This is a genomic window from Brevundimonas albigilva (assembly GCF_023573565.1).
In the GTDB taxonomy this organism is placed as follows: domain Bacteria; phylum Pseudomonadota; class Alphaproteobacteria; order Caulobacterales; family Caulobacteraceae; genus Brevundimonas; species Brevundimonas albigilva.
The window spans coordinates 3,295,587-3,336,758 of sequence record NZ_CP097649.1 but is presented as its reverse complement, the minus strand read 5'-3'; the positions used below and the strand labels follow the sequence as shown (position 1 = coordinate 3,336,758).

The following is a 41,172-nucleotide window of genomic DNA, read 5'->3' as shown; positions in this document are numbered from 1 at the left end:
GAGATCCTGCGCGTCTCTTGGCGCGAAGTCGCCAGGGAGCGCCCGAAACAGGTCGAGCTGTCCGCGCTCCGATGGGTGACGACGCCGCACCGCCATGAACGGACCGGGCGAGATCAGCGTGCGAGGCGACCGACGGGCTGGCCCGTCGATGGCGTCTGGCGTTTGGCAGGAAGGACCGAACCGCGCGGGTCGGAGGTCGAGGTGACGGCGCCACGGTCGGCCCAGGTTTCGAGATCGTCGACGGAATAGACGACGCGGCCGCCGAGCTTTCGATAGGCCGGCCCCGTGCCGTAGGTGCGGTGCTTCTCCAGCGTGCGGGCTGAAAGGCTGAGGAATTCTGCGGCTTCCTTGGTCCGCAGGAAGCGCGGCGGTAGAACGGCGGTATCGGGTCGCATGGATCGGGCCTCCGTGGTGTTGCGGGAAGCCGCTGGGGTTCAGCGGCGAACAACGACCACGGTGGCGAAGGAAAGCCGGCGTGTTGCAGGGCGAAATTAGGGGGTATTGATTTCGCCCAACGGCGGATCGACGACGGCTATTATCGCCGTCGATGACGCAGCAGCTTTTTGTATCCGCCGGCGATCATGGCGCGGGCATCGCGAAGCAAGGCCTTCACGCCATGACGAGCGGAAGAAGCCTGCCATTCGTCCCGGTCGAGATGACCAATGTTGAAGAGGACTTGCGCGATCTCCTGCTGGGTCGCTCCATCGCGATCCCCGTCGATCGCCTGCAGCATCTTGCGCAACCGCGCACGCTGCTGCCGCGTCAGGCGCGTGTCGGGCGGGATGGCGCGGCCATGCAAAGCCGAAAGGAGTCGATGAACGGCCTCGATCCTGTCGAAGCCGTTCAGGCCAAGCGGAATGACCGCGACCTCCGCCGACCCCTTCTCGGCATAGTCGACGATCTGGAGGCGTTGACCGTTTCCGAGCACGTAGCGGAATGTCGCCCCGCCCTCGTCGTGCGAGGGCTGATAGCTGCCGGCCCCGAGAGGGGTGTCCGTTAGAATGCGTCGGAGGTCTACCGGCGCTTCCGTGAGGAAGACGACGCTCGTGTCATCCTGGGGAAGCCACAGGACCGCAGCCTCAGGCGGTGGCGTCCGTGGATCTACGGGGAAATCGCAAACCCCAGCGTTGCCGAATCTTGTCGCTCAGTCCTTCTGGTGCATCGGACGCCGCTAGCGTCTCGAAATCAGCGTCGTACGCTTCATTGCGGCGGAGCCACTCCCAGGCCAGATCGGACGCGGTCAATGCATCCAGATGGTCGTATTCCGCCGAGGAGCGCCATGTCGATGCATCGGGTGTCATCACAATCCCCTCCAAGTTACGCATTTTAGGGGCTTTACGATTCACTTGTGGGTTGCGTCAGGGAAGCCGGAGAGATGTCTCCAGGCGATGCCGGAGCGGCATCACGCGAACGGCCGATGCTGGCTTTCGCGGACGAGTTCACGATACCCGTGCTCTGTCATCCAATGCGCGCGCGCGAGGTGCGCCTCGTGGATATCGCGGCATCGTTTGGGCTCGCGGCCGGGGTCCAGGCCGAAAAGAACATGGACCGCTTCGCGCCAATCGGCTCCGTCACGTTCGGCGTCCAGGAGCCGCAGATAGAGTTTCATATGCTCGCGGTCGTAAGACGTGAGCGTGTTGCTGAACGGCGGTTCGTCCAGAAGCGTCGGTGTCGGTTGTCCCATCAAGCTACCATAGTCGCGCGTATCAACCTCGTTAACCGTCTTCTGAGGTTGGACGCCCTCTATGCACGACAAGGATGGCGGCTATGAGATCGGCGCCACTAGCGCGGACGATCGCTCCTCTCGTGCAGGAGCAGCACGCCCTCGCCCTTGTCGGTGGAGAGGAAGACGATCCCGCCGGCTTCGAGAGACCTTCGCACCTGATCCCGCGTGGATTCGTACACCTCAAGACGGTTTCCCGACTCAAGGCGCTTGAGGGCGGTCAGCGATACTCGGGCCTTGTCAGCGAGCGTCTCCTGTGTCCAACCCAGCAACGCGCGTGCGGCCCGTGATTGTCGGGCGGTGATCATGCATGATCACCTCCCACCGTGGCCTGTACGCACTCCAGTACTACGACTAAAATAGTCGTTCTGGAGCGAAACGTCACCAGAAATAAGCATTGGGAGGGGCCGCTACACGAGGCGCACTGCCGTTTGATGACGGGGATGATTCGGTAGCAATGAGGTGGCGGCCCCGGCCTTTCGGCCGGGGCCCTCTGTCCGCCTCAGTCGCTGCGGCGACCGTTCGGGCGGGACCAGATCAGGGAGAAGATGTCGCTATCTTCGTCGTCGAAGAGGTTGGCGTAGATCGGGGCGTTGAAGCTCGGATCGTCGAGCTTGAGGCCCAGATAGTCGCGGCCCTCGTTGGAGCGCTTGGACCAGGCGGCGCCGATCTCGGCCCGGCCGACCAGGACCCGGTGGCTGGGGGCGTTCTCGCCGCTGGCGCGCAGGTCGGGGACGATGCGGACGTTCTTGGCTTGGACGCTGAGGGTGACGATGTCGCCGGTGTACTCGTTCGAGGCGGTCTTCTTGAAGGTGCCGATGGTGGCCATTGTGGGTCTCCGTATCCATTTCCGAGCCCGCACCATTGCGGCCTCGATGGCGATCGGCAGGCCGGAGGCGAGCGACGACACATCGCTTGCGACCGGAACGCAGCGGAGGATGGCGCAGGCGCGACTTTGTTGTTTCGCGAGGAATGACGGCGCAGCCGGCAGGGGAAGAAAGTCGGGACGCGCCGTTGTGGCATAGGCGCTCGAGGCGCAGCCGTCCTTCGGCCAGATCAGGCCATTGAAGAGGCCATATGGAGCGGTCGCTGAATGGACAGAACTCGGAGACCCTGGCCACCCGCAACCGCCAAAGATCCGCTGCACGTCACCGACTTCATCGCCCCATTCCGGGCCTTCGCCCGCGACCTCTGTCCCTGACGCCAACAGCAAAGATCGCGCTGCCTGCCGGAGATCGTCGGCTCGTCACTACAGGCGCTGCCTCTCCACCCGCTCAATACGCGACCGCCTCACAGGGACTCGCCTCGGCGCTACGTGCGCTCGCCTGCTCCGGGCTTTTCCCCACGACGAAAGTGATATCCCTCTCAGTCGGAGCCGTTTAGGTCTTTCCGCATCAGACGCGAGACAGTTGGCCCGCCGAAGGGTCGGAGGCCGCCATGCCGGTGATCCGCACGAAGGCGGTCACACCGACCGCGACAGCTCCGATGATCGAGAACACGATCTGCCAGGTCTCGGACGGCATGGTGTGTTTGACGACGCCATGGGTGGCGTGGAAACCCGCGATCACCGCAGGCGCGACAAAGGCGATGGCGATCAGGAGGCGCGCCCAGATCGGGCGCACGGTGGCGAGTAGGAACTGGCCGATGCCGAAGGTCAGACCGGCCCCCGCGAAGCCGATGATGATCGCGCCGAGCCAGCCGGCGCCTGTGCCATACGCCCACATGCCGAGACTCACGCCCGCGAAGAACGGGAGCGCATAGACGGCAAGCGTGAAGAGCAGCCAGCAGAGGAAACCGATGGCGGCGAAGCTGAGAAGGATGCCAAGGAAGATCATGGTGGTATCTCCGTAAGAATGGTCTGACGGTTGCGCCTCCACCACCACCACGGCGCTGCTCAATTCTAGCAGGGAATGGCGCCGTCGGGGAGCGGACACCGATCGGTGTCCGCTTCGACCGAAGGGCCCGTCGCCCCGTCATGGGGCGAACGGATCGATCTCGCTGACGATCTCGATTTCATCGCCGTCGAATTCATTGGCGGTCGTGACCGAGAGGGTGCCGTCGCCGGCGCGGAAGATGACGATGACGGCCATCAGGGTGGTGGCGAGGCTGAAGGCGTAGGCGTGCGCGTCGGGGAAGGACATTGCTCCGGCTCCTGTTTGAGCGGAGGACCATCCCCCGCTGGCAGGCGCCCGAAGTGTCCGGCCGGGGGCCGCGATCACCGCGTAGGCGTAAGCGGGAGCGGCGGCACGCTTGCGTAGTCCGACCCTTTACGGGTTGATGGCGTCAGGCCCGCGGCCGGACCAAGGATCAGCGCAATGGATCGCGGGGTGTGGTCGTTTTCGCTTCAGGAGCCGTGGGCGTCCTGGCGCGCATGATTGTAGACCGCTTGAGCGAGTTCACGCACAATGTCGCAGGCATCATCCGCAAATCCCGCCGGCCATGCTCGCGGATCGCGCTGAAATCCGCCGCGCTGAAAATAGGGATGAATCTGGTCGACAACGAGCGCGAGTCGGGACGGGAGGTTCAGACCGGCGCGTTCGGCGTATCGAGCCGCCTTATCCAGATCGTGACCGATCTGCACTCGATTCCAGGCGTCGGTGCTCGCGGTGCGGAGCAGATGAGACTTGAGCAGCAGCTCCGTCGCGACAGCGATCGAGTGAAGAGCGAGCTTATCGGCGGATTGCGTGGTCGCCCATGATGCGCAGTCGAGCTGAGTCATCGCGTTCCGTCGGAACATCTCGGAGATATGAAGGTCCGGCGCGAAGTCATCTGGGAATGGTAGAAGGTCCGGCATCGCGCCAAGATGCCAAAGTAACAGAAATATCCAACCCGATTGCTTCGCCCGATTTGCACTGATTTACACGCGGCATGCCGGAGTTCCGACTTTCAGACATGTCGACTTCGGTTGAAGGCGAACAGCCAAGGGCGGCGCTTACGCGCCGCCCGATCCGAACCGATAGACCGGAATGCCCAGCTTGCGGGCCTTATCGGCGAGATTGTCCTGAATGCCGGTGCCGGGGAAGACCACGACGCCAATCGGCATGACGGTCAGCATCTGATCGTTGCGCTTGAAGGGCGCGGCCTTGCCGTGCTTCGTCCAGTCGGGTTTGAAGGCGACCTGCGGCACCTTGCGGGTATCAGCCCAGCGGGCGGCGATCTTCTCGGCGCCTTTGGGCGTGCCGCCGTGCATCAGCACCATGTCGGGGTGCTTGCCGTGGATCTGGTCGAGCTTGGCCCAGATGGCCTGGTGGTCCGTGGTGTCGCCGCCGGAGAAGGCGATCTTCGGCCCGGTCGGAACCAGCACCTCGGTTTCCGCGCGACGCTTGGCGGCGAGGAAGTCGCGGCTGTCGATCATCGCGGCGGTGAGATGGCGATGGTTGACCCGTGATCCGGTCCGGGGCGACCACGGCGAGCCCGTGACGCGAAGGTAATGCTCGGCTGCGCTTTCGCGGAAAACTTCCAGGCTGTCGCGGCGTTCGACCAGGCTCTTGCCCATGTCGATCAGGTTCTCGAGCTGTAGTGACTTGACCTCGGAGCCGTCCTGTTCGCGCTGGAGGCGCTTCTGGCCCTGTTCGTTGTCGTCCAGCGTATTGTCGACGCGGCTGACGGCGCGGTGGAACATATTGACGGTCGACCAGAGCAGTTCGTTGAGGTCGTGATCGAGGCTGGTGTCGGCCAGGGTGGCGATGAGGGCGTCGAAGATGTCTGCGACGGCTCCCTCAATGACGCGGTCTTCCGGGACCGGGCGGGGATCGGGTTCGTCCTCGGAGGGGCGATAGCCGTAGAGCTGGAGTTCCTGCAGCATGTCGTCGGTGGGAGACGAGTCATGGTGCGGTTCGAAGTCGTCGTGCTCGTTCATGGGATGCTCCGTCGGTTGGACCGCGACCGTCGCGGCCTTCATGGCGACGAAGCCGTCGGGCGGGTCGGACCTGCACCCGGAGCAAGGCGCAGGGCCGAAGCGTCAGCGGAGGATGGCGAAGGCCGGCGATTTTGTTTCGCGATGGAAAGGCGCGGTACGCGCCGCCGGAAAATCGTCGGCCGCAGCCATTGCCGATCCGGCCCGGCTGACGGCCGATCGCCCTCTCGAAGGCCGAGGCGCGGTCCCTCTGACGGGTCCAGCAGCCAGCGAGCAAGGCGGCGCCGGGCCGCCTCGCTTTCCGATACCGGCTATGCTGCGATCGCCATGAAGCGAGCGACGTCCTGGGGGGCGAGCTGCACGCGGATTCCTGACCGAAGCGCATCCAGTCCAAGCAGGCGCAGATCTTCATTGCAGTCCCCGAGCACCGGCGAAAGCACGATCGCTTCGATCCCGGCCGCATTGGCGCGTTCGATCAGATTGTCCCGCGCGCCGTCTCCTGCCGGATCGTTGTCGCGGACGATGTAGAGCCTGCGAAGCGTCGACGGGAACAGGATGGCGGCAAGGTGCGCCGCTGAGAGCGCGGGCGCGATCGCCATGTCGGGTACGATCTGACGCAGCGATAGCATGGTTTCGATGCCTTCGCCTGCCGCCATCACATCTCCCGGCATGCCGATGCGGACCGCATGACCGAGCAGATCGCCCATCGCCTTGCGCTGCGTGTCGATCGGCGCCTTGTCGGAGCCGTCTAGCGAGAGCCACGTGCGGTGGGCTCCCGTGATCGTGCCGCCCAGATCGGTGACGGCGGCGATCATCGCCGGCCAGGTTTCGGTCGGGCTATCGTCCTCGGGGCGGTAGTAGCACCTCGGATGGAATCGCAGGCTGCCGGTCCCGTGCAAAGCCGTAATCCCGCGTTTGCGGAGATACGTTTCCACGATGGTGCCCGCGATCGGCTGCGACATGGCGAAGAGGCGGCGCGCCGCCTCGGACGATCCCGATGGGGCTGGCGCTCTGCCCTGTCGTGATGGCGCCGGTGGCGGTTCGGGTTGCGGCATGCTGAGAAAGCTGCGTGCCTCTTCGGCGACATCGGTGAAGTCGATGAGGCCGAGCGATTCCCGGATCACGTCGAGCAGGTCGCCATGCTCGCCAGTCGCCGCATCGTTCCATTTGCCCGCTGGCCCCTTGGGGGTATCGCGGAGCCGCACAAACATCGAGCGGCCCCTGGCGTTGCGGACGTCGCCGACCTGCCAATAGCCGCCCTGACGGCGGCCGTTGGAAAGGTAATGGCGGCAGACCGCCTCGGCCTGTCGGCCGAGACGCTGCGCCAGATCGGAGGCGTTGATCCGTGTCATCATGCCGCCTCCCGCTCGGAGATGCGAGCCAGCGGATAGATGTCGAGCAGCTTTCCGAGGATGGCCGGCCCGGTTGCGTCGACGGGCACGAAGAAGCGCAGCTTCCACGAGATGATCTCGCTATACAGCCCGTAGCTCCGCAGCCGATCGCGCATCGTGTCGGTGAACCCGGAGAGTTCGATGCGGTTCGCGCCCATGACACGGACCCGGCGAAGCTGAAGGCCTTCGGCGAGGTCGAGGATGGTGCGGCCGTCGATCAGGGCCGCATAGGCGTCCTCCGCGCCGAGGTTGGTCGCGCCGGTCGAGGCGGCGTTGGCGGCCCAGGCGGGCGAGACGCGTCGGCCGATGATGCGCTCGCCGTCATCGGTTTGAAGGCGATAAACGCGCGTCGACTCGTTGGGCAGGCGCTTCCAGACGGGCAGCAACAGGCCGCTGACCATATGGATCGTGCTTTCGGTGAAGGTCGGGACCTCCGACACCTCGCGCTGCCAGATGGCGGCGAAGGTCTCGCGATCGGCCTCTTGCCAGTGGCTGTCGACCATCATTTTCAGCGACGCGTGATGCTGCTCCATCGGCCGGATCAGCCGGACGCGCCGTTCAATCTCGCCATCGTCGAGCATGAGCGACGGCGCCGGAATCTGCACAGCGGCGCGCCCGGATCGCTCGTTGATGAGCAGCCGGGCATGCGGATCGTCAAGCCAGGCCAGCGCGGTCTTCGTCGACGTCGGCCTATTGCGACGGCGTTCGGCGATACTGAGAAGGCGCGCTTCCGCGCCCGTCGCGGGATGGGTGTAGATGGTGGTCCGCTCCGTGACGATGAAGCTCTCTGCCGTCAGCGTCTCCAGGCCGGTGTCATAGACTCCGCTGGCGATCGCGCCCGCCACCTTCGACTCGAGCAGCAGTTCGAAGGCGGTAAACAGGATGCCCTGCAGCTCGATGGTCAGGGCGAGCAGCCGGTTGAGGAACGTCGTGATCGGCGGCAATTCGTCCTTGATGCCGCCCTCGTCCATCAGCTTCAGGCCGGTGGCCTCCTCGAAACGCTGGAGCGAACAGCCTTCAACCTTGCCCCGCACAATCTGGAGATAGAGCTGGCGAAGGGCATCGCGAGCGTAGGTCGATTCCAGATTGTCCTCGGGCCGGAACAGGCCCTGTCCGCCGGTCTGGCGCTGGCCGCGCGTGATCGCGCCCAACGTGTCGAGGCGGCGGGCAATGGTGGAGAGGAAGCGCTTCTCCGCCTTCACGTCCGTGGCGATCGGCCGGAACAGCGGCGGCTGCGCCTGGTTGGTGCGGTTGGTGCGACCAAGGCCCTGGATGGCGGCGTCGGCCTTCCAGCCCGGTTCCAACAGATAGTGAACGCGCAGGCGCTGATTCCGCGCGGAGAGTTCGGCGTGATAGCTACGCCCGATGCCGCCCGCGTCCGAGAAGACGAGGATGCGTTTCTGATCGTCCATGAAGGCGCTGGTCTCGGCGAGGTTCGCCGATGGCGCGCGGTTCTCGACCACGAGGCGATGGCCCTTGCGCACGATGCGCCGCGATCGGCCCGTCACCTCCGCGACCATCTCCGTGCCGAAACGCTGCACGATCTGGTCGAGCGCGCCGGGCACCGGCGGGAGCGAAGCGAGCCGTTCGATCAGATCGTTGCGGCGGGCGACGGCTTCCCTGCTCTCGACAGGCTGGCCATCCCGATAGACCGGGCGTGACGACAGATTGCCCTCGGAGTCGGTGAAGGGCTCGTAGAGCTGCACCGGGAAGGAATGGGCGAGATAGTCCAGGACATACTCCCGCGGCGTGATGTCCACGCGCACGTCGTTCCATTCCTCTGTCGGAATCTCCGCCAGCCGACGTTCCATCAAGGCTTCGCCCGTCGAGACGATCTGGATCACGGCGGCATGGCCCGCATCGAGATCGCCTTCGATGGAGCGGATCAGCGTCGGCGTCTTCATCGACGTGAGCAGATGGCCGAAGAAGCGCTGCTTGGCGGACTCGAACGCCGAGCGGGCGGCGGACTTGGCCTGCTTATTCAGCGTGCCGTCGCTGCCGGTGATGTTGGCGGCCTGCATCGCCGCATCGAGATTGTTATGGATGACTGCGAAGGCGCCAGCATAGGCATCATAAATGCCCCGCTGTTCATCGGTGAGCTGGTGTTCAACCAACTCGTATTCGACGCCGTCATACGAGAGCGACCGGGCGGTGTAGAGGCCGAGCGATCTGAGATCGCGCGCGAGCACCTCCATGGCCGCCACGCCGCCGTCCTCGATGGCTTCGACGAATTCGGCGCGGGTGGCGAAGGGAAAGTCCTCCCCGCCCCAGAGGCCGAGCCGCTGCGCATAAGCGAGATTGTGGACCGTGGTGGCTCCGGTGGCGGACACATAGGTCACGCGCGCATTCGGCAGGGCGTGCTGGAGGCGCAAACCTGCGCGGCCCTGCTGCGAGGCGGCGACGTCGCCGCGTTCACCCTTTCCGCCAGCGGCGTTCTGCATGGCGTGCGCCTCGTCGAAGATGATGGCTCCATCGAAATCGGAGCCCAACCAATCGACGATCTGCCGGACGCGCGAAACCTTCTCGCCGCGGTCATCGGAGCGTAGCGTGGCGTAGGTCGTAAATAGGACGCCTTCCGACAGGGTAATGGGCTTGCCTTGCGGGAAGCGCGACAGCGGCGTGACCAGCAGCCGTTCCATTCCGAGCGCCGACCAATCGCGCTGCGCGTCCTCGATCAGCTTATCGGACTTCGAGACCCAGACCGCCTTGCGGCGACCGCGCAGCCAGTTGTCGAGGATGATGCCCGCTGACTGACGGCCCTTGCCGGCGCCAGTCCCGTCGCCGAGCATGTAGCCGCGCCGGAAGCGCACGGCGTTCTCGGCGTCGGGCGGAGCGGCCTTCACGAGATCGAAGGTCTCATCGACCGTCCATGAGCCGGCGAGGAAATCGGAATGGGCCGCGCCGGCGAAGATGACGGTTTCGATCTGGGCGTCGGACAGGAGATCGCAGATGTTCGCCGGCAGCATCGGCCGGTAGCTCGGCTTGGGCGGCGCGATGCTGGCCATGGCCGCCGACTGCACGAGCTTGGTCGGATGCGCCTGCGCGCCGGGGATGCGGATCGACTGCAACCCGTATTCTTCGTAGATCACCTCGGTGAGACGCGTGCCCTCGGGCGGCGTCCAGTCGACGATTTCATAGGCGAGTTCGACACCGTCCGGCTCGATGGCGAGCGATGCGGCCGGGCGAGCGACCGAGGCGCGCGCGAGATAGCCGCGTACAGTGCGCGGCGTGGTGGCCGGGGTGGCGGGCGAAGCCGGCGTCGTCGCCGTGGCAAGGCGCGAGGGGACCTGGGCCCCGATCCAGCCGAGCAAGGTCGCGACATCTGGCGCAACGCCCGCAGAGGTCGGGAAGACGGCCGGATCGTCAGCCGGGAGCTTGTCGATGACGGTCAGCCGGGTCTCGATCGTCGTGCCGTGCCGAGCGTAGACCGAGCCGTCGATCGCTGCGGTGAAGACGACGCGGCCACGCTCCTGGAGCCGCCTGAAAGCGTCGGTCCAGGCCGGGATTTCGGGCCCGAAGTTCGCGCCGGTGATGGCGACCAGTCGGCCGCCGTCGGCGAGACGCGCCAGGGCCGAGGTGACATGCCGATAGGCGGCATCAGCCATGCGGCCGGAGACATGGGCCATGGCCGAGAACGGCGGGTTCATGATGACGACGGCGGGCGCGTGGGTCGGCGGGAGATGATCGTCGATCTGGGCCGCGTCGAAACGCGAGACGGCGATGGCCGGGAAGAGAGCGGCGAGCAGATCGGCGCGGGCGTCGGACAGCTCGTTGAGGAGAAGTTCGCCGCCGCTGATCTGGGCGAGGATTGCGAGCAGCCCGGTGCCGGCCGACGGCTCAAGCACGAGGTCGCCCGGCGCAATGGCGGCCGCGGTCACGGCGGCGAGCCCAAGCGGCGTCGGCGTCGAGAATTGCTGCAATGCCTGACTTTCCTCGGAGCGGCGCGTGTGCGTCGGCAGGAGGCCGGTGATTTTCGTGATGGCGGAAAGCCGTGCAGCCGGAGAAGCGGCTTTGCGGAAAAGCGCCTTGCCGTATTTCTGAAGGAACAGCACGGTCGCCGCTTCGCAGGCGTCGTAGGCCGTCTTCCAGGTCCATGCGCCGGTCGTGTCCGATGCGCCGAACGCCGCTTCCATCGCGCCGCGCAGCGCTGTGGCGTCGATGCGTTCGCCGCGCTCGAGGTGGGTCAGAAGACGCAGGGCCGCGCCGAACGCGGCGACCTCTGCTGCAGGAACGGGAACGACAGGAGGGGATGCGGCGGCGTCGGCCGCCGCTGATGTCAAAGCCAGGGTCATGGGAAATGCCTCGGGGAGAGCGGAGACGGGGAAGCCCGCGCGGCGCTCTCTCTCAACCGCCCGGACTCGTCCCGTTCCGGCGACCCTCTCCCTCTCGAGGGACTCGCAATGGCTGACATGAAAAAAGCGCCCAACCGCGAAGGCTAGGCGCTTTGGGTATCAACCGAACCGGCAACCGGCCTCGGTGAAGGTGTAGTCGTTGGCGGCGATGGATTCGTCGATCGCCTCGTCCGAGGTCAGATGCTCATACTCGCGTTCGAGCTGGCGATAGAGCCATCGGGCGAGATCGCGCAACGCCTCGGTGACGGCTTCTTCCGCGCCGTCGGTCATGGGCTGCCAGGTCGGACTGTCGCGGTCGACGGAAATCGACATGCAGTATTCGTGATAGTATCGCCCGCCATGCGTGGCTTCGGCGCGGAGCTGGAAGAAATTGCGCCGCTGCACGACCTGAAGCGCATCGGCGATCCTATGAAGGGCTTCGTCGTGCGGGGCATAATCGCGCAGCGCCTTCGGCGCGCCCTTGCGATAGCGATAATGGGCCTCGAAACAGGCGCCGTCGCCCTGACTCCAGAAGCCGCGAAACCAGATGCAAAGCTCTTGGCGGCTACCGCCGCCATGGAGCCGGATCAGGGCAATCGCATATGGCTCACGCGAGTAAGCCATTGAGATCTCCCTTTCCCAGGTGGCAGAGGTTTTCGCGCATCTTATCGTCCGCAGGACAGGACAGTACATCACCTGACAGGATGAGCTTGCCCGGATCGGAATGCCTTGGGATGTCGAAACCCCAAGGCATCTTTATTCAGTCGACAAGAACGGCCAGTCGCACCACAAGGGGCGATTTTACTTGGCGGCGAAGGCAAGCAGGTCCGGGTTCACCACATCAGGATGCGTGGCAAAGAGCCCGTGCGACAGCCCGGGATAGGTCCGCAGCGTGCCGTCCCGGACAAGCTTGATCGCCTTATGCGCCGAATTGCTGATCGGGACGATCTGATCGTCCTCACCATGGATGAAAAGGACCGGCACGCTGAGCGCGGTCAGATCCTCGGTGAAATCCGTTTCCGAGAAAGCGGCGATGCAGTCGTAATGCGCCTTGGCGCCCCCGGCCATGCCCTGACGCCACCAGTTCTGGATCAGTCCCTGACTGACGGTGGCGCCTTCGCGGTTGAAGCCGTAAAATGGTCCGCTCGCGACATCCAGAAAGAACTGCGCCCTGTTCGCCACCAGCGCGGTACGGAAGCCGTCGAAGACCTCCATGGGAATGCCGTCCGGATTCTTGTCGGACTGCACCATCACCGGCGGAACCGCGCCAATCAGCACGACCTTGGCGACCCGGCCAGCCTGCGCTCGCGCCGCATAGCGCGCCGCTTCGCCGCCGCCGGTGGAATGTCCGATATGGACGACATCGCGCAGGTCAAGCGACTCGGCCAGTTCCGCCACGTCAGCGGCGTATGTGTCCATCTCGTTGCCGGTGTCGGTCTGGTCGGACCGGCCATGCCCGCGGCGGTCATGCGCGATGACGCGGTAACCTTCGGCCAGAAAGAACAGCATCTGGCTGTCCCAGTCATCAGAGCTGAGGGGCCAGCCATGGTGGAACATGACAGGCTGCGCATCCTTCGGTCCCCAGTCCTTGTAGAAGAGGCGGGTGCCGTCCGAGGTGGTGAAAAAGGCCATTGCAAGATCTCCTGTGGGCAACGAGGGTTGGGCAAATCCGGGAAAGGGCGTCACGAGTGCGATCGCAAGGGCTCGGGCAGTGCAGGGCAGAGCACGTGGCGTCGGGTCAAAGCTGGCTGATGCAGGCTGGCGATGGAATTCATATGCGAACCTCACATTTGCAGGCTTCCGCAGGATCGGGACACGTCCTCCTGCATTCCCCAAGTGGCGTGTCGTTTGAGGTGAAGATCGCCTGTATCCGAGCGCTAGACAAGGATTTTCTGCCGCAAGCGGCACCTGCGGTCGCGCAGACTGCTGGATCTGGACGGATCAGACCGCGAAGCCGCTGTTTCCTTGCCCAGGGGCGGCGTTTTTCAGCGCAGCGGACAGATCTGTCCAGCCGCTTTCGTTCAGTTTGAGCGTGGATCGCGATCATGCGCATAGCGGTGGCGCTCGCAATCGGCGGATAGCGGCGAGGATGGCGCGTACCATCGTGCCGGTGACAGCGACCTCGGCCAGCTGGAAGGTGATGGTGCGGGCGTGACGGACCACACGTGCCCCGATCTTGATCAGCTTCAGTTGCAGGCTGATCAACGACCAGTCGGCCATGGCCTCGGGCAGCTCGATGCAGCGCAAGAAGGTGGCCAGGTTGTACGCCAGGGCGTGCAGTTGCAGCCGCACCTCATTGTCGCGGAACTTCCGGCACGACAGCCGCGTCCAGCGAAAGGCGTATTTGCCCTCTTTGATGTGCTGCTCGGCGGTGCCGCGCTGGTTGTAGAACCGCACCACCCAGTCCGGCTCCATCGGCAGGTTGGTGACGATGAAGCCGACACGCGGGAACAGTTCGCCCGGATGCCATTCGATCTTGGCGATCACCCGGCGTTCCTTGTCCCAGGACGCCGCCTGATACTCGAATTCCTCGAAGAACCGCTTGACCTTGGTCAGTGACGGCCGCCCGACAGGGCGCGTTAGCCGATGCGCGATCTTGTCCTTGAGGACCGCGTTTGCGGGCAGCCGGATGGCGTAGAAGAACCGCGCTTCTTCCAATCGCTCATAGATCGCCGGGATCGCGTAGGCAGCATCGGCCCGGAAGAACCTGCCACCAAGGTCGCGCTCCGCGTAGCGCGCAATGACGGGGTCGAGAACATCACGCCAGCCATCGGCGCTGTGGACGTTGCCATGGCGCAGGGCGCAGCGTTCCAGCATCCCGAACTGGTTGAACAGAAAGTTGGGGTGATAGCAGCTACAGTCGAAATGGCCATTCCAGGCGGACCCTTCCTGGTCGCCATGGGTCGGGCTGACCGAGCTGTCCATGTCCAGAACGATGTACTTCAGCCCGTTACGGTCATGGAACCGGTCGATCCATTGCCCGTTCAGGTCGGCCAGCGCGGCACGGTTCCCGGCCAGAGCCAGCGTCTCGGTCTCGAACCGTCCCATCTGCGATGCCGAGGCCGCTTGTGCATCGACCGCTCTGCCGCCGACAACTTGGCGCATGACCGGATCGCAGGCGAGACGGTTGGCGTCGTTGACATCCTCGTATCCGGCCAGCCGCCCAAAGACTGATTGCCGGAACAGGCCGTCGAGCCGATGGACCGTGTTCTTGCCAGAGCGAGTATCGCGCAGCGCCGCTGACGCCAAATCGGACAACCCGAGCGCGTCATCAAGCTCGCGCATCACCAGAAGGCCGCCGTCGGAACTGAGCTGCGTGCCGCGAAATTCCAGCCGCACGCGAGGGTCGAAATCCACCCGATCTGCCCGTTGCAAGCCCGCACCCTCTGGGTGATCCATGAAACGCGCCCCTCGCAGCCTTCAACACCATGTTTTATATAGGAAATATAATGGTCAGGACAGCGAAATCAGCGCCTTACTTGGGAAATGTGGGTGAGAACGTTTCGGAGAAAGTCGTCATCCCAGCCTGCCCTCTTGAGCTTGATGGAGAGCGAGCCCTTCGACGTGTCCCTGCGCATGACGTCGAGAGCACGGCGACGCAGGATGGCGATGTTGCCCGGGCTGTTATCCTTGCGGTTGCGTGCCGCGTCTTCGCGGAACGACACGTCCAGCTGCCAGTGCAGACTGTTCTCGATAGCCCAGTGGGCGCGTACGGTCGCCAGCAGGACCTCCGGTGTCGGCACCCAGGACAGCGCGAAGTACCTCGTTTCCGAGGTTGTGCCCTCGGCTGTTTTTCGGGTGGCCTCGACCCGTCCAAAAGCCTTCAGGCCCGGGAATTCATGATGCTCTGCCAGAGCCTTGCTCGAAACGACGGTCGCCTTTCGGGTTTCCGTCCGGCCGTGGCCGATATCCTCGGAAAGCGCGCTTGGGTGCGCGTCTGGCTCGGCCCCGAAGCTGGCCCGGGCATCGGACAGGAGCGAGTCCTGGTTGGCCTTGAGCGCCAGGCACCAGTCGCCACCACCCGCGTTAATCGCAGCAACCGTACGGCGATTGCAGTGCAGGGCATCGGCGGTCACCACCTTCCCCTTGAGCGCGATCAGGCCAAGCGCTTCGATGGCGGCCTCCAGTTCCGTACCCCGATCGGCCGGCACGCTGGCCAGCGTCAGGCGCAGCCGCGCCGCATAGGCCGAGACCATCATCCGCGTCCGGCCGCTCTCTCCCGCATCGCGGGCCCCGCGCAGGGCCTTGCCGTCAACGGCGATCACGTCGCCATCACGAAGGAGGGCCGCGACATCGGCCAGCACGCGCCCGAAAGCCGCATCGAGCGCCTTGGGATCGATCATCCGGAACACGGCCGAGAAGGTGTCATGCGACGGAACCGCGTGCTTGAGCTTGAGGAAACCCCTGAAAACGCTTTCCTTTGCGCGCCCGAAGGCCGCCATCTCGGCGCAGGAGGTCGCGCCGCAAAGGACCGACACAAAGGCGATGACCAGCAGCTCACCCAAGTCATGTCGCGTGTTCTCGGCGCGGGGATCGGGGACATCTTCGAAGGCGGACAGGAACAGATGCATGACGGTGATGGGCTCCAGGAGGACGAGTCCACCTTCAGAATCCATCATGAGCCCAGCCACAAGCCATCCCGTTCAGTGCGTCACGGCCATATGCGATTCCCCTGATGTCGGGGCTCATAGCGCTGAGAGTTCTCACGGTGCTTCGCCCCCGCACCGCTTCCGCATCGCTGTGAGCAAAGCACGAAGGGCCGCGCCCGACCCTGGGTGGGCGCGCGCACCCGCTCCACAACGCGGGCGCTCAAAAGCACTGATGTCAGGTGTGCGGTGAAAGACATCACCGATGCGCCCTCCCATGGGGAGGGTCGGGCGCGGCCCGGCGGTGCCGCCGGGCCCTGCAGTTGGGACATGCTTCGCTGAGATTTTCAGGGGCATCTGCCAACGGTATCCTCACACCTCCACTCAAAGTGAAGCGATAAGGGACGCGCCCGATCTTGGGTGGGCGCCAGTCCTTGCCACGAAGCTCTGCGCTCAAAAGCACTGATGTCGGGTGTGCGGTGAAAGACAGCGCCGAGGCGCCCCCTCCTTGGGGGAGGGTCGGGCGCGGCCCGTGGGGGCCACGGGCGACGCAGAGATAAAAACGCCGGCCCCTTGTGAGGGCCGGCGTCTGTGTTCATCCCGGAACGCTGGGCTTAGCCCGCCTGCCCCGCGCGCACCGCGTCTTCGATGCGCTGGCCGACCTCCGCGTCGACGCTCTTCCAATAGTCGAACGCCCGCTCGAGCACCGGAGAGCGCACCCCGCCGAGCAGCGCGCCGCTGACCGTCTCGACCAACTGGCGGCGCTCGTCATCATTGAACACCTCGCGCACCAGTTTGCCCGGCTGCGAGAAGTCGTCATCACCCGGCCGCAACGTATAGGCGCTGCGCACGAAATCGCCGTCCGCCTCCCAGCCGTCATGCACCGCGCCGGTCTCGTCGGACCAGCTGCGGCCGCCGCTATTGGTCGCATGCACCGGTGCGCTGCCGCTGTGGTGATAGGCCATCTGCCCGTCGAACATATAGGTGTTCACCGGAACCTTGGGCTGGTTCACCGGCAGCTGGTGGAAGTTGGTGCCGATCCGGTTGCGCTGCGCATCATTATAGGCAAAGGCGCGGCCAAGCAGCATTTTATCCGGCGAGAGGCCAATCCCCGGCACTGTATTCCCCGGCGAGAAGGCCGCCTGCTCGATCTGGGCAAAGAAGTTCTCGGGGTTGCGGTTCAGGGTCATCTTGCCGACTTCGATCAGCGGGTAATCCGCATGCGGCCAGGTTTTGGTCAGGTCAAAGGGGTTGATATGATAGGTTTTTCCCTCTTCATAGGGCATCACCTGCACCGACATCGTCCAGGCCGGATGCTCGCCACGGGCAATCGCGTCAAACAGGTCGCGGCGGTGGAAATCTGCATCGGCACCGGCCATCGCGCCGGCCTCTTCATTGGTGAAGAACTCCATCCCCTGATGGGTGTGGAAATGGTATTTCACCCAGAACCGCTCCCCCGCCTCGTTCACCCACATATAGGTGTGCGAGCCGTAGCCGTTCATATGACGCCAGGTGCGGGGCAGCCCGCGCACGCCCATCAGATAGGTCACCTGATGCGCGGATTCGGGGTTATTGGTCCAGAAATCCCACTGCATATGATTGTCGCGCAGACCCGAGTCCGGCAGGCGTTTCTGGCTGCGGATGAAATGCGGGAATTTCATCGGGTCACGGACAAAGAAAATCGGGGTGTTATTGCCGACGAGATCGTAATTGCCCTCATCGGTGTAGAATTTCAGCGAGAAGCCGCGCACATCGCGCCATGTGTCGGGGCTGCCCATCTCGCCGGCAACGGTGGAGAAGCGCGCCAGCATCTCGGTGGTTGCGCCCTTTTGGAACAGCGCCGCCTTGGTATAGGCCGAGACGTCATGGGTGGTCTCGAAAGTGCCGAACGCGCCCGAACCTTTGGCGTGGGGCTGGCGCTCGGGCACTTTCTCGCGGTTGAAATGGGCCATTTGCTCGAGGAAATGCACGTCATGCAGCAGGATCGGGCCATCGGGGCCCACGGTCAGAGAGTTGCGGTCGCTTACCGCCGGTGCGCCGGTGCCCGTGGTCGAGCCCGTTCCACCCTGTTTCTTATTCATATCGGTCATCTAAATCCTCCTATAGTGCCCGTGAACTGACCCGGTGCTGTGCGCGGATGCCGCGCGCATCGCCAAGTGTTACATGTCGAGCCTAAGCAACCGGCGCCTTTTGTCAAAACCTAATGCCGTGGATGGCGAAGAACGGCTGTGATGGAGGCTCTGCGAGGGCCTGCGAGATCGGGGCGGTGGAAATCGCCGCCAAATTGCCACAAAATCTTTGCATATTGTGCAGCTTGGGCGCGCAATAGGCGCGGGACAGCGGTCGCAAGGCCACAAAGGAGAGACATAAGCGCAACGGCAGAGGGAATGAGCAGCATGGATGAGGCAATTCTGCTTTGGCTGGACGGGATCGCCGCCAGATCCGAGGCATTCAACGCATTTATCACCGTGATCTCGGACAATCCGCTGATCAAAGGCGTGCCGATCCTGTCCGCCTTCGAAGATGTCCCCGATCCCCGCGCCGAGAACACGCGACATGACTTGGGTGAGCTGCTGGTCATCGCCTTTGTGTCGGTCCTTTGCGGCGCGACCTCCTGCGCCGAGATGGCGGCCTTCGGGCGCGCAAAGGAAAGCGTTTTCAGGGGTTTCCTCAAGCTCAAGCACGCGGTTCCGTCGCATGACACCTTCTCGGCCGTGTTCCGGATGATCGATCCCAAGGCGCTCGATGCGGCTTTCGGGCGCGTGCTGGCCGATGTCGCGGCCCTCCTTCGTGATGGCGACGTGATCGCCGTTGACGGCAAGGCCCTGCGCGGGGCCCGCGATGCGGGAGAGAGCGGCCGGACGCGGATGATGGTCTCGGCCTATGCGGCGCGGCTGCGCCTGACGCTGGCCAGCGTGCCGGCCGATCGGGGTACGGAACTGGAGGCCGCCATCGAAGCGCTTGGCCTGATCGCGCTCAAGGGGAAGGTGGTGACCGCCGATGCCCTGCACTGCAATCGCCGTACGGTTGCTGCGATTAACGCGGGTGGTGGCGACTGGTGCCTGGCGCTCAAGGCCAACCAGGACTCGCTCCTGTCCGATGCCCGGGCCAGCTTCGGGGCCGAGCCAGACGCGCACCCAAGCGCGCTTTCCGAGGATATCGGCCACGGCCGGACGGAAACCCGAAAGGCGACCGTCGTTTCGAGCAAGGCTCTGGCAGAGCATCATGAATTCCCGGGCCTGAAGGCTTTTGGACGGGTCGAGGCCACCCGAAAAACAGCCGAGGGCACAACCTCGGAAACGAGGTACTTCGCGCTGTCCTGGGTGCCGACACCGGAGGTCCTGCTGGCGACCGTACGCGCCCACTGGGCTATCGAGAACAGTCTGCACTGGCAGCTGGACGTGTCGTTCCGCGAAGACGCGGCACGCAACCGCAAGGATAACAGCCCGGGCAACATCGCCATCCTGCGTCGCCGTGCTCTCGACGTCATGCGCAGGGACACGTCGAAGGGCTCGCTCTCCATCAAGCTCAAGAGGGCAGGCTGGGATGACGACTTTCTCCGAAACGTTCTCAATGGCTTACTCGCGTGAGCCATATGCGATTGCCCTGGGAGCCGGATGGGCCGGGTCTTGAAGGTCAGGCCAAGGATCTCGCCGATGCGGACGAAGTCGTCAAAGACGAATTCGTGCCAATCGTGCTCGAAGCCGATCTCACGATACCATGACCGGGCTTTCTCCCTGGCGGATTCGGAGAGTTCGCCCAGCCGATAGACGGTGGTTTCGATGATCTCAGGCATCGGGATCACCTCCGTCGAGCACGTCGGCGAGCCAGCCGCTGGTATAGGTCCACGCCACGGTCTCGCCCGTGGCCAGGTCGAGCACATGCGCGCCGCCGCCAAAGGCATCGACGCGCGGTCTCGAGCAGGTGTTGGCGTATTGGAAACCCCAGCGCCCGGTCAGCCCGAACGCGGCGGCGCAGCGCTTCACGAACTGAATCAGGCGCTCGGGATCGCCGGTGACATCGTCGCGCATCCAGAGCTTGGTCCCGCCGTGTTCGGGCTGGATCGAAAGAAGAAAACCCTCGGACGGCGGCTCCTCCGACGCTCCTTCCTCGGAGAGCGTGTTGTAGAGGTCGAGTGCGCGTGTGGCGTTGTCGGGGGTGCCGACGTCGAGCAGGCAGGAGAAATGCGTGAAAAAGTCGGCCATGGCAGGCTCCTGAAACGACAAAGCCCGGCGCGAGGCCGGGCTGATTGAAGGAATGTGACGGGGTCAGGCGGCCTGCGGCAGCCGGAGAAGATCGGCGGCGGTTTCGCGCCAGAGCTGATCGACCAGACGGGCTTCAAGCCGGGAGGCCTGATAGCGAAGGTCGCGCGCTGATCTATGATCGCCGCGGCCGGAGGCGGCGAAGGCCAGGCCGCGAATCCGGCTCGATTCGGTGACGATGCGCCGGGCTTCGCGGTCACTGGCGACGGGATGCTGCCAGAGGATGACGCCGGCGCGGATGTCACCAGCGAGCACCAGGCCCAGCGCGTTATCCTGCACGACGATCAGCCGGGGCCGGAAATGCAGCGTGTCGTCCGGGCCGATGCGGATGTCGTCGCGCGCGACGCGCATGGCGGCAAGGATCATGGCCTCTTCAGGGGACGCCGCGTCCCCGAGCGGGATGGTCCGGTCGCAGCAGTCGGCGTCGGTGGCCTCGGCATAGCTGATCGTGCCGAGGCAGGAGACGCGCAGCGGGAGCTTTTGCGCGCGATGAAGTCTGGGAAGCACCTTCTCCGCGAGGATCTGACCGATCGAGACGAAGGGGGCAGCACTGGCATGGGTCATCGGGAATACTCCGCGACGGGCGGCGGAGGCCTCTCCTCCACCTGCTATTCCGTCACGGCCGATTGGCCCGAACTCTTACTCTCATCGCCGACGCCGAAGCCGATCCGGTCAGTAGCCGAAGGACCAGGAGGGCCAGGCCTGACCGTCGTCGGAGGCCGTGACCGCCTCGGCCAGATAGGTCGCGTCGCCCTCGATGAGGGAGGGATCGCGCACAGGAGTTTCGTCGATCACGGTGACGCGGGTCACAAGGCCGTCCTCGACCTCGACATGGACGGGCACGAGATACTGGAACACGAGGCGGCGCGTCGGGGACGCGTTGATAATGGGCATGATGATCTCCACGAAAAATGCGGGGAGCGGCAAAGACCGCTCCCCGTTGTCGTGTTCACTCGGCTGCGGCCAGGACGGTTTCCTCGTCCTCGGCATCGGCGCCCTCGTCCTCCTCGCCATCATCGGCGAGGAAGTCCGGCAGCGCCGTGTCATCGCCGCCATCCGTCTGCGCCTCGGCGCCGTTGGCCTGTTCGCCATCGAGCGAGGCGAGGCGCAGCGGCTCGGGCAACCAGCCGGTGTCGGCCAGCAGGCGCTCGGCTTCCTTGGCCATGTCGCCCTTCTTCAGGTGGTCGATGAGCTGCGCAGCCCGCTCGCCGGCGCCTTCGCGAACGGCTTCGAGGATGCGCGGCTTAGTGACACGGCCGAGATAGTTGCCCACGGTCGGCCGCCAGCCCGCCGCCACCATGTCGAGGCCGGTTTCGCGAGCGAGCCGGTCCGCCTGCGCCATCCGCACGTCAAGGCCATGGCGGCTGACGCCCGAACCCGAATGCGGATTGGGCCGCTCGAAGAGCGCATTGACGCCGTAGCTCACGCACAAGGCCAGCAGGTCCATGCGCGTGCCGTCATCGAGATGGGTGAGCCAGTCCCAGAGGGCCTGGTCGTCGGCCGGGACATGGTCGCCCCAGCGTTCATGCCGCTCGTTCACGGCCCGGGCGGAGTCGCTCTCCTTCAGCTCGTCGGACTGAGCCGGAAAGAAGATGTGCCGGACACTGGCCTCGAGGCAGCCCGTCGGCGCGGTGTGCCGGAAGGTATCGCTGACCAGCTTGTGCAGCAACATGGTCATGGCGACCTGCGGATTTTCCGCCACGGCATTGCGCAGCGCCACCGTGCGATGGGCCGTCAGCTCGATCACGAGGCGTTCGGGCAACGGCTTGAGGCTGTCGTCCTCGTCCTCCTCGGGCTCGGCGGGCTGGCCTCCGATAGTGATGACCGCGCGCTGGACAGCGCGCGCATCGTCGCCATCGGCCTCGGTGTGGTCGTCGTCGCCTTCGGACTCGACCGGCGCCTCGTCGTCAGGGCGCACGTAGCCGCGCTCGACCAGCAGCGACCCGTCGCCGTCGAGACTGACGAAGACGCCGGCGATGCGGATCTCGGCCGGATCGTAGGTGACGGGCCGCCGTTCGAAGGCTTCCAGAGCCTGCTCGATCTCGCCCAGGCGCTGATCGATCTCGTCGGGCAGCTCGTCGGCCTCGGAATATTCCTCCTCGATCCGGTCATACTCGGCTCGCAACGCTTCACGCGTGGCGCGCTCCTCATCGGTCAGATCGACGATCGTGCCCGAAAGTTCGCGAAGGCCATGATCGTGGCCGTAGGGAAAGCTCATGGCCACATCGACCCACTTCCAGCCCTCAGCGGCGATTTCGTCGGCGCAGGTCTTGAGCTTCTCGGCGACGAGTCGATCGAGCAGAACGGGGTCCTGCAGCCAGCCGCCGTCGTCGTCCTGGAACAGGTCGCGCAGGATGCAGCCGCCTGCGGCCTGGTAGGCGTCGATACCGACGAAGACTGCGCGCTTGTCGGAGGCGCGGACCGTGGTCTCGGTCAGCATGCGGCGGATCTGATAGGGTTCCTTCGACCAGCTATGGCTGATCGCTTCCCACACCTGCTCCTGACGCGCGTGGTCTTCTGAGATCGAGAAGGCCATGAGCTGTTCGAGGGTCATGCCGTTTTCGGCGTAGATGTCGAGAAGTGCGGGCGAGACGGTGACGAGCCGCAACCGCTGCTTCACCACCTGGACCGGGACGAAGAAGGCAGCGGCGATCGTCTCGTCGGTCATGCCCTTGTCGCGCATGGCCTGGAAGGCGCGGAACTGATCGAGCGGATGCAACGGCGCACGCTCGATATTCTCGGCCAGCGACACCTCGTCGATCAACACATCGGCCTTGGAGTCAGAGACGACGCAGGGGACCGGTGCGGTTTTGGCGAGGCGCTTCTGCTTCACGAGCAATTCGAGGGCGCGGTAGCGGCGGCCGCCGGCGGGGACTTCGAACATGCCGGTCTCCGCACCTTCGGCGTTCACCACGGGACGGACATGGATGCTCTGGATGAGGCCGCGGCGGACGATGGACTCCGCCAGTTCGTCGATGGAGACGCCGGCTTTCACGCGCCGGACGTTGGACTGGCTCAGCACCAGCTTGTTGAAGGGGATGTCGCGTGAGGACGACAGGGTGATCTTCTGAACGGCAGTAGCCATCGGGATGTACTCCGCGACGGGCGGCCGAAAGCCTCTCTCTCGGCCTCCAACCCGTCACGAAAATCCCGTTCCCCCCTCTTACTCTCTCACCCCGAACCGCGAACGCGTCAGGAAAGCCTATCGCCGCGTGGAAGCGCAAAGCCTCAAAGCCGACTTCACGCCTCCACGTATTTGCGCATCAATGCTCGCCGTGCCGTGACCGAGCGGCCTGATAGAGAATGCGCTCTGCCGCCCGGATGCTGCCGGCCTGCCGCGCGGCTTCCGCCCAAACGGAGAGCAGGAAATCCCCCGTGAAGAGGATGTCCCGTTCGATCCCCATGCCGAACGGCAGGCGGAGCGACGACATCTCCTGCAGCGAGAAGGAGCCAAGCTCAGGGTGACCGAGATCGGCCAGCCCGAAGAGCGTGTCGCCATCCTCGTCCAGTTCGGTGGCGAGCCAGACGCCTTCACCCAGCGGGTTGAAGAATTTCACGACCGGCACATGGTCGGCGTCGCGCTGCCGGCCGTTGGCAAAAAGCTGCTCACGCAGCTCGTCAGTCAGGAGGATCATGCCGCCCTCCTGTCACAATCCGGACAGCTCACCTCCGTGCGATCCTCCGCGTGTGCTTCGGGAAGGTGTGCGAGCAGCCAGTCGGCGGCCTTGCTCGCCTGACTTGCGGCCCGCACGATGGCGCGATTGTCCTCGCGCAGGACCTCGAGCCAGGAGCCGATATAGTCCGCGTGGCGGACGGTCGGGACGATGCCGAGTGAGGCGCAGCAGAAGGCGGCGTTCATCTCGGCCACCAGCTCCTCGAACGCATATTTCTTCGTGCCAAAGGAGCCGGAGAAGTCGCGGCCGAGACGGGTGGCGTTGCCGGTGGCGTGACCGAGCTCATGCAGCGCAGTGCGGTGCCAGTTGATCGGCTCGAAATAGGCCTGTGGCGGCGGCACCTGCACATAGTCGTGGGCGGGGACATAGAAGGCCCGATCGCCGCCGATGCGAAAGTCGATCCTCGTCGCCCGGATCAGCGCTTCGACCTTGGGTTCGATCAGGCCTGGCGGCGGAGGCGGAGCCTCAATGGCGATATCGTCGGGCAGGCTCTCACACTGCGCCGCGTTGAAGACCGTGAAATGCTTCAGAAATGGAATAGCGGCCGCCTCTTCGCCGGTCTCGCGTGCGCGGCGCTTTTCGTCGTCGGGCACAAAGCGGTCAGCATAGACGATGGTCGTGCCGTGCTCGCCCTTCCGCACGTTTCCGCCGAGGGCGAGCGCCTGGCGAAAGGTCAGCCAATGCTGGGAAGGAAAGCCGTGCTGGATCACGGCGCCCCAAAGGATCAGGACGTTGATGCCGGAATACTGACGGGAGGTCGCCGCATTCCTCGGCATGGCGAGCGGCGCCTTCGCCGCAGCTGTACCCCAGGGCTGGACCCAGGGAAGCCGGCCATCCTCGAGTTCGGCGATGATCTTGTTGGTGATGTCGTCATAGAGATTGGTGCGGTCACCGGTACGACGCGCGGCGCGATCCATTCTGGCCATCGGGATAAACTCCATGACGGGCGCCGGGAGCCTCTCTCCCAGCCCTCAACCCGTCACGGACGATCCGTCCGCACTCTCGCTCTCGGGGCGTTGCGGGGTGTCCCCGCAGAAGGGGTCGGCCGAGACCGTGGCTCGGCCGCAGGGGAAGGCTTTCCCCGTTCAATCGATCCCTCGTGGCGACCGGAGCCACGAAGGACGGTTGGGCTGAGTTTGAAAGCTTTAAGGCCGTTGAAAAGTGTCAGAAACTCGCATATATTTCTGACAGGAGAATGATGGTGCAACGTCTGACCGAACAGATTCTGGCGCACGCCGAGACGCTTCCGGAAGGAACGCCGCTGGCGGCAAAGAGCCTTCTCCACCTCGGCAGCCGCGCTGGGGTGGACCAGGCTTTGTCGCGTCTTGCAGAACGAGGGCATCTGATCCGTGCCGGGCGCGGCGTGTATCTGCGTCCGGTGAAGAGCCGGTTCGGCGCCCGCGCGCCTTCGGTGGAAAAGGCCGTCGAGGCGCTGGCGGTGCAGCGTGGAGAAGTCATCGTGCCGAACGGCGCGGCTGCCGCAAACGCGCTGGGCCTGACGACGCAGGTGCCGGTCCGCTCCGTTTATCTTACCTCGGGCCGGAGCCGCACGATGACCTTGGGCAAGCAGCTCGTCGAATTGCGCCATGCGCCACGCTGGCAGCTTGCGCTCGCCGATCGTCCCGCAGGCCAAGCGGTTCGCGCGCTAGCCTGGCTCGGGCCGGAGAAGGCGGAATCGGCGCTAAAGGCTCTGAAACGAAAGCTGCCGCCTACGGCGTTCGGCGAACTGGTGGCCGCCGCGCCGCAGTTTCCAACCTGGCTTGCCCGAAGCGTCGGCAAGGCGGTCCATGGCTGATCCCTTTCTGTCCTTGTCGGCGGCGGACCGTCGTGACGTCTTGGGCGTCGCCGCCGATCGGTCGGGGCGGCCCGCCCATCTGCTCGAAAAGGACGTTTGGGTCGTCTGGGCGCTTCAGACAGTCTTCGGCTCCGCGCTCGGCGATCATCTCGTCTTCAAGGGTGGGACATCGCTTTCAAAAGCCTACGGCGTCATTCAGCGTTTTTCGGAAGATGTCGATCTGACCTACGACATCCGAGCGATCGCGCCTGATCTGGTGGGCGACAAGGGCGAGGCACTGCCGACAACACGCAGTGAAGAGAAGCGCTGGTCGAAGGTGATGCGCCACCGGTTGCCGGAGTGGATTTCGGGCACGGTGCAACCATTGCTCATCGACGCAATTGGAGCGCAGGGCGTTTCGGCGGCGACCCGGGTCGAGGGCGAGAAGCTCTTCATCGACTATGAAGCGACCTCAACCGGCTCGGGTTATGTCGCGCCCAGCGTCATGCTGGAATTCGGCGCCCGCTCGACCGGCGAACCGGCCAGCGTACGCGACGTGGTCTGCGATGCGGCGGGCCTGGTCGAGGGCGTGACGTTCCCGGCGGCGTCGCCGCGGGTGATGCACGCCGAGCGGACCTTTTGGGAAAAGGCGACCGCGATACACGTTTTCTGCTTGCAGGAGCGGCTGCGCGGGGAGCGGTTCGCTCGCCATTGGCATGACGTGGTCCGCCTGGATGACGCGGGGATCGCCGACGCGGCAGCGGCTGACCGAGATCTCGCCCGCGCGGTCGCACGTCACAAGGGGATGTTCTTCGCTGAGAAGGCGGCGGACGGGGCGCCTGTCGATTACGAGGCCGCCGTCAGTGGATCGTTGCAACTCGTGCCGAACGGAGAGGCACGCGCGGCCCTGGCCTTCGATTACGAACATATGGTGGGAGACGGATTGCTGCTTGAGGACGCCGAGTCTTTTGGGTTGCTGATCGAGCGATGCGCAGACATCGCCGAACACGCAAATCGCGCGGCGGGATAGTAGAAACTGGGGGAAAGCGTGGGGTTCTACGAGAAATGGTGTGAAGCCACCAAAGAGAAAGACAAGCGCAAGCACTATTGGACCTATGTCGAGAAGGGTGGCGGGCGTGACGAGATCAGCGCCGATCTCGCGAAGACCATTCGCTCCCATTATGACCGGCTCGAGCGCATCGCCGAGGATGTGGAGCGGCTTGGCTACAAGATCGCCGCCAAGATTCTGAGCGAAGCGATGCCACATACGGACAAGGGCCGCTCTGGCGATCTTGGCGAAATCCTTGCGACTGAGCTGGTGGAGGAAGAAATCGGCCTGCGCGTCCCCGTGCGTCGGCTCCGCTACAAGGACGGCCGCAACATGGCCATGCGCGGCGATGACTTCATCGGCGCCGGCTATGGCGGCCAGGACGAGAAGCTTTGGCTCCTGAAGGGGGAAGCCAAAAGCAACAAGAAGCTCGGCAAATCCACCGTGACAAGCGCTCGTAAGGTGCTCGATCGCGACAATGGCCGCTGCACGCCGGACTCGTTGCTGTTCGTCGCCAACCGCCTCCTGGAGAGCAATGATCCCGACGAAAACGCGCTAGGCCGCGACCTCCGCGATGAGGTGGGCTTGAAGTCGCTGCGCGCCGATCGCATCGACCACATGCTTTTCACCGTTTCCGGCAACGGCCCCCATGCCTCGCTGAAGGAAGATCTCGAGGCCGCCGGGACCAATCGCGACCACTACGTCGTGAACATCCACGTCGAAGACCACCAGGACTTCATCGCGGCCATGTACGAAGGGGCGCAAGACCTTGGAGACGCCTGACGAGCTGACCGCCTTCCTCGCCACCGCGACCGTCGACGGCATCCTCGGCCGTTTGCTCTATCGTGGTGCTGCGTGGTCGCTGATGCGGGAAGCAGGCGTATTGCCGCAGACCGCGCCGCCCTTGGGCGCGACAATCGAAACCGACCTTGCCGAGCACGGCTTCGCCTTGCTTCGGGGCGCCATGGCCTTGCGTGCCCAGACCGGCGCGTCAGACTTGACGAACAAGGCATTTGAACGGGCGGCCAACGCCTTCGAAGCGCTGGTAAGAAACGGTGATCCTGAGGCACCCGATCGCGGCTTCCGCCGCACCATCGCGGCTGCCGCCTATCACCTGGCCGGCTTCTCGGCCGTCGCCTATTCGTTGTTCAAGGAGACGGATGAAGATCTCAACGCATCGCCCGGCGAAACGGCAATCCGTCATCTCATCCTGCGGGATCTCGATCAGTTACGTGCCTTCGTTCGCGACTGGCTTAGCGACGAGGCCCACGGCGATGAGCAGATGGGCGAAGCGCTGGGCGGCGATGAGCCTGATATCGACGACGTATTGTCTACCATCCTGAATACGACGATTTGCCGGGCTCTTGCCTACTTCGACTTCGCGCTGGAAACGGGGGAAGAGGAGCCGATCGACGCCGCGCGCGATCTGCTGGCCACTGCGGTCAGCCTCGCCGGCAACGCCGGGAATGTCCCGTTGTGGTGGATCTCGAATCTCTGCCGTCACCTGATTGACGACCTCTGGCAGCATTCGTTGCACGGGAACCTGCCAACGGAGCCACCCGCTGGAACGGAGGAGAAATATCCGGACCTCCGGCGGCTGTTCATCGGTTCGCTGTACGCCCGCAAAACATCCGAGGTGGAGCTTTGGCCGTCTCAACGCGAGGCCGCTCGTCGATCTACGGATGTCACCGACGATCTCGTTGTGGCGCTTCCCACCAGCGCGGGGAAGACGCGCGTTGCGGAAATCGCCGCATTGATGACCTTGTCCTCCGCGCGGCGGGTGTTGATCGTCACGCCGTTGCGTGCGTTGTCGGCCCAGACCGAACGCTCCTTCCGCAAGACTTTCGCACCTCTCGGGTTCAGCGTCTCGTCGCTGTACGGCGCCAGTGGTCTTTCGGCAGGTGACGAGGATGCACTGCGCACCCGCGAGATCATCATCGCCACACCGGAGAAACTCGACTTCGCGCTTCGGAGCGATTCCTCCCTGATCGATGATGTCGGTCTGATCGTTCTCGACGAGGGCCATATGATCGGGCCCAGCGAGCGTGAGATCCGCTACGAGACGCTGGTGCAGCGTCTGTTACGCCGCGCCGACGCGGCCGATCGCCGGATCGTCTGCCTGTCCGCGATCCTGCCCAGCGGCGACGAGTTGGACGACCTTACCGCCTGGATACGCTCGGACGAACCCGGCGAGCCCGTGCGTTCCGACTGGCGACCCACGCGCCAGAGGTTCGGCGCCCTAACCTGGCGCGGCAAGGATGCGCTCCTGCGGCTTGACCTCGACGACGGCGGTCCTTTCCTCGACAAGTTCGTCGAGGAGAAGCCTGCGCGCGGAAGGGAGAAGAATCCGTATCCTCGGAAGAACTCACATCTCGCCCTCTTTGCGGCGTGGGAATTCGCCGGCCAGGGCAAGCGCACTCTGATCTTTTCCACCCAGGCCAACTGGGTCGAGAGCTACGGCAAGCAGGTCGTTGACCTGTGTAAGCGCGGCTAGCGTTCAAAGGTGGACATGGACTTTCCTCAGGCCGTCGCGACGCGGCGGCCGTGTTCGTCGATCACCCGCTCGCCGTCTTCCTTGACGAATGCCCCGCGCTGCGGCGGCAGCAGGTCCAGCACGTCCTCGGACGGCCGGCACAGCCTCACCCCTTCCGGCGTGACTACGATCGGACGATTGATGAGGATGGGATGCGCCATCATGGCGTCGAGAACTTGCGCGTCGCTCAGCGCCGGATCGTCCAGGCCAAGCTCGGCGTAAGGCGTGCCCTTCTCGCGCAGCAGCGCGCGAACGGAGATTTCCATGCGCGCGCTGAGCTGCTCAAGCATCGTGCGGCTCGGCGGCGTCCTGAGATATTCGATGACATGCGGCTCGACGCCGGAATTGCGGATCAGACCCAGCGTATTGCGCGACGTGCCGCACTCGGGGTTGTGGTAGATGATGACGTCCATGATCGGCCTCACGCAACGTCAGGGCGCGGCGAGGTTGCGCCTTCGCTGCGGCCGATCTCGCGCAGCTTGGTGCCAAGCGCAGCCTTGTCGAGGCTGGCCACCGGCAGAGCCGTAAAGACGGAAATCCGGTTTCGCATGTAGCGGAAGGCGGCGACGAACGCCTTTTCCTTTTCGATGTCCCGTCCGACGACGGCAGCGGGATCTTCGATGCCCCAATGCGCGGTCATCGGCTGGCCCGGCCAGACCGGGCAGGCTTCGCCGGCGGCGTTGTCGCAGACGGTGAACACGAAATCCATGACAGGTGCGCCGGGTTGGGCGAACTCCTCCCAGCTCTTCGAGCGGAAGCCTTCGGTCGGATAGTCGAAGCTTCCGAGCACCTTCAGGGCGAACGGGTTGACCGCGCCCTTGGGCATGCTCCCGGCCGAGAAGGCACGGAAGCGACCAGCGCCGTCCTTGGCCAGAATGCTCTCGGCCAGGATCGAGCGGGCCGAATTCCCCGTGCAGAGGAACAGGACATTGTAGATGCGGTCAGTCATGGGCGGCCTCCTTGGCGGCGAGAGTTTGAGGCGGGCAGCAGGGCGAAAGATCGGCGATCAGCGGCGCGCAGATCTCGGGGCGGCCGCCGCAGCAGTCCTTCACAAGGAATGTGGTGAGTGCATGCACAGCCTCGAGCCGCGCCCGATAGATAATTGAGCGGCTGTGCCGCTCGGCGTCGATCAGGCCGGCGCGCGTCAGCGTCGCAAGATGCGTCGACATGGTGTTGTGCGGGACGTTCAACCGGCGGGCGATGTCGCCTGCAGCTAATCCGTCCGGTTCGTGCTCCACCAGCAGGCGGAACACGTCGAGGCGGGTCGGTTGCGCGAGCGCGGCGAACGCAAGGATGGCGGCATCTGATTCCATATGTCGAGACTAATCGACATCTGGTGGTGAGTCCAGAGGCACGAGTTGTCCTTATGGAGAATGGCAGGTTATGCCGGGCCTATGCCTAGCCGCGACAGAAAGCGGGAAGCGAGCCCGACGAAGAGTCCAGCTCGCTATCCCATCAACTCGTCAAATCGCCTAAGCGGCCAAGGGCAAATCTTGTCTGTCCCCGCTGGGGTCTTCCACCGCCTTCTTGAGGAAGTGAGAAAGTGCGGCCTTTCGGGAATTCCGATCTAGAGCGTAGGCGGTCTGCTTGAACTTGACCCCATCGAGCAGCCCCTGAACGTAGCCGGAGATAGTGTCGGCGGCCATGATGAGGGCGGTGTCGAGCGAATGGATGTATTTGCTCGTGACGGTCCCCTTTGAGTGACCGACCAGCGCGGCGATGGTGACCTCGGTGAAGCCGAGATCGTTTGCGATGCTGGCGAAGCTGTGACGCAGGACGTGCGGCGTTACATCTGCCAGCGGCGAGTCCCGGAAAATCTGCCGCCAGTGATTGGGGAATCCGCCAAAGGCGTTGTCCTCGCCCTGGCCGGGGAAGACATAGCTGCCCGTCGCGGTCTTGCGGCGTTTCTCTAGATACTCGACCACGGCGAGGCCGATAGGACGGATGGAGGCGCCTTCCTTGCTATCCTCCAGACGCATGCAGCTCGCGTCAGTGTCCGCCTCGGTCCACTTGAGACCGATCATCTCGCTTCGGCGGCAGCCGGTGAGCGCGATCTGTCGGATGATCTCGACCGTCATCCCATATTTCGGGGTTTCGGCCGCTTCGCGCAGAATCTCGCCGAGCGTGCGGTACTCCGCCTCGGTGAGACGACGGTCGCGGACATTGTCCTTGGGCTTGCGGATGCCGTGCACGGGATTGGCCGTGATGATCCCTGCCTCCATGGCGTAGGTGAAAATGCCGCCGACGAGTCCGAGCGTCCGCGTGGCCGTACCGGCGCCGCCTGTCACGATGGACTTGCCGCGCAGCTTCTTGGTCTTCACCGACACTGCCGTCTTGCCCGCCATGATGTCCTTCAACACCTTGGTCATGTCGGCTTTGACGAGATCCTTTACCCGGCGCGTGCCGATCAGCGGAATGATGTGTCGATGAATGCGACCGGTATCGCTGACGATGGTCGTTGCCTTTTTCGGTCGGCCTCCCTTTCCGAGAATGAGACCGGCTTCGAGGTCCTTGAGATACATCGCGCACAGTTCTTTGACGGTGATCGCCTGATGATCCAGCAGGCGTTCCTCGGAGGGGTTATCACCCTGTGCGACGCGACCGAGTTGCACCTTAGCTTCCTGCCGGGCTGTCTCCGCCGTCCACACGCCATGAAGGCCGATTGTGAAGCGGCGGGTTCGACCTGCGGCGCGGTATTGGATAAGGTAGCTGCGTTTACCGGACGCGAAGATGCGAAGGCCGAAGCCGGGAAGTTCGTCGTCCCAGATGAAGTAGTCCTTCTCGCGGGCTACGGCAGCATCCACGACTCGTTTCGTGAGCTTGGCCATTACGCGATTTCCCCCTGGAGAGCGGGCTGTTTCCGCGGAAGCACCACGGAAGCAGCCGGATGAAAGTCGGAGCGAAGTGTCGGATATGGATTTCGGCGGGGAAAACCGGATTGTCCATACGTTTCAAAGCGTTGTAGTATCATGGCGTGTCCTAGCGTGCATTTCGGATAGCCAGGACAAATTGCTCCGAAGGCTGAAGTCAAGGGCTGCTGGTTTGTGAGAGACGTAGAAAAGGAGATTGTTTACAAAGGTTTGCGGGAGTTACCGTTGAGGCTTCCACCCTACAGGTTTTCCGCGTAAGCACTGCGTAAGCAACAGGCACCCATAGCTCAGCTGGATAGAGCGCTACCCTCCGAAGGTAGAGGTCTCAGGTTCGAATCCTGATGGGTGCGCCATCTCTCAGACAGACAGTACGATCGCTTTCAGGCTCCTTCATGAGGAACTGGGCGGAGCTGATGGCGCCGTTGTGACGCTGCGAATGCCTCCAAGCCCTGCGGGACTTGACCAGCATCGCTCGCAAGCGGCACGCGTAATGGCAGAACTTACCTGCGACTTCTCGCCGTTCACGAGTGTTTCGGCATCCGACAGCTATTGTCGGACGCCGACATTCAAAGGGGTGCTCAGATGCCGCACTGTTGATTGATCTAGCAGGGAGCGTAGCGCTGTTCCTGATCAAGCTAGCGCGAAGGGGGGCTAGCCAATGCTACAGATCGTGCAAGGCATGTATTTCCGGCCGGTACCGCTCACGGACACGCTACACCGGGGTATTTTTTATACAAACCTGCGCGCCTTTCGTGAGCAGACACTGACCTTCGTTTTTGGCAGGCTGCTGCCTTCGACGACATTTGATGGTCCGCGCACCTTCACGGTCGAAGCGCGAGAGCAGCTGGAAGCCCAGAGCCCCTCCGGGACGCTTGAAGTCCTCGCCGCCACCAGTGGCGACCAGTTGCTCGACGAGGTTGCCGCAGTAGTCGCCTTCTGTACCAACGCCACTTGCGTCCGCGACCATGACATGGCGCGCCGGCTGATTTCTGCTCAACAAGGAGAGGAAAGAAATCGCCGCGGTCCCGCGAGCCTATTGCGCCAGACCTTCGACGCAACGGTTATCCTCACGGACGAGGGTGTAGCGGACCTTGAACGCTTCACGCGCTCACTCCTCGGGCTACAGCGCAAGAGCTACGAGGCGGTCATCAGGGCCATACGCCAGATCGTCGATGCGACGCTTATCGTCGATGAAGACGCCGCATTAGCATATACATTGATGGTGGCGGCTCTAGAATCACTCGGCCAAGCGTCCGAAAGCGAACCCGCTGTCTGGGAGGACTACGATCCGTCGAAACGACATCGGATAGACGCAGCCACCCAAGGACTTGACGACGTTGTCCGCGCGCGGATCGAGAGCGCCGTGCTTGCAAATGAGCATCATGGTCTTCAGCGGCAGTTCGTCGCCTTTGTGCTAGATCACGTTGAGCCCTCCTTCTATCGGAACGAAGCTGTTGGCGCGATCCGACCAATTAAGACTACCGAGCTCCCAAACGCGCTGCGCCAAGCCTATTCTATCCGCTCGCGAACCGTTCACGCTTTGGGGCGCTTGGCTCGGGAGGTTTGGATGGCAGGCGATCGTGCCGATACGGCATTGCTAGACACCGGCATTGTCCTAAGTTTGGAAGGACTGTCACGCCTGAGCCGTCATGTGGTGCGGCGCTTCGTTGAGCGTGCTCCTCAAGGTGTCGATTCGACATTCAACTACCGCTCAGCACTACCCGGAATCATGCCGGGCCGCTGGGCAGCGCAATATTGGATCGGAAGGGCCGGGGGGTTCAATCGTGATACCGCTGCCGAGTATTTCGATGGAATGCTAACATATCTGATCGAGGGGCTATCAAAGCGTAGCGAGACGGGTCTTGTCGATATGAGCCCTGTTCTAGAATCCATCGAGGGCACGGCGCTCGGCCTTTCCAAACGAGAGGATCGCCTTGCGATGGCCGGGATCATGACGGTCTGGAACACGGTCGCTCCCCCGGACCGTCGTCGCAGGCTCAAGCCGAAGCTCGCCAAGCGGTTTGAGGCCGACTTGGCGGAACCGAGCATGGTGAGCTTCGCAATCGGAATGGTGCTCGGACGGCCGATTGAATGGTCGTGAGGCGCCCCCTTCCTGATCCCTCGTTTTGAGTGAGAGTCCGTTTCATCAAAGGAGACGGACGTGAAGAAGAGCAGGTTCAACGAGGCGCAGATCATTGGCGTGCTGCGCGAGCAGGAAGCCGGAAGCCCGACGGCGGAGGTATGCCGGCGGCACGGGATCAGCGAGCAGACCTTCTATCGCTGGAAGGCGAAGTACAGCGGCATGAGCGTGTCGGACGCCCAGAAGCTGAAGACGCTGGAAGACGAGAACCGGCGGCTGAAGAAGCTGCTGGCGGAGTCGATGCTGGACGTTTCGGCGCTAAAGGATCTTCTGGGAAAAAACTGATTGGGCCTGCAGCGCGCAGAGCGGCCGTGCTTCGTCTGATGGCGGAGCGCGGCTTCTCCCAGAAGCGCGCCTGCGGGCTGGTGCAGATCGATCCGAAGACGGTGCGGCGCGAGCCTGGACAGGGCGACGCGGAGGTGCGCGAGCGCCTGCGTAGCCTGGCGGCTGAGCGCCGCCGGTTCGGCTATCGGCGCCTGGGCATCCTGCTGCAACGGGAGGGCGTCAGCATGAACAAGAAGCGGCTATTCCGGCTCTATCGGGAGGAAGGCCTGGCGGTGCGACGGCGACGAGGCCGGAAGCGAGCCACCGGAACCCGTGCGCCCATGGCTGACGCCGCAGGCTTATGCAGAAGCGCTCACCGGACACATCGGCCGGCCTGCTGCGCTGGTTGGAGGCTGCGCTGACCGGCCTCTTGCCAACCCAGCCGATCACAGCTCAGATCAACCTAGGACTCTCGTTATGGCTGGATGAGAAACGGGGGTCACGTCAGTGGATAGCATACTTAAGGTATCGAAGATCGAGCGTCAGATCAGGCATGACGCGCATTCCCGGTTCCCGGCTTCCGTTCACACGAGCTGCGCGCGATGCTCCAAAGCCTTTGCAGGAGGCCCCGCTTTTCGATCTCAGATGGGGAATCCAAGCCGAGCCCATCAGTGAGCATGACCATCTCCGAATCCGTGATAGATGTATGCGCCGGTCATACATATTCGAGCGCTTGATGTCTATGCGTGACGCATATATTCTTCCCGGATGGAGCCCGAGGCCGCCAAATATCATTTTGGTGCACTTGCGCTCGCGGTAGCTGACAGCATCGCGAGCGCATCAGCCTCGCTTTCGCCGAGCGGCCCCGCGGCTGCATTGATGGTTTTTCTCAGCTTCGAGCCGGGATTACCTATCAGTGTCCTGGCGAGCCGGATCCGGCTTTCCCATGCGGGAACGGTTCGATTGATCGATAGGCTCGAATCCGATCGCCTGGTGGAAAGGCGGCGACACACGGCGGACAAGAGGGCGCGCTTTATCCACTTGACCAATGCAGGTGTGAAAATGACCGGCGCTCTGCTCAGAGCGCGCGAACAAGTGATTGCAGCGTGTGTCTCGCCGCTGTCGACGGCTGACCTTAACAAACTAGGCCGACTGTCCGAGCGGCTCCTTATCGCAAATGGTTACGAGAAATCTGGTGTCGAGACTATGTGGCCCGTGGTTGGCTACCGGGGACAGACACCGGCTGAAAATGCATCTCAGCCCGCCCGCCAGCTGCGCCGGCGCCCTTCGCACAAGGGCTGACGAGAAACCGAGGCAGGCTTGATATCTTTGGCATCGATCGCATTAGACTTTCTCATATGCATACTGGCCTTCTGGTTCGGGTATTCTGCGAACCGAGGCGGCACGTGCTTGGTCGTAGCGGCTCATGAGTTGCAGCAACGGCGCCGACCAAGAATGTTCGTCGGATTTGTTGCGGCGTCTGCGGCTGCTGGCCTTATTGCGATACCGCTCGCCTGGTTTGGGACGCTGAACGCGACCCTCCCACTCTCGACGAGCGTCAACGGCCTCCTCATCATCGGCGCCATCGCCTTCGGCCTCGGCGCGCTCATAAATGACACCTGCCTGCTAGGTTCACTGGCACGGTTAGGGGACGGAGAGATGCGGTTGCTTGCCCTTCCTGCCGGACTGGCAATCGGCATCTTGGCCGCTGATTTCGGCCGGTTTGGCGCCGTCGCGACATGGCCAAGTTTCATCGCTAGGCCGAGTGTCCCTGGGGCCGCGACGCTTCTTGCCTTAGCCGTGGTGCTCGGGCTAGCGGCGATTTCGTGTCACGGAAGACCGCACCGCAAAGAAGGCAGAACTGGGCGTTTGGCGCTTCAATGATTGGCCTTGGTATCACTGGTGGGCTTCTCTACGCTCTGTCACCAGCATGGACATTCGCTGACCTTATCCAACGCGGCCTTCCTCTTCGAATGTCGCCAACAGGCGAGGTCGCACTGGTTGCGGTCATTGCCTCAGTTGCGGGAGCCATCACGGCATCCGTGCGCCAGGGTCGCTTGCGTCTCCAGCGGCCGACGGCCGCCGGCATCCTGCGGTCGATCGCCGGCGGCGCGTTGATGGGAATAGGCATCGGCCTGATACCCGGTGGCAACGACGCTTTAATCCTTGCCGCAATGCCTACGCTTTCTCCGGGCGGCATAGTCGCCTACCTCGTGATGACGACCACGATCGTTTTCGGATTCGAAGCGCGTGACAGACTGGCCAGGAACGGCGCGTCAGGCCAAGGGAAAAAGTAGACGGTCCAGCATCGTTCGTGACACCTTTGAGTACCGGCTCCGCAGGTCGTACGCCTTTCGTGGACCAATGACCCTGATAACTGTCTCGAAAGATCCTGCGTCGAGAATTCGGTAAAAAGCGTGATAGGCGTCGTCACCGCAGACGTGGGTGTCTGTTGCCTCGTACCCCCAATTCTTGCGCGAGAATTCAAGGTTGAGAAACAGCTTCCCGGTGTTCGGTCCGTCTGCGAACTGAACGTCTACTCGGTTGCCGATCGCGCAGTACCGATATTGCCGAGACGCTGAGAGTTCGCGGCCATCCCGAAGCCGAAGTATCCCGCTTTCTCGATAGGTGAGCGTGGATTCACCTGTCGAAGCAAAATCCGCGTCGCCAATCAGTTGTTCGCCCGTCGGATCGACGTTGCGACGAAGCGCCCACTTTCCACGGAGCGTGTCCAAGACCATCGTGCCTATGCTCACAACCGATCGGTGGTCATCGGCCCCAGGCGCTCATTTTTGGGTTGGACCGACGCAAGCAGCAGCACAAGTGATGCCGCCAGCAAGACTGCGTCCTTCAGCAGAAACTGGCCAGGAGCGGCAGATATCGCAGGAAAGCCTCCAGCAGTCGGCTCCCCGACCCCAGGCGTCGTAAAAAAGAAGGTTAGGGTGATGAAGTAGGTCGCCGCCGACATGAGCGCGCCAAGCGCTGAGAAGGATGCGCGGAAAGCCCCTAAGGCCAGCACGACTGCGGTCGACAGCTCGATGACGCCGACAAAGTAACTTTGGCCCTGTACCCCGAACATACCCAGCCAACTCATGATCGGACTATGGCCGATGAAGGGGGCGATGCCATCGGCCTCGTAGGCCGTGAATTTCATCGCGCCGAACCAAGAGAAAACGATCACGAGCGCCCATCTCAACAGCGCCAGTTCCTTCCGACTGCGCTCGGGCACAAGCAATTCATACCGATCGAAAATACTCATATCGAACTCCTCAAAAGGGGATGATCGTCAGGGCGTCACGGACGATGGTGGCCGACTGGGCAATCGGTACAGCGGGCCTGATCGCACAGACGACAGGTTGCCAAGCCGCCGTGGGGGTCCGAGAACAGCGACGACAGGATGTTGTCCGCGGCCCGCTCCAGCACGACGCGATCGTCAGCCGACACTTTGCTCAGCAGCTCGGACACCGCCGCGTTCCGCAGACCTAGCAGCTTGGTCCGCTCCACCTGACCACGCGAGGTCAGCGAGACATGAACTACCCGGCGGTCAGAGGGCGATGGCGATTTCGCCACCAGGCCTTGCTCGCCTAGCCTCTCGACGACGCGAACTGCACCTGCATGCGAAAGCCGGAGAGTTTGCCGTACCTGGCCGATCGACATTCCTGGCGCGTGACCGATCGCGATCAAAGCCGCGGCCGTCTCGCCCCCCGCATTGAATGCTTCAGCGATCGCCAAGCGCACGCGGTCAGACACCGCTTGAGACAGCGCGCCAAAGATGTTGATCAAGCGATCCGAGGGGTCATCCATCGCCGCGACTCACGCAATATATGCGTCGCGCATACAGTATCTGTGGGCCGGTGTCGAGCCTCGTGCCGGAGTACAAGCGTTCGCTGGAAGGCTTAGACGTCGTCGGTGCCTACCGGCCCACCTTCGCCCTCCATCCGATTGATCGCACGCACATCCTTGGCGTTGAATTTAAGCCTCACGCCGAGCCCTCCACTATTGTCCTCGCCGATGAAGACCGCGCCGCCGCGTTCGAGCGCGTCCCGCAGCCGCGTCAGATCTGAGGCTGCAAACACGCTGGCGCCGGCTTCGAATTGAGCTAGCGCCTCTTCCTCCAAGCCTGCGATCTTGGCGACATGTGATCGCGGCCACTGAATGAGCGCTCTCGCTGCACGTGCTAGTGGCCCATTCATGTTCAATGCCTCCGTTTCGCGAACGCATCTTGTCGCCAAGATCCGACTTTTCCCGCAACCGATCCGCTAGATGAGCTTCGCCATCACCACGGCGACATCCGCCATGCGTGTCGCAAAGCTCCACTCGTTGTCGTACCAAGCAAGCACGCGAACCATCCGGCCATCGACGACATCGGTCTGGGGTAGCGCGACGATCGAGGATTCGGTCCGGTGGGTCAGATCCACAGACACCAATGGCTCTGTCGTGTAAGCGAGCACCCCACTCATAGGACCACTCGCAGCCTGACGAATGGCGTCGTTCACTTCGTCGATCGTGACCTCCCGGGATGCGGAAATAGCGAGATCGACGACCGATACGTTCGGCGTTGGCACGCGGATTGACGAGCCATGAAGCTTGCCTTTCAGTTCTGGCAGCACGCGTCCGATTGCGTTCGCGGCTCCGGTCGAGGTTGGGATCATCGACAGCGCGGCTGCCCGTGCGCGGTAGAGATCCTTATGCACGGTATCCAGCGTCGGTTGGTCACCGGTATAGGCGTGAACCGTGGTCATGTAGCCCCGCTCAATGCCACATAGATCGTTCAGGATCTTCGCGACGGGCGCGAGGACATTCGTGGTGCATGAGCCATTCGATACGACGACATCTTCGGTTGTCAGCGTTTCGTGATTGACCTTGAAGACGATCGTCTTGTCTGCCCCCTCGCTGGGCGCGGAGACGAGCACGCGCTTTGCTCCCGCACGGATGTGCGATTCAGCCTTCTCCTTGGAGGTGAACAAACCCGTGCATTCGAGCGCCACGTCGACTCCAAGCTCATTATGCGGAAGCTTTGATGGATCGCGCTCCGAAGACACTTTGATTTTACCGGACCCGATGTCGATCCAGTCTTCGCCGGTGGCTATCGATCCTTGAAAGGGGCCGTGAACTGAATCGTACTTCAGGAGGTGCGCCAACGTAGCAACCGGCCCGAGGTCGTTGATCGCAACCACCTCGATGTCGTCACGCCGTAGTTCGACGATCGACCTTAAGGCCAGTCGTCCGATCCGACCGAAACCGTTGATTGCGACCTTGACCGTCATGCCTGTTTCCCCTGGTTCGCCGAACTGGCTACGGCATACGCACTTCGCTCAGTGCCGCCTGGCACGCGGTGGTCGTCTCCAGCAGCGAAAGCTTGCCGATCAGACCATCCTCATTATGTATGCGCCACGCATAGACCTATCCGTCTGTTGGCTGCAGGTCAACGAGGCAATGTCGGCATGGAGGATTAGGTTTGCGCCGCCCGGTTTCATAATCGACCTGGTGATGGCACGCATGCCGGTGAGATGAAGTGGCGTTAGATGACTGACCGAGAAGCAGAGAAGAGGCTGGCTGCAGCTAGAGCGGTCGACGAGATCGAAGATGGCATGTTCGTTGGCCTTGGGACCGGAAGCACAACAGCCTATGCCATTAAGAGCCTGAGCGACCGCATTCGGCAGGGCCTTCGCATCACCGCTGTCGCCACCTCCCGAGCGACCGAAATGTTCGCTCGTCGTCTCGCGGTGCCGCTCGTTCCTTTTGAGCAATTCAGTTCGGTAGACCTCACGATCGACGGCGCTGACGAGATCGACTGCCACTTTCAGGCAATCAAAGGCGGTGGCGGCGCCTTACTCCGAGAGAAGGTCGTGGCCGCCGCTTCTAGCCGAATGATCGTGATCGTAGACGCTTGCAAAGTCGTTCGACGACTCGGCGGGTTTCCTCTGGCGGTCGAAGTCGTGCCCTTCGCGAGCGAGTTCGTGCGAACGCATCTTGCCGACCTCGGAGCCAGTGTGACGCTTCGCTCGGTCGGCGGAGAACCATTCATCACAGACCAGAGCAATCACATCTTGGATGCAGCCTTCGGCAAGGCCCTTCGGCCGATCGAGATCGCCGGAGCGATCGATGCCATCCCCGGCGTCATGGAGCACGGCTTGTTTCTTAGCGAGATTGACACTGTGGTGGTCGGACGCGGTGAGACGGTCGAGGTGCATCTCAGAAAGCAAGCCCCCGGATCCCTCCGTTAGGTGCCGACGAGGGGTGGCACCTGGCGCAGGCGTGATGTGATTCGGCCGTCAGGCAGCCGAAATCACGACAGCCCACCCCGATCCATAGCCGCTAGGTATCGCCATTTTGTGTGACCCGACGATCGAAGTCCTGTATTTCAATCTTCCGCGCCATCCGCAGCGTATCCTAAACCACTGTAAAGGCGCGCCTTTCGGTTTGCCACAATCCCCCAGCGCCGCAGGGGTATGGCTTGCTGTCTATGCTTCGCGCACATATAGATGGGGCAATGGATGGACCTCGAGATCGAAATATCTTTGGGGCGTTCGCACTCATGATCAGCGACGACATCGTTCGCGCTAGTTCATCGCGGGCGCCAGAAGCTGGACCCGCCGCCTCGGCGCTTGCGTTGATTGCCCATAAGCCAGGGCTATCGATCCGCATGCTGTCAGTTGGGGTGGGACTTTCCCATGCCGCGACCGTCCGCTTGGTGGACCGTTTGTCGACGGAGGGATT

44 protein-coding genes, 1 tRNA gene and 1 pseudogene (1 of these 46 cut by a window edge) are annotated in these 41,172 nt (G+C 63.4%); 15 read left to right on the top strand and 31 right to left on the bottom strand.

Annotated elements, in window-relative coordinates; all coding sequences use genetic code 11:
- Window positions 1–113: 113 nt before the first annotated feature.
- The 8 genes from M8231_RS16825 to M8231_RS16790 form a co-directional block, all read right to left on the bottom strand.
- Window positions 114–395 (bottom strand): helix-turn-helix transcriptional regulator, encoded by a 282-nt coding sequence (locus tag M8231_RS16825; protein WP_039248249.1) that lies wholly within the window; start codon window positions 393–395, stop codon window positions 114–116.
- A gap of 140 nt (window positions 396–535) precedes the next feature.
- Window positions 536–928 (bottom strand): DUF2285 domain-containing protein, encoded by a 393-nt coding sequence (locus M8231_RS16820; RefSeq protein ID WP_235890290.1) that lies wholly within the window; start codon window positions 926–928, stop codon window positions 536–538.
- Window positions 929–1,079: 151 nt separating this feature from the next.
- Window positions 1,080–1,325, bottom strand: coding sequence for a transcriptional regulator domain-containing protein (locus M8231_RS16815; protein ID WP_250201985.1), 246 nt, complete (start codon window positions 1,323–1,325; stop codon window positions 1,080–1,082).
- Window positions 1,326–1,402: 77 nt separating this feature from the next.
- Window positions 1,403–1,609 carry a DUF2285 domain-containing protein gene (locus M8231_RS16810; protein WP_431307116.1) on the bottom strand — a complete coding sequence of 69 codons (207 nt, stop codon included), beginning with the start codon at window positions 1,607–1,609 and terminating at the stop codon, window positions 1,403–1,405.
- Window positions 1,610–1,782: 173 nt separating this feature from the next.
- A complete protein-coding gene (locus tag M8231_RS16805; RefSeq protein WP_039248242.1) occupies window positions 1,783–2,031 on the bottom strand; it encodes a helix-turn-helix domain-containing protein in 249 nt (82 codons plus the stop codon).
- 194 nt (window positions 2,032–2,225) lie between these two features.
- On the bottom strand, window positions 2,226–2,552 hold the full coding sequence (locus M8231_RS16800) for a DUF736 domain-containing protein (protein ID WP_039248240.1): 327 nt from the start codon (window positions 2,550–2,552) through the stop codon (window positions 2,226–2,228).
- A gap of 565 nt (window positions 2,553–3,117) precedes the next feature.
- Window positions 3,118–3,558, bottom strand: a complete 441-nt coding sequence (locus M8231_RS16795; protein WP_039248237.1) for a hypothetical protein — start codon at window positions 3,556–3,558, stop codon at window positions 3,118–3,120.
- A 138-nt stretch (window positions 3,559–3,696) separates the two neighbouring features.
- Window positions 3,697–3,864 carry a hypothetical protein gene (locus tag M8231_RS16790; RefSeq protein ID WP_167334182.1) on the bottom strand — a complete coding sequence of 56 codons (168 nt, stop codon included), beginning with the start codon at window positions 3,862–3,864 and terminating at the stop codon, window positions 3,697–3,699.
- Window positions 3,865–4,076: 212 nt separating this feature from the next.
- Here M8231_RS16790 and M8231_RS16785 point away from each other — a divergent pair, with 212 nt between their 5' ends.
- Window positions 4,077–4,421, top strand: coding sequence for a hypothetical protein (locus tag M8231_RS16785; protein WP_250201984.1), 345 nt, complete (start codon window positions 4,077–4,079; stop codon window positions 4,419–4,421).
- Between the two features lie 234 nt (window positions 4,422–4,655).
- Here M8231_RS16785 and M8231_RS16780 read toward each other — a convergent pair whose 3' ends face one another.
- From M8231_RS16780 to M8231_RS16745, 8 genes are all read right to left on the bottom strand, one after another.
- Window positions 4,656–5,582 (bottom strand): DUF2493 domain-containing protein, encoded by a 927-nt coding sequence (locus tag M8231_RS16780; protein WP_039248301.1) that lies wholly within the window; start codon window positions 5,580–5,582, stop codon window positions 4,656–4,658.
- A gap of 308 nt (window positions 5,583–5,890) precedes the next feature.
- On the bottom strand, window positions 5,891–6,934 hold the full coding sequence (locus M8231_RS16775; RefSeq protein ID WP_039248233.1) for a DUF7146 domain-containing protein: 1,044 nt from the start codon (window positions 6,932–6,934) through the stop codon (window positions 5,891–5,893).
- Window positions 6,931–11,262: a strawberry notch-like NTP hydrolase domain-containing protein gene (locus M8231_RS16770; protein ID WP_250201983.1), complete on the bottom strand. Its 4,332-nt coding sequence runs from the start codon at window positions 11,260–11,262 to the stop codon at window positions 6,931–6,933. The genes M8231_RS16775 and M8231_RS16770 overlap by 4 nt, the downstream gene beginning before the upstream one ends.
- Window positions 11,263–11,421: 159 nt before the next feature.
- Window positions 11,422–11,925 carry a DUF8835 domain-containing pootine gene (locus M8231_RS16765; RefSeq protein ID WP_250201982.1) on the bottom strand — a complete coding sequence of 168 codons (504 nt, stop codon included), beginning with the start codon at window positions 11,923–11,925 and terminating at the stop codon, window positions 11,422–11,424.
- Between the two features lie 177 nt (window positions 11,926–12,102).
- A complete protein-coding gene (locus M8231_RS16760; RefSeq protein ID WP_046001955.1) occupies window positions 12,103–12,933 on the bottom strand; it encodes an alpha/beta fold hydrolase in 831 nt (276 codons plus the stop codon).
- A 411-nt stretch (window positions 12,934–13,344) separates the two neighbouring features.
- Entirely contained in the window at window positions 13,345–14,700 is a 1,356-nt protein-coding gene (locus M8231_RS16755; protein ID WP_084693981.1) for an IS1380-like element IS1247 family transposase, read from the bottom strand.
- A 68-nt stretch (window positions 14,701–14,768) separates the two neighbouring features.
- Window positions 14,769–15,872, bottom strand: a complete 1,104-nt coding sequence (locus M8231_RS16750) for an ISAs1 family transposase (RefSeq protein WP_217846306.1) — start codon at window positions 15,870–15,872, stop codon at window positions 14,769–14,771.
- A gap of 629 nt (window positions 15,873–16,501) precedes the next feature.
- Window positions 16,502–17,977 carry a catalase gene (locus M8231_RS16745; protein ID WP_015740141.1) on the bottom strand — a complete coding sequence of 492 codons (1,476 nt, stop codon included), beginning with the start codon at window positions 17,975–17,977 and terminating at the stop codon, window positions 16,502–16,504.
- Between the two features lie 297 nt (window positions 17,978–18,274).
- Between M8231_RS16745 and M8231_RS16740 the strand changes: the two genes are divergently transcribed.
- A complete protein-coding gene (locus M8231_RS16740) occupies window positions 18,275–19,477 on the top strand; it encodes an ISAs1 family transposase (RefSeq protein WP_250201981.1) in 1,203 nt (400 codons plus the stop codon).
- Window positions 19,474–19,611: a hypothetical protein gene (locus tag M8231_RS16735; RefSeq protein ID WP_250201980.1), complete on the top strand. Its 138-nt coding sequence runs from the start codon at window positions 19,474–19,476 to the stop codon at window positions 19,609–19,611. Before M8231_RS16740 ends, M8231_RS16735 begins: the two co-directional genes overlap by 4 nt.
- Before the next feature lie 64 nt (window positions 19,612–19,675).
- Here the strand turns inward: M8231_RS16735 and M8231_RS16730 are convergent, their stop codons facing one another.
- The 6 genes from M8231_RS16730 to M8231_RS16705 all read right to left on the bottom strand — a co-directional run bounded on the left by M8231_RS16730 (window position 19,676) and on the right by M8231_RS16705 (window position 24,764).
- Window positions 19,676–20,092, bottom strand: coding sequence for a hypothetical protein (locus M8231_RS16730; protein WP_250201979.1), 417 nt, complete (start codon window positions 20,090–20,092; stop codon window positions 19,676–19,678).
- A gap of 63 nt (window positions 20,093–20,155) precedes the next feature.
- Entirely contained in the window at window positions 20,156–20,713 is a 558-nt protein-coding gene (locus tag M8231_RS16725) for a hypothetical protein (protein ID WP_039248223.1), read from the bottom strand.
- A 108-nt stretch (window positions 20,714–20,821) separates the two neighbouring features.
- Window positions 20,822–21,043 (bottom strand): hypothetical protein, encoded by a 222-nt coding sequence (locus tag M8231_RS16720; RefSeq protein ID WP_039248299.1) that lies wholly within the window; start codon window positions 21,041–21,043, stop codon window positions 20,822–20,824.
- Between the two features lie 55 nt (window positions 21,044–21,098).
- The gene (locus M8231_RS16715; protein WP_039248222.1) at window positions 21,099–23,234 is read right to left on the bottom strand and encodes a ParB/RepB/Spo0J family partition protein; all 2,136 of its coding nucleotides are present in this window, start codon (window positions 23,232–23,234) and stop codon (window positions 21,099–21,101) included.
- 178 nt (window positions 23,235–23,412) lie between these two features.
- Window positions 23,413–23,784 (bottom strand): DUF2958 domain-containing protein, encoded by a 372-nt coding sequence (locus tag M8231_RS16710; protein WP_039248219.1) that lies wholly within the window; start codon window positions 23,782–23,784, stop codon window positions 23,413–23,415.
- A complete protein-coding gene (locus M8231_RS16705; protein ID WP_240484727.1) occupies window positions 23,781–24,764 on the bottom strand; it encodes an ArdC family protein in 984 nt (327 codons plus the stop codon). Before M8231_RS16705 ends, M8231_RS16710 begins: the two co-directional genes overlap by 4 nt.
- A 257-nt stretch (window positions 24,765–25,021) precedes the next feature.
- Between M8231_RS16705 and M8231_RS16700 the strand changes: the two genes are divergently transcribed.
- Genes M8231_RS16700 through M8231_RS16685 form a run of 4 tightly spaced genes read left to right on the top strand, consistent with a single transcriptional unit; the run spans window position 25,022 to window position 29,139 of the window.
- Window positions 25,022–25,618, top strand: coding sequence for a DUF6088 family protein (locus M8231_RS16700; RefSeq protein ID WP_240484734.1), 597 nt, complete (start codon window positions 25,022–25,024; stop codon window positions 25,616–25,618).
- Window positions 25,611–26,627: a nucleotidyl transferase AbiEii/AbiGii toxin family protein gene (locus M8231_RS16695; RefSeq protein ID WP_140926861.1), complete on the top strand. Its 1,017-nt coding sequence runs from the start codon at window positions 25,611–25,613 to the stop codon at window positions 26,625–26,627. Before M8231_RS16700 ends, M8231_RS16695 begins: the two co-directional genes overlap by 8 nt.
- An 18-nt stretch (window positions 26,628–26,645) precedes the next feature.
- Complete coding sequence (locus tag M8231_RS16690; protein ID WP_039248215.1) at window positions 26,646–27,428, top strand: HamA C-terminal domain-containing protein; 783 nt, start codon at window positions 26,646–26,648, stop codon at window positions 27,426–27,428.
- Window positions 27,415–29,139 carry a DEAD/DEAH box helicase gene (locus M8231_RS16685; protein WP_250201978.1) on the top strand — a complete coding sequence of 575 codons (1,725 nt, stop codon included), beginning with the start codon at window positions 27,415–27,417 and terminating at the stop codon, window positions 29,137–29,139. Before M8231_RS16690 ends, M8231_RS16685 begins: the two co-directional genes overlap by 14 nt.
- Window positions 29,140–29,165: 26 nt before the next feature.
- Here the strand turns inward: M8231_RS16685 and arsC are convergent, their stop codons facing one another.
- From arsC to M8231_RS16665, 4 genes are all read right to left on the bottom strand, one after another.
- Window positions 29,166–29,591, bottom strand: a complete 426-nt coding sequence (arsC, locus tag M8231_RS16680) for an arsenate reductase (glutaredoxin) (protein WP_039248784.1) — start codon at window positions 29,589–29,591, stop codon at window positions 29,166–29,168.
- A gap of 8 nt (window positions 29,592–29,599) precedes the next feature.
- Window positions 29,600–30,127 (bottom strand): arsenate reductase ArsC, encoded by a 528-nt coding sequence (locus M8231_RS16675; protein ID WP_039248782.1) that lies wholly within the window; start codon window positions 30,125–30,127, stop codon window positions 29,600–29,602.
- Window positions 30,120–30,491 (bottom strand): ArsR/SmtB family transcription factor, encoded by a 372-nt coding sequence (locus M8231_RS16670; RefSeq protein WP_039248779.1) that lies wholly within the window; start codon window positions 30,489–30,491, stop codon window positions 30,120–30,122. The genes M8231_RS16675 and M8231_RS16670 overlap by 8 nt, the downstream gene beginning before the upstream one ends.
- Window positions 30,492–30,650: 159 nt before the next feature.
- A complete protein-coding gene (locus M8231_RS16665) occupies window positions 30,651–32,006 on the bottom strand; it encodes a tyrosine-type recombinase/integrase (RefSeq protein WP_039248776.1) in 1,356 nt (451 codons plus the stop codon).
- Between the two features lie 318 nt (window positions 32,007–32,324).
- On the opposite strand from M8231_RS16665, the gene M8231_RS16660 reads away from it, so the two are divergent.
- The 6 genes and pseudogenes from M8231_RS16660 to M8231_RS16960 all read left to right on the top strand — a co-directional run bounded on the left by M8231_RS16660 (window position 32,325) and on the right by M8231_RS16960 (window position 36,749).
- Window positions 32,325–32,401: transfer RNA gene (locus M8231_RS16660), tRNA-Arg, on the top strand.
- A gap of 305 nt (window positions 32,402–32,706) precedes the next feature.
- The gene (locus M8231_RS16655; RefSeq protein ID WP_250201977.1) at window positions 32,707–34,149 is read left to right on the top strand and encodes a hypothetical protein; all 1,443 of its coding nucleotides are present in this window, start codon (window positions 32,707–32,709) and stop codon (window positions 34,147–34,149) included.
- 60 nt (window positions 34,150–34,209) lie between these two features.
- Window positions 34,210–34,799: pseudogene (locus M8231_RS16650) on the top strand (transposase); the annotation flags it as partial.
- A gap of 421 nt (window positions 34,800–35,220) precedes the next feature.
- Window positions 35,221–35,754, top strand: coding sequence for a MarR family winged helix-turn-helix transcriptional regulator (locus M8231_RS16645; protein ID WP_062342490.1), 534 nt, complete (start codon window positions 35,221–35,223; stop codon window positions 35,752–35,754).
- 153 nt (window positions 35,755–35,907) lie between these two features.
- Window positions 35,908–36,336, top strand: coding sequence for a YeeE/YedE thiosulfate transporter family protein (locus tag M8231_RS16965; protein ID WP_284150799.1), 429 nt, complete (start codon window positions 35,908–35,910; stop codon window positions 36,334–36,336).
- Window positions 36,333–36,749, top strand: a complete 417-nt coding sequence (locus M8231_RS16960) for a YeeE/YedE thiosulfate transporter family protein (protein ID WP_284150798.1) — start codon at window positions 36,333–36,335, stop codon at window positions 36,747–36,749. Before M8231_RS16965 ends, M8231_RS16960 begins: the two co-directional genes overlap by 4 nt.
- Here the strand turns inward: M8231_RS16960 and M8231_RS17015 are convergent.
- The 5 genes from M8231_RS17015 to gap form a co-directional block, all read right to left on the bottom strand.
- The gene (locus M8231_RS17015) at window positions 36,729–37,193 is read right to left on the bottom strand and encodes a DUF6314 family protein (protein WP_250201976.1); all 465 of its coding nucleotides are present in this window, start codon (window positions 37,191–37,193) and stop codon (window positions 36,729–36,731) included. The genes M8231_RS16960 and M8231_RS17015 overlap by 21 nt on opposite strands.
- A gap of 11 nt (window positions 37,194–37,204) precedes the next feature.
- Window positions 37,205–37,711 (bottom strand): YkgB family protein, encoded by a 507-nt coding sequence (locus M8231_RS16635; RefSeq protein ID WP_062342483.1) that lies wholly within the window; start codon window positions 37,709–37,711, stop codon window positions 37,205–37,207.
- Between the two features lie 35 nt (window positions 37,712–37,746).
- Window positions 37,747–38,256 (bottom strand): MarR family winged helix-turn-helix transcriptional regulator, encoded by a 510-nt coding sequence (locus tag M8231_RS16630; RefSeq protein WP_062342481.1) that lies wholly within the window; start codon window positions 38,254–38,256, stop codon window positions 37,747–37,749.
- 92 nt (window positions 38,257–38,348) lie between these two features.
- Window positions 38,349–38,570 (bottom strand): XRE family transcriptional regulator, encoded by a 222-nt coding sequence (locus M8231_RS16625; protein ID WP_197430705.1) that lies wholly within the window; start codon window positions 38,568–38,570, stop codon window positions 38,349–38,351.
- A 141-nt stretch (window positions 38,571–38,711) separates the two neighbouring features.
- A complete protein-coding gene (gap, locus tag M8231_RS16620; RefSeq protein WP_062342479.1) occupies window positions 38,712–39,719 on the bottom strand; it encodes a type I glyceraldehyde-3-phosphate dehydrogenase in 1,008 nt (335 codons plus the stop codon).
- 258 nt (window positions 39,720–39,977) lie between these two features.
- On the opposite strand from gap, the gene rpiA reads away from it, so the two are divergent.
- Window positions 39,978–40,679, top strand: coding sequence for a ribose-5-phosphate isomerase RpiA (gene rpiA / locus M8231_RS16615; protein ID WP_062342477.1), 702 nt, complete (start codon window positions 39,978–39,980; stop codon window positions 40,677–40,679).
- A gap of 311 nt (window positions 40,680–40,990) precedes the next feature.
- Window positions 40,991–41,172: the 5' end (the start) of a MarR family winged helix-turn-helix transcriptional regulator gene (locus M8231_RS16610; protein ID WP_230450755.1), read on the top strand. The gene runs 313 nt beyond the window's last position; 182 of the gene's 495 nt are visible here — the first part of the coding sequence; it begins with the start codon at window positions 40,991–40,993; its stop codon lies beyond the right edge, outside the window.

Bases quoted from the DNA above. Each gene is read 5' to 3' on its own strand.
- M8231_RS16825 (WP_039248249.1), bottom strand. From the start codon at position 395: ATGCGACCCGATACCGCCGTTCTACCGCCGCGCTTCCTGCGGACCAAG.
- M8231_RS16815 (WP_250201985.1), bottom strand. From the start codon at position 1,325: ATGCGTAACTTGGAGGGGATTGTGATGACACCCGATGCATCGACATGG.
- M8231_RS16810 (WP_431307116.1), bottom strand. From the start codon at position 1,609: ATGAAACTCTATCTGCGGCTCCTGGACGCCGAACGTGACGGAGCCGAT.
- M8231_RS16805 (WP_039248242.1), bottom strand. From the start codon at position 2,031: ATGATCACCGCCCGACAATCACGGGCCGCACGCGCGTTGCTGGGTTGG.
- M8231_RS16800 (WP_039248240.1), bottom strand. From the start codon at position 2,552: ATGGCCACCATCGGCACCTTCAAGAAGACCGCCTCGAACGAGTACACC.
- M8231_RS16795 (WP_039248237.1), bottom strand. From the start codon at position 3,558: ATGATCTTCCTTGGCATCCTTCTCAGCTTCGCCGCCATCGGTTTCCTC.
- M8231_RS16790 (WP_167334182.1), bottom strand. From the start codon at position 3,864: ATGTCCTTCCCCGACGCGCACGCCTACGCCTTCAGCCTCGCCACCACC.
- M8231_RS16780 (WP_039248301.1), bottom strand. From the start codon at position 5,582: ATGAACGAGCACGACGACTTCGAACCGCACCATGACTCGTCTCCCACC.
- M8231_RS16775 (WP_039248233.1), bottom strand. From the start codon at position 6,934: ATGATGACACGGATCAACGCCTCCGATCTGGCGCAGCGTCTCGGCCGA.
- M8231_RS16770 (WP_250201983.1), bottom strand. From the start codon at position 11,262: ATGACCCTGGCTTTGACATCAGCGGCGGCCGACGCCGCCGCATCCCCT.
- M8231_RS16765 (WP_250201982.1), bottom strand. From the start codon at position 11,925: ATGGCTTACTCGCGTGAGCCATATGCGATTGCCCTGATCCGGCTCCAT.
- M8231_RS16760 (WP_046001955.1), bottom strand. From the start codon at position 12,933: ATGGCCTTTTTCACCACCTCGGACGGCACCCGCCTCTTCTACAAGGAC.
- M8231_RS16755 (WP_084693981.1), bottom strand. From the start codon at position 14,700: ATGGATCACCCAGAGGGTGCGGGCTTGCAACGGGCAGATCGGGTGGAT.
- M8231_RS16750 (WP_217846306.1), bottom strand. From the start codon at position 15,872: ATGCATCTGTTCCTGTCCGCCTTCGAAGATGTCCCCGATCCCCGCGCC.
- M8231_RS16745 (WP_015740141.1), bottom strand. From the start codon at position 17,977: ATGACCGATATGAATAAGAAACAGGGTGGAACGGGCTCGACCACGGGC.
- M8231_RS16740 (WP_250201981.1), top strand. From the start codon at position 18,275: ATGAGCAGCATGGATGAGGCAATTCTGCTTTGGCTGGACGGGATCGCC.
- M8231_RS16730 (WP_250201979.1), bottom strand. From the start codon at position 20,092: ATGGCCGACTTTTTCACGCATTTCTCCTGCCTGCTCGACGTCGGCACC.
- M8231_RS16725 (WP_039248223.1), bottom strand. From the start codon at position 20,713: ATGACCCATGCCAGTGCTGCCCCCTTCGTCTCGATCGGTCAGATCCTC.
- M8231_RS16720 (WP_039248299.1), bottom strand. From the start codon at position 21,043: ATGCCCATTATCAACGCGTCCCCGACGCGCCGCCTCGTGTTCCAGTAT.
- M8231_RS16715 (WP_039248222.1), bottom strand. From the start codon at position 23,234: ATGGCTACTGCCGTTCAGAAGATCACCCTGTCGTCCTCACGCGACATC.
- M8231_RS16710 (WP_039248219.1), bottom strand. From the start codon at position 23,784: ATGATCCTCCTGACTGACGAGCTGCGTGAGCAGCTTTTTGCCAACGGC.
- M8231_RS16705 (WP_240484727.1), bottom strand. From the start codon at position 24,764: ATGGAGTTTATCCCGATGGCCAGAATGGATCGCGCCGCGCGTCGTACC.
- M8231_RS16700 (WP_240484734.1), top strand. From the start codon at position 25,022: ATGGTGCAACGTCTGACCGAACAGATTCTGGCGCACGCCGAGACGCTT.
- M8231_RS16695 (WP_140926861.1), top strand. From the start codon at position 25,611: ATGGCTGATCCCTTTCTGTCCTTGTCGGCGGCGGACCGTCGTGACGTC.
- arsC (WP_039248784.1), bottom strand. From the start codon at position 29,591: ATGGACGTCATCATCTACCACAACCCCGAGTGCGGCACGTCGCGCAAT.
- M8231_RS16675 (WP_039248782.1), bottom strand. From the start codon at position 30,127: ATGACTGACCGCATCTACAATGTCCTGTTCCTCTGCACGGGGAATTCG.
- M8231_RS16670 (WP_039248779.1), bottom strand. From the start codon at position 30,491: ATGGAATCAGATGCCGCCATCCTTGCGTTCGCCGCGCTCGCGCAACCG.
- M8231_RS16665 (WP_039248776.1), bottom strand. From the start codon at position 32,006: ATGGCCAAGCTCACGAAACGAGTCGTGGATGCTGCCGTAGCCCGCGAG.
- M8231_RS16655 (WP_250201977.1), top strand. From the start codon at position 32,707: ATGCTACAGATCGTGCAAGGCATGTATTTCCGGCCGGTACCGCTCACG.
- M8231_RS16645 (WP_062342490.1), top strand. From the start codon at position 35,221: ATGGAGCCCGAGGCCGCCAAATATCATTTTGGTGCACTTGCGCTCGCG.
- M8231_RS16965 (WP_284150799.1), top strand. From the start codon at position 35,908: ATGTTCGTCGGATTTGTTGCGGCGTCTGCGGCTGCTGGCCTTATTGCG.
- M8231_RS16960 (WP_284150798.1), top strand. From the start codon at position 36,333: ATGATTGGCCTTGGTATCACTGGTGGGCTTCTCTACGCTCTGTCACCA.
- M8231_RS17015 (WP_250201976.1), bottom strand. From the start codon at position 37,193: ATGGTCTTGGACACGCTCCGTGGAAAGTGGGCGCTTCGTCGCAACGTC.
- M8231_RS16635 (WP_062342483.1), bottom strand. From the start codon at position 37,711: ATGAGTATTTTCGATCGGTATGAATTGCTTGTGCCCGAGCGCAGTCGG.
- M8231_RS16630 (WP_062342481.1), bottom strand. From the start codon at position 38,256: ATGGATGACCCCTCGGATCGCTTGATCAACATCTTTGGCGCGCTGTCT.
- gap (WP_062342479.1), bottom strand. From the start codon at position 39,719: ATGACGGTCAAGGTCGCAATCAACGGTTTCGGTCGGATCGGACGACTG.
- rpiA (WP_062342477.1), top strand. From the start codon at position 39,978: ATGACTGACCGAGAAGCAGAGAAGAGGCTGGCTGCAGCTAGAGCGGTC.